We start from the raw sequence: 55476 nt of genomic DNA on the forward strand, positions 1-55476 counted from the left end.
CTCCGCCCGCTACCTCGGCGAGATCGCGGACGCGGCGGAGTCGGCGGGGGCGCCGCACGACTATGTGATGGAGCTGCGGAAGCGGCCCTGCTGAGGCCCTTCGTAGAGATCTACGAACAGATCCCCCGGATGCCGTCGGCCGGGACATCTACGCGCGTAGGCAATTACCGGCTACCCTCGTCCGCGTGAACGCATCTGTTACCCCGGACATCGCGCGCGACCCGCAGGGCGCCGCCGCCGACGCCGCCGCCCGCCTCCGTGAGCTGACCGGCGCCGAGACCCACGACGTCGCCCTGGTGATGGGCTCCGGCTGGGCGCCGGCGGCCGAGGCCCTGGGCACCCCCGAGCACGAGTTCCCGGTCACCGAGCTGCCCGGCTTCCCGGCACCGGCCGTCGCGGGCCACGGCGGCAAGTTCCGCTCGTACAAGATCGGCGAGAAGCGGGCCCTGGTCTTCCTCGGCCGTACCCACTACTACGAGGGCCGCGGTGTGGCCCCCGTCGTGCACGGCATCCGCACCGCCGCCGCGGCCGGCTGCAAGACCGTGGTGCTCACCAACGGGTGCGGCGGCCTGCGCGACGGCATGCGCCCCGGCCAGCCGGTCCTGATCAGCGACCACCTGAACCTGACCGCCACCTCCCCGATCGTCGGCGCCCGCTTCGTCGACCTGACCGACCTGTACTCGCCGCGGCTGCGCGAGCTGTGCAAGGAGGTCGACGCGACGCTGGAGGAGGGTGTCTACGCCCAGCTCCCCGGCCCGCACTACGAGACCCCGGCCGAGATCAAGATGCTCCGCACGATGGGCGCCGACCTGGTCGGCATGTCCACCGTCCTGGAGGCGATCGCCGCCCGTGAGGCCGGCGCCGAGGTGCTCGGGCTGTCCCTGGTGACGAACCTCGCCGCGGGCATGACCGGCGAGCCGCTGAACCACGAAGAGGTGCTCCAGGCCGGCCGCGACTCCGCGACCCGCATGGGCAGCCTGCTCGCCCAGGTGCTCGACAAGCTCTGAGCGCCGCGACGGCGGTCCGAGCGACACGCAAGCAGGAGTACGGGGCGTTCACGGACGCCCCGTACGCCGTACGGGTGCCCCCCGGCGCTCCGTACGCGCAAGGCCGGGCCACCCCGGCCGCCCGGCGCGGCGCGCGCGGCCGTGCGCCCGCCGGTCGAACAATCGCGCGGAGTGGGTAAGCGTTAACGCGCCGAGCGCTTCCCCCCACCACCGCAACCAGAGGCAGGAGCATCACGTGGCAACCGATCCCGCGGAGCTGATCAGCCGGGCGAAGGCATGGCAGGCCGAGGACCCCGACCTCGAAACCCGCGAAGAGCTGGGCAAGCTCATCGACGCGGAGGACCTGGACGAGCTGGCGGCCCGGTTCGCGGGCACACTCCAGTTCGGCACCGCCGGGCTGCGCGGCGAGCTGGGCGCGGGCCCGATGCGGATGAACCGCGCCGTCGTCATCCGCGCGGCGGCCGGGCTGGCCGCGTACCTGAAGGACCAGGGCCGGGCCGGGGGCCTGGTCGTCATCGGGTACGACGCGCGCTACAAGAGCGCCGACTTCGCGCGGGACACCGCGGCCGTGATGGTGGGCGCCGGGCTGCGCGCCGCGGTGCTGCCGCGTCCGCTGCCGACCCCCGTCCTGGCCTTCGCCATACGGCACCTGGGCGCGGTCGCTGGCGTCGAGGTGACGGCCAGCCACAACCCGCCGCGCGACAACGGCTACAAGGTCTACCTCGGCGACGGCTCGCAGATCGTGCCGCCCGCGGACGGGCAGATCGCGGAGCGCATCGCGGCGGTGCGGTCGCTGAACGACGTGCCGCGGCCCGAGGAGGGCTGGGAGGTGCTGGGCGAGGACGTGCTCCAGGCGTACCTGGCCCGTACGGACGCGGTGCTGACGCCGGGCTCGCCGCGCGACACGCAGGTCGTCTACACGCCGATGCACGGCGTCGGCCGTGACGTGCTGGTGGCCGCCTTCGCGCGGGCCGGGTTCCCGGCGCCGACCGTGGTCGCCGAGCAGGCCGAGCCGGACCCGGACTTCCCGACCGTGGCCTTCCCCAACCCGGAGGAGCCGGGCGCGATGGACCTGTCCTTCGCGACCGCGCGCTCGGTCGGCCCGGACATCGTCATCGCCAACGACCCGGACGCGGACCGCTGCGCCGTCGCCGTACCGGCCCCCGGTACCGAGGCCGGCTGGCGCATGCTGCGCGGGGACGAGGTCGGCGCGCTGCTGGCCGCGCACCTGGTCAGCAAGCAGGCGTCCGGCACCTTCGCCACCACGATCGTGTCGTCCACGCTGATGTCGCGGATCGCCGCCGCGGCCGCCCTGCCGTACGAGGAGACGCTGACCGGCTTCAAGTGGCTGGCCCGCGTGGACGGTCTGCGGTACGCGTACGAGGAGGCGCTGGGCTACTGCGTCGACCCCGAGGGCGTCCGCGACAAGGACGGCATCACCGCCGCCCTGCTGATCACCGAGCTGGCCGCCGAGCTGAAGCAGTCCGGCCGTACGCTCTCCGACCTGCTGGACGACCTGGCGCTGGAGTTCGGCCTGCACGCCACCGACCAGCTCTCCGTCCGCGTCGAGGACCTGTCGCTGATCGCCGACGCCATGCGCCGGCTGCGCGAGCAGCCGCCGGCCGTGCTGGCGGGCCTGACGGTGTCGTCCTCCGACGACCTCTCGCAGGGGACGGACACGCTGCCGCCCACCGACGGCCTGCGCTACTACCTCGCGGGGACGGAGCAGGACGGCGTCGAGGGCGGCCGGGTGGTGGTCCGGCCCAGCGGTACCGAGCCCAAGCTGAAGTGCTACCTGGAGGTCGTGGTGCCGGTCGCCGACGCGCAGGGGCTGGCCGCGGCCCGTGCCAAGGCCGACGAGGTGCTCGCCGCCATCAAGGCCGACCTGTCGGCCGCGGCGGGCATCTGACCTGACGGCGTACACGCGGCGGGCCCCGGGACCGGGAGGTTCCGGGGCCCGCCGCGCTTTCCCGTACGGGTGACGGCCGTACCGTTTTCCCGTACGGGTGACAGTCGTACTGCACCTGCCGCAGCGCGCCCCCGCCACCGCCCGCGCTCCGGGACACGCTGGTCTGGTCCGAACAACCTGCCCAGCCCTTCCAGGAGTTGCCGCAGTGGTCCCGACCGCGACCGACACGGCCGCCGGCACCGCCCCGGCACCGGACCCCGCTCCCCGCCCCGCCCCCGGACGCACGCTGCGCGGCCTGCTGCACCGCGCCGGGCCCGCGCTGCTCGGCTACACCGCCGTACGCCTGCTGGGCACGCTCGTGCTGATGAAGTGGGCGCACCTCCAGCGCCACGGGCTGTGGCCGCTGCTGGCCAACCGGTGGGATTCGCGCTGGTACACGGGGATCGCCGACCACGGTTACGCGGCCTCCCTCGACCCGAGCCGGTTCGACGCGTGCAACCTCGCCTTCTTCCCGCTCTACCCGGTGGTCGTCAAGGCCGTCGCGGGCGTGACGCCGGGCTCCCGCGCGACCATCGGGCTGCTGGTCGCGGTCGGCTGTTCGCTGCTGGCCGCGTGGGGGATCTACGCGGTGGGCGAGCACCTGCACGGGCGTCGGGTGGGCACCGTACTGGCCGTCCTGTGGGGTGCCACGCCGGTCGCCGCCGTCCAGTGGATGGGCTATACGGAGTCCCTGTTCACCGCGCTGGTGGCGTGGTCGCTGTACGCCGTGCTGACCGACCGCTGGGTCACGGCCGGAGCGCTCTGCCTCCTCGCCGGGCTCACCCGGCCCACCGGCGTGGCGCTCGTCGCGGCGGTCTGCGTCAGCGCCGCCGTGGCCCTGTGGCGCCTGCGCCGTACCGGTTCCGCGCCCATGCCCTTGGACCCGGACCGCAACCGGATGCGCCGGATCGTCCTGGGCGCGGTGCTGGCGCCGCTCGGCTGGCTCGCTTACGTCGGATGGGTGGGCGTACGGCTGGGGCGCGCGGACGGCTACTTCGCGGTCCAGCGGCAGTGGCGCAACGAGTGGGACGGCGGCAAGGAGACGCTGCGCGCGCTGCGGGCCACCCTCGTCCACCAGTCACACCCGCAGCTCTACCTGGTGGTGGTGTCGCTGGTGCTGATCATGTCGGTGGTGCTGTTCCTGCTGTGCCTGTCCGACCACCGGTCGCTGCCGCTCCTGGTCTTCAGCGGCGTGCTCCTGGTGGTCGTCCTGGGCAGCGGCGGCGTCTACTTCCCCCGGGCCCGCTTCCTGCTGCCCGGCTTCCCGCTCCTGCTCCCCCTGGCGCTGGCCCTCGCCGGCACCCGCCGCCGGACCGCCCTGCTGTGCCTGTCGGTCGCCGCCCTGGGATCGGCCTACTTCGGCGCGTACATGCTGCTGACGTACCGGGGCGCGCTATGACCGTGTCAGAGCGCGATGAGCACCGCCAGCGCCACCGCGCCCACCACACACGGCGCGATCACCTCGTACGCCCACTTCACCACCGGCGCGCCCTGCGCGCTCTCCCGCTTGGCGCCGCGCTCGCGCAGCTCCCGCAGTTCGTCCAGGGCCCGGTCGGCGGTGGCGCGCGGCGGGGGCGCCGCCGGGGCCGGGCCCAGGTGCGGGTCGTGGTGGTCCGGGCGTCCGGCGGCGCGCGCCGCCTGCCGGTTGGCCTTCTTGCGCTGCCGCAGCGACACGGGGATCGACCAGAGCTGGTACTTCGAGCCGTCCGTCGTGAAGACCTCGCTGGAGAACGACGCCCGCAGATCCTCGACCGCCGCCCAGGGCAGCGTGACCGTACGGAACGGGTTGCGCACCACCAGCCGGTCCGCGCCCGCGCGCACCAGCGGGCGCAGCGTGAAGGCGGCCACCAGCGGCACCGCGAACAGCAGCCCGGCCACCGCCAGCAGCTTGGTGTGCGCCGCGCCGCGCACCAGCGCGTCGCCGCCCAGCCAGGCGGCGAGCGCGAGCAGCAGCACGCCGCCGGCGAGGGCGGCGGGCGAGCGGTAGCTGCGGTCCGCGTGCTGCTGCGGGGAGGACTGTTCCGGGCTCGTCATGCTGCCGATTGTGCCTGAGCGTCCGGATGCCGGTCATTGCGTTACGGCATCATTCGTACGCCCCGCCCCGGGCGCGGCTCAGGCCGCCACCAGATCGGCGTAGACCACGATGTTGTCCGGCCGGTGGCCGCCGACCAGCGCGCCGCCGCAGGTCACCAGGCGCAGCTCGGGCCGGTCGGTGTCGCCGTAGACCCGCTGGGTGGGGAAGTCCTTCTTGTCGACCTGCTGGAGCGCGCGGACGGCGAAGACCGCGGTACGGCCGTCCGCGCGGTCGACGTGGATGCGGTCCCCGACGCGGATGCGGCCCACGTCCTTCAGCACGGCCGGGCCGTCGACGGTGTCGTAGTGGCCTATGAGGACGGCGGGGCCGGTCTCGCCGGGGGTGACGCCCTTGTCGTACCAGCCGATGCGGCCGGCCTGCCGTACGGACGGCACCTCGACCGTGCCGTCCGGGGCCAGGCCCAGGTCCAGGACCGGGCCGGTGTCCACGCCCGCGGCCGGGATGCGGACGCGTACGGGCCTGGCGGCGGGCAGCGCGGCCGGAGCCGGGGCGCGCGGGGCCGTGGTGGGGGCGCTGGTGTTCGCGACGTGGACGGCCGGCGCCGCGGAGGGGGCGCCGCCGTCCAGGAACCCGCGGGCGAGCAGTGCGCCGCCGACCGCCAGCAGAAGCACGCAGGCCGCCGCCAGCAGGCGGTCGGCCCGGCGCCCCGCGGGGCGCCCGTTCAGCACCACGAGCCCTCGGACTGCCGACGACGGCGCACCGCGAAGACGACGCCCGCGGCACCGGCCGCGGCGAACGCGCCGCCCGCCGCGAACAGCGGGGTGGTGTCCGGCGCCTCCGGCGCGTCGTAACCGGCGGCCACGGCGCCCTTGGGCAGCGCCTTGGTCTGGGTGTGGGCCGGGGCGGCCGGCGCGCCGGTGGGGGCGGCCGTGCCCTTGTTCTCGGTGGCCTTCACGGCGTGCGTACCACCGGAGGCGCCGTCCTTGCCGGGCTTGGCGGCCGGCGCGCAGCCCTTGGGCAGCGCGGGGAAGTTGGCGTAGCCGGGCGGGTAGCTGCCGCCCTGCATCTTGAAGCGGAACGTGGGACGGGCGCTGTACGGATTGACGATCTTCGCGCCGAAGCGGGCCAGGGTCGGGTGCGCACGGTCGAGGAAGACGCCCGGCACGGCGTTGCCCGGACCGTCCTCGAAGGTCACCCGGGGGCCCTTGGAGCTGTTGGTCAGGGCGGCGAGGGTGCCGCCGCCGATGGCCACGCGGCGGGTGACGGAGCAGCTCTTGCGGCGGTCGGAAGCGGTGCCGCCGGGCTTGTGGGCGGTCGGTACGGCGGCGTGCCCGCCGTCCGCCTTGCCGCCCTGACCGTGCTTGCCGGTCCTGCCGCCGGTCTCCTTGCCGGCCACCTTGCCGCCGGTGGACGGCGCGCCGGACTTCGGCAGCGGGTACGTCCGCGCCCGGCTGCCGCCGCCGACGTGCAGCGTCGGCGACGCGCCCGAGACGCCGGACAGGCGCAGGTGCAGGCCCTTGATCCGCGCGGTCGGGTGGTCACGGTCGAGGAGGCCGAGCACCCGGACCATGTACCAGTCGCCGGACTTCCACTGCGGGCCGACGTAACGGATCCACGCCTCGGGGCCGCCCTCCGAGGGCACGTTGCGCAGCACCGCCACCATGCCCTTGCCGATGTAGACCGGCTGTCCCGCGTAACGGCCGGCGCCGTCGGGGACGGGCTTCGCGGCGGCGGCCGGCGCGGCGGTCGCGGGCGTGGCGGCGAAGGCGCCGGAGGCGGGGCCGAGCAGGGCGGCGCCCAGCGCGGCGGACGCGACGGCGGTGCGCAGGGTACGGCGGCGTGCGGTCAGTACGGTCATGGGTGACCCCCGTTGAATGGTCGGTCGTTCGGCGACGAGACCACATCCGCCGTCCTCATACAGGTGGAGCCGGAAGGTGCTGCGGTGCGGTGCGGCACGAAAAAAGGTAGGGGACGGCTGTGACAGGCCGTCCGTGGTTGTGTAACGGCCACCCCACAGAAGTCCATCACTCCCGGGCGCACCTGTTACACACGGCTGCCCGGACCCGGCCGCGACCCCACCCTGCGGAACCGCCTTCGTCCGCGCGGTCCGGGTGCTCGGATTCTGGCTGCTCGGCTTCTGACCGGTCGGCTTATGGCTGCCCGGCATCGACCGCCGATGCCCGGAAGGAACAGGTTCCTCCCTGCCGCCGCACCGGATGTCGTCCACAGGGGGGTGACATGCAGCTACGCGCGTAGATATGCTCCCCTCGTGACCATGCCCACCACTGTTCCCGCATACGGCAAGGAAGCCGCGGGGCGTCTGGCGTCGATGGCGGACGTGACCGCTTCCGACGGTGCGCTGCGCCGCTTCCTGCACGGCCTCCCGGGCGTCGACGCGGTCGGCCTCCAGGCCCGCGCCGCGACCCTCGGCACCCGCTCGATCAAGACCACGGCGAAGGCGTACGCCATCGATCTCGCCATCTCGATGATCGACCTGACGACGCTCGAAGGAGCGGACACCCCGGGCAAGGTCCGGGCCCTGTGCGCCAAGGGGATCAACCCCGACCCCCTCGACCGCACCACCCCCAAGGTCGCCGCGATCTGCGTCTACCCCGACATGGTGGCGACCGCCAAGGAGGCCCTGACCGGCTCCGGCATCCACGTCGCCTCGGTCGCCACCGCCTTCCCGGCGGGGCGGGCCGCGCTGCCCGTGAAACTGGCCGACACCCGTGACGCGGTCGCGGCCGGTGCCGACGAGATCGACATGGTGATCGACCGGGGCGCGTTCCTGTCCGGCCGGTACCTGTCCGTCTTCGAGGAGATCAAGCAGGTCAAGGAGACGTGCCGCCGCGAGGACGGCTCGTACGCCCATCTGAAGGTCATCTTCGAGACCGGCGAGCTCCAGACGTACGACAACGTGCGCCGGGTCTCCTGGCTCGCGATGCTGGCGGGCGCCGACTTCATCAAGACCTCGACCGGCAAGGTCGCGGTCAACGCCACCCCGCCGGTGACCCTGCTGATGCTGGAGGCCGTCCGCGACTTCCACGCCACGACCGGGGTACAGGTCGGTGTGAAGCCGGCCGGCGGCATCCGTACGACCAAGGACGCGCTGAAGTACCTGGTCATGGTCAACGAGACGGTGGGCGAGGAGTGGCTGACCGCGGACTGGTTCCGCTTCGGCGCCTCCAGCCTGCTCAACGACCTGCTGATGCAGCGCCAGAAGCTCGGCACCGGCCGCTACTCCGGCCCCGACTACGTCACGGTGGACTGAACCGATGAGCTCAGCATTTGAATACGCACCGGCGCCCGAGTCGCGCGCCGTCGTCGACATCGCGCCGTCGTACGGGCTGTTCATCGACGGCGAGTTCGCCGACGCGGCCGGCGGCAAGGTCTTCAAGACCGTCTCGCCCGCGAACGAGGAAGTGCTCTCCGAGGTCGCGCAGGCGTCCGCCGAGGACGTGGACCGCGCCGTCAAGGCCGCCCGCAAGGCGTTCGAGAAGTGGTCGGCGCTGCCCGGCGCCGAGCGCGCCAAGTACCTCTTCCGTATCGCCCGCCTGATCCAGGAGCGCTCCCGCGAGCTGGCCGTCCTGGAGTCGCTGGACAACGGCAAGCCGATCCGCGAGTCCCGCGACTCGGACCTGCCGCTGGTCGCCGCGCACTTCTTCTACTACGCGGGCTGGGCCGACAAGCTCGGCCACGCGGGCTACGGCGCCGACCCGAAGCCGCTGGGCGTGGCCGGCCAGGTCATCCCGTGGAACTTCCCGCTGCTGATGCTGGCGTGGAAGATCGCCCCGGCGCTGGCCTGCGGCAACACCGTCGTCCTCAAGCCCGCCGAGACCACCCCGCTGTCCGCGCTGTTCTTCGCGGACATCTGCCGCCAGGCGGGCCTGCCGAAGGGTGTCGTCAACATCCTGACCGGCGACGGCTCGACCGGCGCCGAGCTGGTCGCGCACCCGGACGTGAACAAGGTCGCCTTCACCGGTTCGACCGAGGTCGGCAAGGCCATCGCCCGTACCGTCGCCGGTACGGACAAGAAGCTCACCCTGGAGCTGGGCGGCAAGGCCGCGAACATCGTCTTCGACGACGCGCCGGTCGACCAGGCCGTCGAGGGCATCGTCAACGGCATCTTCTTCAACCAGGGCCACGTGTGCTGCGCGGGCTCGCGCCTGCTGGTGCAGGAGTCCGTGCAGGACGAGCTGCTGGACGCGCTCAAGCGCCGGATGAGCACGCTGCGCGTCGGCGACCCGCTGGACAAGAACACCGACATCGGCGCGATCAACTCGGCCGAGCAGCTGGCCCGCATCAAGGCGCTGGCCGACGCGGGCGAGTCCGAGGGCGCCGAGCGCTGGGCCCCGGCCTGCGAACTGCCCGACTCGGGCTACTGGTTCGCGCCGACGCTGTTCACCGGCGTCACCCAGGCCCACCGCATCGCCCAGGAGGAGATCTTCGGGCCGGTGCTGTCGGTGCTCACCTTCCGTACGCCGGAAGAGGCGGTGGCCAAGGCCAACAACACCCCCTACGGGCTGTCGGCGGGCGTCTGGACGGAGAAGGGCTCGCGCATCCTGTGGATGGCGAACAAGCTCCGGGCGGGCATCGTCTGGTCCAACACGTTCAACAAGTTCGACCCGGCCTCGCCGTTCGGCGGCTACAAGGAGTCGGGCTTCGGCCGCGAGGGCGGCCGGCACGGTCTGGAGGCGTACCTCGATGTCTGATCGCTTGAGCGTTCTCAAGACCTACAAGCTGTACGTCGGGGGCAAGTTCCCCCGGTCCGAGAGCGGGCGGGTGTACGAGGTGACGGACTCCAAGGGCAACTGGCTCGCCAACGCGCCCCTGTCGTCCCGCAAGGACGCCCGGGACGCGGTGGTCGCGGCCCGCAAGGCGTTCGGCGGCTGGTCCGGCGCCACGGCGTACAACCGCGGCCAGATCCTCTACCGCGTCGCGGAGATGCTGGAGGGCCGCCGCGAGCAGTTCGCCGCGGAGGTCGCCGACGCCGAGGGCCTGTCGAAGGCCAAGGCGGCGGCGCAGGTGGACGCGGCGATCGACCGCTGGGTCTGGTACGCGGGCTGGTCCGACAAGGTCGCCCAGATCGCGGGCGCCGCGAACCCGGTCGCCGGGCCGTACTTCAACCTGTCGTCGCCGGAGCCGACCGGTGTGGTCGCCGTGCTGGCGCCGCAGGAGTCGTCGTTCCTCGGCCTGGTCTCGGTGATCGCCCCGGCGATCGTCACGGGCAACACGGTCGTGGTCGTCACCGGCGAGAAGTCGCCGCTGCCCGCGCTGTCGCTGGGTGAGGTGCTGGCCACCTCCGACCTGCCCGGCGGTGTGGTCAACGTCCTGTCCGGGCGCGTCAACGAGCTGGGCGGGCCGCTGGCCGCGCACCAGGACGTCAACGCCATCGACCTGGCGGGCGCCGCCGCCGATGCGGAGCTGGTCAAGGCGCTGGAGACGGCCGCGGCCGACAACCTCAAGCGCGTCCTGCGCCCGCGGGCCACGGACTGGACCGCCGACCCGGGTACGGAGCGGATGCTGGCCTTCCTGGAGACCAAGACGGTCTGGCACCCGATGGGGGTCTGACCCCCTGTCCGCGGCGCTCGCGCCGGCACACTTCCGCCCGCCCCATCCGTCCGTGGGGGCGGGCGGTGTGCGTTCCGCCCGCGTGCGCCGTCCTCAGCCGGGCAGCAGGTCCACGGCCTTTTCCGCCAGCGGCAGGTCCTCCAGCGCGCCGCCGCCCGTGATCGGGTCCGTGACCAGGCCCGTGGTCAGCGGCTTGAAGTCGGCGATCTGGGTGCCGATCTTGTTGTTCAGCGGGTCCGCCGGGGTCCCGGACAGCGGGTCCAGCTTGAGCTTCTTGACCGGGCCGACGCCGCCCGCCAGGGAGTGCAGCAGCGCTCCCGTCACCGCCTGGCGGGTCCGCGCGACCTTGTCGCCGTGCCCGGGGGCCGCCGCGCCCGCCGTCGCCGCGCCGGCCGCCGCGAGGGCGGTACCGGCCACCGAGAGCGCGAACCCGACACGCAGGACGGAAAGCGGTACGCGGCGCCGGTGCCGGGGACGTGCGTGAGAGGCCATGTGCCACCTGCCTGTGCGTAAGCGAAGTAACGATATGTGCGTAATCGAATGATTGCGTAGCGTAGTTGAGGGGTGCGGGGACGTTCCAGCGGAGCCGCGCCGGGTAACCCTCACGGCCCAATGCGCGACAATGGCTCCCCGTGAGCTCCCACTCCTCGCCCCGGCCGCCCGCCGCCCGCGTCGTCCTGCTGACCGGCCCCTCCGGTTCCGGCAAGTCGTCCCTCGCCGCCCGTACCGGCCTGCCCGTCCTCAACCTCGACGACTTCTACAAGGACGGCACGGACCCGACGCTGCCCGTGCTGCCCGATGGCGGCACCGACTGGGACTCGCCGCTCTCGTGGCACGCGGACGCCGCCGTCGCCGCGATCGGCGAACTGTGCCGTACGGGCCGCACGGCCGTGCCGGTGTACGACATCGCCGCCAGCGCGCGGACCGGAGAAACGGTTCTGGACCGCGGGGACGCGCCCCTGTTCATCGCGGAGGGCGTCTTCGCGGCGGACATCGCGGAACGCTGCCGTACGGCCGGTCTGCTGGCCGACGCGCTGTGCCTGCGCGGCCGTCCCACCACGACCTTCCGGCGGCGGCTGGTCCGTGACCTGCGCGAGGGCCGCAAACCGGTCCCGGTCCTGCTGCGCCGCGGGCTGCGGCTGCTGCGCGCCGAGCGCGGCATCGTCGCCCGGCACACCGCGCTGGGCGCCCATCCGTGCGCCAAGCCGGAGGCGCTGGCGCGGATAGCGGCGGCGCGTGCCGCGGACGCCGGGGCCGGTCACGCAGGGGCCGGTCACGCCGAGGCCGGTCACGCCGAGGCCGGTCGCGCCGGGGCCGGTCGCGCCGAGGGCGGTCACACCGTCGCGGACGCCGCGGAAGTCTGCGCCTGAACGGGGCGCGGGGCCCGCGCACCGCGGACCCCGTGAACGGCGAAGGAGCGGATTCGCGCCGTACCCCCCGGCCGGCCGAACCCGCTCCTCATCTCCCCCGTATCCCCCGTTCTCTCCCCCGTTCCCCCGTATCCCCCTCGGGTCCCTCTCTTCCTCGCTCCCCCGTCGTCTCTTCCCCGCCCTCAGGCCACCAGCTCGCCGAAGGACTCCTGCTCGTCACGGCCGAGGCTGAGCGCCTCGTCCTCGCGCAGCCGGCGCAGGGAGCGCCAGATGCTGGACTTGACCGTGCCGACACTGATGTCGAGGATGTCCGCGATCTCCGGGTCCGTGCGGCCCTCGTAGTAGCGCAGCACCAGCATCGTGCGCTGCGTCTCGGGCAGCCGGGCCAGCGCCTGCCAGAGCACCGCGCGCAGCTCCGTGCCTCGCATCGCGTCCGTGTCACCGGCCGTCTCCGGCAGCTCCTCGGTCGGGTACTCGTTCAGCTTGCGGCGGCGCCACGCGCTGATGTGCAGGTTGGTCATGGTGCGGCGCAGATAGCCCCCCAGCGCCGCCTTGTCGCTGATCCGGTCCCACGCCCGGTAGGTCGAGAACAGCGCGCTCTGCAACAGGTCCTCGGCCTCGAAGCGGTCGCCGGTCAGGTGGTAGGCGGTGGCGTACAGGGAAGCGCGGCGCTCCTGGACGTAGGCGGTGAACGCCGCGGCGGCGTCCCCCGTTTCCTCCGCCTGCGACGCGGCGCGCCGTTCCCCCGTACCTTCCCTGTACGCCGTCCCCCCCGCGGAACCGGTGTCTCCCCCGTCGGCTCCGCGCCCCCCGTCGTGCTGCGTCATCGCGTCGATCGCGACCATGTAAGGGATGCGATGACGCCCGGTGCCGCGAGCGCACCCCCGCCCGCCCACGGCACCGGACTTCTCTGCGGTCCGGCCGATGTCGTGCAGACGCGTGATGACTGCGCTGGTCGTGGTGCTGTGCAGTGTGTTCATCGCGCGCCCCCGTTCGGTAGACCCTGCTTGCTTCGGTTCGTGATGGGGAAAAGCCTGCCGGAGCAGTTTCATGACGCTGTCCGCCGTCTGTCACAGCCCTGTCACAGGGGCGGGCCGGGGGTGCGGGCACCGCGCCAGGACCGCGCAGGTCGAAGTCCTGGTCCGCCATGGGCCAGAATGGCCGACGTGCCTTTCCTGTTGCTGATCGAGGACGACGACGCCATCCGCACGGCCCTCGAACTCTCCCTGTCGCGCCAGGGTCACCGTGTGGTGACCGCGGCGACGGGCGAGGACGGCCTGAAGCTGCTGCGCGAGCAGCGCCCGGACCTGATCGTGCTGGACGTGATGCTGCCGGGCATCGACGGTTTCGAGGTGTGCCGGCGGATCAGGCGGACGGACCAGCTGCCCATCATCCTGCTGACCGCGCGCAACGACGACATCGACGTGGTGGTCGGGCTGGAGTCGGGCGCGGACGACTACGTGGTCAAGCCGGTGCAGGGCAGGGTGCTGGACGCCCGTATCCGGGCCGTGCTGCGGCGCGGGGAGCGCGAGTCCAACGACGCGGCGACGTTCGGCTCGCTGGTCATCGACCGCTCGGCGATGACGGTCACCAAGAACGGCGAGGACCTGCAACTGACACCCACCGAGCTGCGGTTGCTGCTGGAGCTCAGCCGCCGCCCCGGCCAGGCGCTGTCCCGGCAGCAGCTGCTGCGCCTGGTGTGGGAGCACGACTACCTGGGTGACTCGCGGCTGGTGGACGCGTGTGTGCAGCGCCTGCGCGCGAAGGTGGAGGACGTACCGTCCTCGCCGACCTTGATCCGTACGGTCCGCGGCGTCGGCTACCGGCTGGACACCCCGCAGTGACACGACGCTCGACCGGTCCGGACCCGGACCGTACGGACGGCCCGCGGGAGACGGCCCGGCCGGGCAGGGACAGGAAGGACAGCGACGTGGGGGGCCGTACGGGCACCGACGGCACGGGTGCCGGGCGTACGGACGGGCGCGGGGGCGGCCGTACGGCGGACGGCTCGGACACGGAGCGGACGGCCGACGGCACGCCCGCCGAGGGCGCGCCCGGGCAGGAGGAGCGGCCCTCGCTGCTCGTGCGGTGCGTACGGGCGCTCGGCCTGCTGCGCTGGACCAGCCTGCGGCTGCGGCTGGTCTTCGTCTTCGCGCTGGTCGCGCTGACCGCGGCGGTCTCCGCCTCCGGCATCGCGTACTGGCTCAACCGCAACACGGTGCTGGACCGCACCCAGAACTCCGCGCTCAACGACTTCCGCAAGTCCCTGGAGGACAGCACGCGTTCGCTGCCGCTGCGGCCGCGCTGCGCCGAGCTGCAGGACGCCGCGCGGCAGATGGCGGGCGGGCCGCAGAACTACGCGGTGGTGCTCGTCGCGCAGGGCGCGGACGGCCGGCCGTGCGTCGCGTCCACCGACAAGGACCTCTTCACGCTCAAGACGGTGCCGAAGTCGCTCCAGACCGCGGTCAACGAGAAGCGGGCGCTCGACGACGGCAACCGGGTGCCGTACCACATGTACTGGCAGCGCAAGGAGCTGCACGACACCCCGTACCTCGTCGCCGGCGCCCGGATGAACGGCGGCGGCCCGACCGGCTACATGCTCAAGTCCCTGGCCACCGAGCGCCAGGACCTGAACTCGCTGGCCTGGTCGCTGGGCATCGCCACCGCGCTGGCCCTGGTCGGCTCGGCGCTGCTCGCGCAGGCCGCCGCGACGACCGTGCTGCGGCCGGTGCAGCGCCTGGGCCACGCGGCCCGGCAGCTGGGCGAGGGGCGGTTGGACACCCGGCTGCGGGTGACCGGCACCGATGAGCTCGCCGACCTCTCCCGCACCTTCAACCGCACCGCCGAGCGGCTGGAGCAGCGGGTGGCCGAGCTGAGCGGGCGGGAGGCGGCGTCCCGCCGCTTCGTCGCCGACATGTCGCACGAGCTGCGTACGCCGCTGACGGCGATCACCGCGGTCACCGAGGTGCTGGAGGAAGAGGAGGACTCCCTCGACCCGATGATCGCGCCCGCGGTGAAGCTGGTGGTCAGCGAGACCCGGCGGCTGAACGACCTGGTGGAGAACCTGATGGAGGTCACCCGCTTCGACGCGGGGACGGCGCGGCTGGTGCAGGACGACGTCGACGTGGCGGACCAGGTGACCGCGTGCATCGACGCGCGGGCCTGGCTGGACGCGGTCGAGCTGGACGCCGAACGCGGCATCGTGGCCCGCCTGGACCCGCGCCGCCTCGACGTGATCCTCGCCAACCTCATCGGCAACGCGCTGAAGCACGGCGGCTCGCCGGTCCGGGTGTCCGTACGGACGGAGACCACACCGGACGGCGAGGACCTGCTGATCCGGGTGCGCGACCACGGCCCCGGCATCCCGCAGGAGGTCCTGCCGCACGTCTTCGACCGCTTCTACAAGGCGAGCGCGTCCCGGCCGCGGTCGGAGGGCAGCGGCCTGGGCCTGTCGATCGCCCTGGAGAACGCGCACATCCACGGCGGCGAGATCACCGCCGCGAACTCGCCGGAGGGCGGCGCGGTCTTCACGCTGCGGCTGCCGATGGGGACCGGGGGTCCCACGGAGGACGGGCAGGGAGAGAGCCGGGGCGAGGAGCGTGCCGGGGGCAGTGACGGGGGCAGTCATGGGAACAGCGGTGGGAGTAGTGGCGGGAGCAATGGTGGGGCCGGTGGGAGCGGTTCCGGAGAGGGTGCCGCGGAGGTAGCGCCCGGGGTGTCGGAGACGGCGGAGAGGGCGGAGACTGCGGAGACTGCGGAGAGTACGGCCGCATCGGAACGGACGGGCGCACCGGAACGCACAGCCGCACCGGACCGCACGGCCGCATCCGACCGCACGGAGGACGCGGAACCGGGTACGGACTCGGGACGGGACTCCGGACAGGGCCCCGGGCCGGACTCGGGACGGGACTCCGGGCCGGACTCGGGGCAGGGCCCCGGGCCGGACTCCGACCCCGACGCCGGGCCGGGCTCAGGCCCCCGCCGCAAGGAAGGCGGTGACCGCCGATGACCTGGCTTCCCCGGCGCACCCGTACCCCGTCCGGCACCCGAACCCCGTCCGGCCCCCGGACCGGCGCCCGGCCCGGCCCCCGCCCCCGCGCCGCCGCGCTGACCGCCGTAGCCCTGGCCGCCCTCGTGCCGGCCCTCGCGAGCTGCGGCATCCGCGGTACGTCCGTACCGGTCGACGCCGGTGCCGCCCCTTCCCGCGTCAGCTGCAAGGTTCCTGCCGGTGCGGTGGCGCCCGCCCCGCCGGACAGCACCCCGGTGACCGTCTACCTGGTGTGCAGCTCGACGCTGGCGCCGGTGGAGCGCACCGTGACGGCCCCGAAGCAGCGGCCCGCCGACCGCCTCCAGACGGCCCGTGCCCTGCTGGACGAGCTCCAGGAGCAGCCGGGGGCCGTCGAGGAGGAGGCCGGGTTCAGTACGGCGGTGCCCGAGGACCTGGAGGTGACGGAGCCGCGCGCGGGCGATCCGCGGGAGGCGCTGCGGCTGAGCGTACGGCCGGAGGACCTGCCGTCCTTCGCGCTCGCCCAGATCGCGTGCACGTTCGGCGAGAGCGGCGCCCTGGGCCGGACGCACGCCGCGGTGCTGGGCGGTCCCGGCGACGCCGAACCGCAGCGTTATGCCTGCTCGGCGGAGGTGCGCACGCATCCGGAGAGCGTGCCGGGCACCGTGTGGGGCAGCCCGGCGCCGGGGAACTGAGGCCTCCTTGAGGGCGGCGGGCAGGGCCACCGGCTCTTACGGAACCACGGCCGCCGGTAGGCGCGTCCTGGCCTGTGTGCAGGGTCATGGCCGCGGCGGTTCCGCCGCCCTCCGTATGCGCGCCGCGGGAGCCGTCCTCCTGGTGGCGCATCTGCTGATCGTCGGCTGGCTGACGCTGCGCCCCCGTACGGTCCCCTGGGTGCCCGCCGCCAACTTCCGGCCGCTGGCGACGATCCGTGCCGAGCTGGCGCACGGCCCGTGGGAGGCCGTGCAGAGCCTCGGGGGCGCGATGCTGCTGCTGGCGCCGCTGGGCATCCTGCTGCCGATGGCAGCCGGGCGCCTGAACGTTTCTCCGCTGGGTTCGCTGACCCGTACGGTCTTCACCGGCGCGATGGTCTCGCTGGCCATCGAGCTGTTCCAGGCCGGGGTGCCCGGCCGGGTGCCGGACGTGGACATGGTGCTGCTGAACACCACCGGGGTAGCACTCGCGCACCTGCTGGTCGTACCAGGGGTCCGGTCCCGGCTACGCCGCAGGGAGGAGCTCCCCGCCCGCCCGGCCCCCACCAGGACCAGGGTCGGTATCGCACCGCAGGCCGACGCCCTGTCGGGTTCCCGGACCTACCTTTGAGACATCGGGGCGAACGGCTCCGAACCGCAGTCGAGAAGGAGTGGAGAACCATGGCCGCCGCACTGGTCCGCCCCCGCAACAACAGGATGATCGCCGGAGTGTGCGCGGGCCTGGCGCAGCGCTTCGGCACCACCCCCGCGACGATGCGAGTGATCTTCCTGCTCTCGTGTCTGCTGCCCGGCCCGCAGTTCCTGCTCTACCTGGGCCTGTGGCTGTTCATCCCCTCGGAGAAGAACGCGAAGCGCACCGCCTGGTGACCGGGCGCCGCAGCGCGAGCGCGCACATGGCCGTGCCCCGGACCGTACGACACGTACGGTCCGGGGCACGGCCACTGCCGCTCCGGGACGGACCGGCGGGGCCTGCGGGGCCGGCGGGCCTCAGCCGAGGGCCGGCAGCGCCTTGGTCACGCCGCCCGCGGGCAGGCCGCCGAGCAGGTTGCCCTTGTTGTTGGCCTTCAGGCTGTGGTCGGAGCCCTTGTCGGTGATGCCCTTGGCGGTCTTCTCGACCGGCAGGTTCTGCACGGCCTGGAGCGCGCCGGCGACATCGGCCGTCGGTACCGTCCCGGCCGGCGTGGCGGCGGAAGCGGCCCCGGCCGCGGTGGCGGCGAAGGCGACACCGACGGCCGCGGCACCGAGCGTCTTGATGGTTCCCTGCTTCATGGAAATACATCCTTGTGATGGGAGTTTGACCGGCACCGGAATCTAGCCAGGGCACCGACACGCCGCAAACACCCGGCGGAGCGGAAATGCGACCGGCGCTTGACACGCCGGTCACATTTCGCAGCCGCGTTCTCCCCGGTTACTCGGAGCGATACTCGCTGATCACCGCGGGTACCGCGTCCACCTGCTGGAACAGCCATTCGGAGCGCAGTTCCGCGTAACCCGGCTTGATGACATCGTTGATCATCGCCAGCCTTTCATCGAAAGGAATGAACGCGCTCTTCATCGCATTGACGGTGAACCACTGCATGTCGTCGAGCGTGTATCGAAATGTCTCCACCAGGTGCTCGAATTCCCGGGACATGCTGGTGCCGCCCATCAGGCGGTTGTCGGTGTTGACCGTCAGGCGGAACTGCAGCCGGCGCAGCAGGCCGATCGGGTGCTCCGCGTACGAGGTGGCGGCGCCGGTCTGGAGGTTGGAGGTGGGGCACATCTCCAGCGGGATGCGCTTGTCCCGTACGTAGGAGGCCAGCCGGCCCAGCTTCACCGAGCCGTCCTCGGCCACCTCGATGTCGTCGGCGATGCGCACGCCGTGGCCGAGGCGGTCGGCGCCGCACCACTGGAGCGCCTGCCAGATCGACGGCAGGCCGAACGCCTCGCCCGCGTGGATGGTGAAGTGGTTGTTCTCCCGCTTGAGGTACTCGAACGCGTCGAGGTGGCGGGTGGGCGGGAAGCCCGCCTCGGCGCCCGCGATGTCGAAGCCGGCGACGCCCAGGTCGCGGTAGCGGTTGGCCAGTTCGGCGATCTCCAGCGCACGGGCCGCGTGCCGCATGGCGGTCAGCAGCGCGCCGACGCGGATGCGGTGGCCGGCCGCGCGGGCCCGCCGTTCGCCCTCGCGGAAGCCCTCGTTGACCGCCTCGACGACCTCTTCGAGGCTCAGGCCCTTCTCCAGGTGCTGCTCGGGCGCGTACCGCACCTCGGCGTACACGACGCCGTCGGCGGCCAGGTCCTCGGCGCACTCGGCCGCCACCCGCTTGAGGGCGTCGCGGGTCTGCATGACGGCACAGGTGTGCGCGAAGGTCTCCAGGTAGCGCTCCAGCGAGCCGGAGTCGGCCGCCTCGCGGAACCAGACGCCCAGCTTCTCCGGGTCGGTCTCGGGCAGACCGTCGTAGCCCACTTCGCGGGCCAGGTCGACGATGGTGGCGGGGCGCAGGCCGCCGTCCAGGTGGTCGTGCAGCAGCACCTTGGGCGCGCGGCGGATCTGGTCGCCCGTAGGAAGGTTGGTGGTCTCGCTCGTCATCTCGGCACTGTAGCCCCTACGCGCGTAGAACTTCACGAACGATATCCAACGGTGACCCGTACACGGGGTATCCCCAGGGCTGCCTTCTGCCATCGTTTCGGTCATGGCTCAGCAAGCGTTGCCGGTGCGCGGTGCCCGGCTGGGAAAACCGCTGGGAGCGGCCGGAGCGGGACGGGCGGTGTGCGGCGTCGCGCTGTTACTGCCCGAGGGCTGCCCGACGGGCACCCGGCGGCCCTCCCCCCTGTCCACCTTGGCCACCCGTCCGCTGGCCGCCCGGCTGGCCCGCGCGGGGCGGCGCGACGGCCTGGTGGCGCACGTCGTGCACTACCGCTGCCGCGGCTGGAACGGCCCGGCGGCCCATCCCGCGGCGGACGCCGCGTGGGCGCTGGAGGAGGTGGTGCGGCGGTACGGCGACGTCCCGGTCTGCCTGGCCGGTACGGGCATGGGCGCGCGCGCCGCACTGCACGCCGCGGGCCACCCGGCCGTCCAGTCCGTACTGGCGCTGGCCCCGTGGATTCCCGACCTCGGCCCGGAGGAGAGCGACTCCGTACCGGTGAAACAGCTCGCCGGGCGGCAGGTGCTGCTCGTCCACGGGACGAACGACGAGCGCACCGACCCGGAGCTGTCCTACCGCTACGCAGAGCGCGCGAAGAAGATCAACCGCGATGTCTGCCGCTTCGAGGTCCACTCGGACGGCCACTCCCTGCACCAGCACCGCTCCGAAGTCCTGGCGCTGGCCGCCGACTTCATGCTGGGTTCGCTGTTCGCCCACGGCTACGCCCGGCCGGTGGCGGACGCGCTGGCGGCACCGCCGCCGCTGGGACTGCGGATGCCGCTGGCGGCGGGCTTCGGGGAATCGCTCAAGCACTGAGCGCGCCCGAGGTCCGCCCGCTTCGCGCACGCGCGCACCCCTTCGGAACTCCGGGCGCGGCGACAGCGACCAGCGGGCCCGCTTCGCGCACGCGCGCACCCCTTGCACGGCGTCCGGCCCTGCCTATACTCCGCCCCACCGACCGTCGGCCCGGCTGACCGCAGGGGGTCCGCATGCCGAACACGCTCGACCACGTGATCGTCCACTGCCACGACCAGAAGGCCACCGCCGCCTTCCTCAGCGACCTCATGGACGGCCCCGCGCCCACCGACTGGGGCCCGTTCACCCAGGTACAGACCGCCAACGGGGTCGGCATCGACTTCCTCGACAGCGCGGTGGAGCCGGGCGCGATCAACGGCAGCCATGTCGCGTTCCTGGTCACCGACGAGGAGTTCGACGCGATCTTCGACCGCATCCGGAAGCAGGGGCTGCGCTACTGGGCCGACCCGTTCCACCAGCGGGAGGGCGAGATCAACCACCGCTGGGGCGGCCGGGGCGTCTACGTCCTCGACCCGGGCGGCACGGTCGCCATCGAGTTCATGACCGTGCGGTACGGCGATCCGGCGGACGCGGGCGAGGAGTGACGTACGGCGGGGGCCGCACGTCTCCCCGTACCGGTCCTCGCCTCACCGGGGAATCAACTGCCCCCGCCGCCCCAGCAGGAACTTCTTGAACGCCGCCACCGGCGGGGTGTCGGGGTGGCCGTCCATCCAGGCCACCCCGATCTCGCGGACCGCGCGCGGCGCCGTGACCGTCAGCTCGGCGACGCCCGGGCGCGGCACGGCGGGCGGCGGCAGCAGCGCCACGCCCAGCCCGGCCGCGACCAGGCCGCGCAGCGTCTCCGCCTCCTCCCCCTCGAACGCGACCTTGGGCGTGAACCCGGCCTCGGCACACAGCGCGTCGGTGATGCGGCGCAGCCCGTAGCCCGGCTCCAGGGTGACGAACAGCTCCCCCGCCGCCTCGGCCAGCCGTATGCGCTTGCGGGCGGCCAGCGGGTGGTCGTCCGGCACCACCAGCCGCAGCTTCTGCTCGTCCAGGCGGCGGGCGACCAGATCCGGGTAGTCCGGTACGGGCGACGTCAGGCACAGGTCCAGATCGCCGGCGCGCAGCCGCTCGATCATCGCCTCGCCGTAGTTCTGGACGAGCTGGAAGCGCACCCGCGGGTGGTCGGCGCGGAAGGTGCGCAGCAGGCCCGGTACGGTTTCCGAGCCCATCGTGTGCAGGAAGCCGAAGGCGACCTTGCCCGCGGTGGGGTCGGTGTCGGCCCGTACGGACTCGGTGGCGCGCTCCACGTCCAGCAGCGCGCGCTCGGTAGAGGCGAGGAAGGCGCGGCCCGCCGGGGTGAGGGAGAGCGTCCGGCCGTGCCGGGCGAAGAGCGCCACCCCGAGGTCGTCCTCCAGGCGGACGATGGCGCGGCTGAGGGTGGACTGCGGCATGCCCAGCTCGTGGGCGGCGCGCGTGACGTGCTCGTGGCGCGCGACGGCGGCGAACTGTGCGAGCCGGGGTGTCAGGGCCAGCGCCCAGGAGCCGACACCGAGAGCGGCGGTCTCCGCCGGTTCCGGCGTTCTCCGTATGTCTTTTCTGTTGCGGGCTTGCGACAGAGGCTGGCCTGAGCTGCTGTTATGTGCCACAGCATTGATTATGGCGTTTCTATGCATTGGACGCATGAAACGTACCGGCTTACGTTCGGATCATGCCTCCCGCTGATACCGGGGCGTCGGCCGCCGCGCGCGCCGGCGCCTCCGCGCAGTCGTCCCCCGTCACCTCCTCCACGCCCGCCGCCGACGCGCACCCGGCGCCCGGCCCCGAGGCCGCCAAGCTGCACCCGGGCGGCCCCGGCTACCGCCGGATGAGCTTCGCGCTGTTCGCCGCGGGCGTCGCCACCTTCGCGCTCCTGTACTCGACGCAGGCGCTGCTCCCCGCGATCTCCGCCGACCTCGCCGTCGCGCCCGACCAGGCCAGCTGGACCGTGTCGGCCGCGACGTTCGGCCTGGCCCTGGCCGTCATCCCGCTGAGCGCGCTGTCCGAACGCTTCGGCCGCCGCACGATGATGACCGCCTCCCTGTCGGTCGCCGCGCTGATCGCCATGCTGGTCCCGTTCGCCCCCGACCTGGGCTGGCTGGTCGCGCTGCGCGCCGTCCAGGGCGTGGCGCTGGCCGGGCTCCCGGCCTCCGCGATGGCGTTCCTGGCCGAGGAGGTACGGGCCAAGGCGCTGGTCGCCGCGATCGGCCTGTTCGTCGCGGGCAACAGCATCGGCGGCATGTCGGGCCGCATCGTCACCGGCTGGGTGGCCCAGGCGTGGGGCTGGCGCGCGGCGCTCGGCGCGGTCGGCGTGCTGGCCGTGATCTGCGCCGTGACCTTCCGCCTCCTGGTGCCCAGGGCCCGGCACTTCTCGCCCCGCAAGGTCGGCCCGCGCGCCCTGGCCCGTACCCTCGGCGGCCACCTGTCCGACCCGCTGCTGCGCCGCCTCTACGGCATCGGCGCCCTCTTCATGACGGTCTTCGGCGCGGTCTACACGGTCATCGGCTACCGCCTCGTCGGCGAACCCTTCAACCTCCCCCAGGGCATCGTCGGCTCGATCTTCCTGGTCTACCTCGTCGGTACGGTCTCCTCCGCCGCCGCGGGCCGCCTGGTCGGCCGCGTCGGCCGGCGCGGGGCCCTCTACCTCGCGGTCGGCACCACGGCGGCGGGCCTCCTGCTCACCCTCACCGCGTCGATCACCGCGGTCCTGCTGGGCCTGGTCCTGATCACCGCGGGCTTCTTCGCGGGCCACGCGGTGGCGTCGTCCTCGGTGAGCCGCGCCGCGAAGACGGCCCGCGCGCAGGCCTCGGCGCTCTACCAGTGCGCGTACTACATCGGCAGCAGCGTCGGCGGCGCGCTGGGCGCGGCGGCGTTCCACGCGGGCGGCTGGGAGGCCACCGTGGCGCTGGGCCTGGCCGCGATGGTCGGCGCCGCGTCGATCACGCTGTACGCGACGCGGAAGGCGATGGCGGAGCGCCGGGTTCCGCAGGTGCGGAAGGCCGCGTAACGGCCGCTCGCAGCCCGAAGGGCCCATCCCGCCACCTGTCCTGGTGGGGTGGGTCCTTCGTTCGTGTCAGGGGCCGAAGGGGAACACGCTGGTGTCGATGGTGAGGCCGAAGGGCTCCGGCAGGTGGATGTCCTCCCCGAACTTCACCGCCTGGAGTTCCTGGTAGACGGCGTCCTCCGGCTCCCCGAACAGCGTGACCGTAGGCCCGGGAGGAGCGAAGCGATCGATGAGGAGGTACAGCGGGACTCCTGCCTCCGCATATGCAGCCGTCTTGTTCAGCCGGTCGAAGCTCGCGTTGTTCGGCGAGGTGATCTCGACAACCAGCTCCGCCGCCGTGAGCGGGACGCTCTCGCCTCCTTCGATCCGGTCCAGCACGTCGTCCGGGACCACGACGAGGTCGGGGATGAACAGCCGCCCACGCATGGGGTGGGTGACTCCGAGCGTTTGGTACACACCCCATTCTTCGGGCAGCACCGTGTACAGCCTTCGGTGCACCTTTTCGGCGATGCGGTTGTGAGGGGCAGCCGGTGGCGGTGACACAACGATGACTCCATCAATGATCTCCACCTTGCTGCCCTCGGGCCAGTCCGCTTCCTGCCAGAAGCGGAGCAGCTCATCCCAGTACTCCGCCGGAGCGGGGTCGGCGGGGAGTGCGCTCATGGCGGTCTCCTTACGTGTTGTGGCACCGACCCCAGCATGACGAACGGGACTGGCGCCGGTCCACCAGTCCCGTTCACCCGAACGATTCATCCAGCCCTCACCCCTTCAACGGATCACGTCCCCAATTCATCAACGAATACGGCCACGTCGTCTCCTTCACGTCCCCCGACGGCTTGCGCGAGATGGCGATGGACGTACCCCGTCACCTTGCGCATGTGGGCGTAATCGTCGCCCGAGAGATCCGGTCGTCCTTCGTCTTCGCCATGGCTTCAGGACCGCTTCTTCTTCAAAGCCCCGGGCTTGTGCACGGCCGAGCCGCCGGACTTGTCGCTGCGGACCTTGTACTGCGGGGCGTCCGGGGAGGCGTCCACCGTGCGGCCCGCTTCCTCCGTGCGCCGGGTGATCTTCTTCTCCACCTTGCCGACGGCCTCGCTGCCGTGGCTTCTCCAGGTGACCTTGTCGCCCTTGCCGAAGTCGTCCTTCTTCTTGGCCATCGCCGCTCTCGCCGCTCTCCTCGGAGTCAGGTGCTTCCAGCACACCACCGGACGGAGCGCGGCGCGCGCCGGGCGCGCCCCGGAGGGGGCGCGCCCGGCGGCAGCGGTGCGGAGCCGGATCAGCCGATGCGGTCCAGCACCACCGGGCGCGGCGTGAAGTCCGTGCCGGGCGGGGCGATGAGGACGCCGCCGTCGAGGGCTTCGAGGGCGTAGGGGAGCTTCTCGGGGGTGTCGGTGTGGAGGGTGAGCAGAGGCTGGCCCTCCTTGACCTCGTCGCCGGGCTTGGCGTGGAGTTCGATGCCCGCGCCCGCCTGGACCGGGTCCTCCTTGCGGGCGCGGCCCGCGCCCAGGCGCCAGGCGGAGACGCCCACGGCGTACGCGTCGAGGGTGGTCAGGACGCCGGAGGAGGCGGCGTTGACGGTGTGCTGCTCGCGGGCGACGGGCAGCGGCGCGTCGGGGTCGCCGCCCTGGGCCTGGATCATGCGGCGCCAGTGGTCCATGGCGGAGCCGTCGGCGAGGGCCTTGGCCGGGTCGGCGTCCTTCAGGCCCGCCGCGTCGAGCATTTCGCGGGCGAGGGCCAGGGTGAGTTCGACGACGTCGGCCGGGCCGCCGCCGGCCAGGACCTCCACCGACTCGCGGACTTCGAGGGCGTTGCCCGCGGTCAGGCCGAGCGGGGTGGACATGTCGGTGAGCAGGGCGGAGGTCCGTACGCCGTGGTCGGTGCCGAGTTCGACCATGGTGGTGGCCAGTTCCCGGGCGTCCTCGATGTTCTTCATGAAGGCGCCGGAGCCGACCTTGACGTCCAGGACGAGCGAGCCGGTGCCCTCGGCGATCTTCTTGGACATGATCGAGGAGGCGATGAGCGGGATGGCCTCGACGGTGCCGGTGACGTCGCGCAGCGCGTAGAGCTTCTTGTCGGCGGGGGCCAGGCCGTCGCCTGCCGCGCAGATGACGGAGCCGACGCGGTCCAGTACGTCCATCATCTCGGCGTTGGACAGCAGCGCCCGCCAGCCGGGGATGGACTCCAGCTTGTCGAGGGTGCCGCCGGTGTGGCCGAGGCCGCGGCCGGAGAGCTGCGGCACGGCCGCGCCGCAGGCGGCGACGAGGGGCGCGAGCGGCAGTGTGATCTTGTCGCCGACGCCGCCGGTGGAGTGCTTGTCCGCGGTCGGGCGGGCCAGCGTGGAGAAGTCCATCCGCTCGCCGGAAGCGATCATGGCGGCGGTCCAGCGGGCGATCTCCGTACGGTTCATGCCGTTGAGGAAGATCGCCATCGCCAGGGCCGACATCTGCTCGTGGGCGACCTCGCCGCGCGTATAGGCGTCGATGACCCAGTCGATCTGCTCGGGGGTCAGCTCCTGCTTGTCGCGCTTCGCGCGGATGACCGAGATGACGTCCATCTGGGCTTCCTTTCCGTGGAACGGCCGGCTCAGCCCGTCCCTGTACCCGGGAACGACGCGGCGAGCGGGCGCCAACAGTTCTACACGCATAGAGCCCGGAGATCGAGAGGCCCGCACCGCTCCGGGGGCGGTGCGGGCCGGTGGTCCCTCCAGCGGGGACCCGATGGTCCGCTAACGGGCCAGGTGCTGGGGGCCGAACGCGTCGGGCAGCAGGTCGCTCAGGCGCCGTACGCCCGCGTCCCCGCCGTCGATGAGGAGGTCCGGGCCGCCGTGCTCGTACAGCAGCTGGCGGCAGCGGCCGCACGGGACCAGCAGCTCGCCCTGGCCGTCCACACAGGTGAAGGCGGTCAGCTGGCCGCCGCCGGTGGCGGCCAGCGCGGACACCAGGCCGCATTCGGCGCACAGGCCCAGTCCGTACGAGGCGTTCTCGACGTTGCAGCCGACGACCGTACGCCCGTCGTCGGCCAGGGCCGCCGCACCGACCGGGTAGCCGGAGTACGGGGCGTACGCCCGGGACATCGCATCCCGGGCCGCCTCGCGGAGCTTGTCCCAGTCGACCGGCACCCGGCCGTCGTGCACCTGCCCATTGCCCGTCATGTGCCCTGCCCCCGCCGGTACGGCTTGCCGTTGGCCTTCGGCGGGCGCAGCCGCTGCGCGAACAGGGCCAGCACCAGCAGCGTGGCGATGTACGGGCTGGCCTCGACCAGCTCCAGCGGCACCACGTCGGCCGCGAAGTACCAGAGCACGAGGAGCACTGCCGCGGCGCCGGAGACCGCCGCCTGCGCGCGCTTGGCGGCGCGCAGGCGGAACAGCGCCAGCACGGCGAGCAGCGCGGCCAGGCCCAGCAGCAGGGCGTGCACGGTCGGGCCGCCGCTGCGCAGCTGCATGGCGTCCATGAAGCCGAACAGGCCGGCGCCCATCGCGACGCCGCCGGGCCGCCAGTTGCCGAAGATCATCGTGGCCAGGCCGATGTAGCCGCGGCCGCCGGTCTGGCCGTCCTGGTAGAAGTGCGTGCCGATGGACAGGAACGCGCCGCCGAGCCCGGCCAGCGCGCCGGAGACCAGCACCGCCGCGTACTTGTACGTGTAGACGTTGACGCCCAGCGACTCCGCCGAGACCGGCGCCTCGCCGCAGGAGCGCAGGCGCAGGCCGAAGGACGAGCGCCACAGCAGGTAGAAGGTGCCGACGAAGAGCAGGACGGCCAGCACGGTGAGCCAGGAGACGTTGGTGACCAGGCCGCCGAGGACGCCGGCCACGTCGGAGACGAGGAACCAGTGGTGGTTCTCGACCGTCTGGAGCCAGTCCGAGAGGCCCGGGATGCTGAACGTCGGCATGTCGGCCATCGGCGGCGACTGCTTGTCGTTGCCGCCCGCCTTCATCGCCGCGCTGCCCTCGGCGCCGAACCAGAGCGTGGCCAGGTACTGCGTCGCGCCCAGCGCCAGGATGTTGACGGCGACACCGGAGACGATGTGGTCGACGCCGAAGGTGACGGTGGCGATGGCGTGCACCAGGCCGCCGAGCGCGCCGCCGAGGATGCCGATGGCCGCGGCGGCCCACGGGCCGTGCTGCCAGCCGACCCAGCCGGCCGCGAACGAGCCGAGCATCATCATGCCTTCGAGGCCGATGTTGACCACACCGGCCCGCTCGGCCCACAGGCCGCCGAGGCCGGCCAGGCCGATCGAGGTGGCGGCGGCGAGCGCCGCGCTGAACTGTCCGGCGGAGGTCAGGTCGTTGGTGCCGGTGACCGCGCGCAGCACGGACACCGCGACGATCGCCCCGGCGACGATCAGCAGGATGACCGGGTAGGTCAGCTTGCGGCGACCGCCGCCCGACGCGCTGGCGCCGGGCCGGGCCGCGGGCTTGAGTTCCGTACTCACGCGGTCGCCTCCGCCTTGTCGTTCTCGTTGGTACGGGCCTGGGCGGCCAGTTCCTCGCCGACCTTGCGCTGCTGGGCGCGCAGCCCGTAGCGGCGCACGATCTCGTACGCGATGACCACGCACAGCACGATCACGCCCTGGATGACGCCGACGATCTCCTGCGCGTACCCCTCGAACTCCAGGCGGGAGCCGGTGCGGTCGAGGAACGCCCACAGCAGCGCGCCGAAGGCCATGCCGACCGGGTGGTTGCGGCCCAGCAGCGCGATGGCGATGCCGGTGAAGCCGATGCCGGCCGGGAAGTCGGTGCCGTAGTTGAAGGACTCGCCGAGCAGCGTGGGCATACCGACCAGACCGGCCGCCGCGCCCGAGAGCAGCATCGAGATGACGACCATCCGCTTGACGCTGACGCCGCTGGCCTCGGCGGCCGGCTCGGAGGCGCCCACCGCGCGCAGGTCGAAACCGAAGCGGGTGCGGTTGAGCACGAACCAGTAGACGAACCCGGCCAGTGCGGCGATCACCACGAAGCCGTAGACCGGCTTGGGGTGGGTCGGGAAGCTGAAGAAGTGGCTGGACTCCGGCAGGAACTTCGTGTGCAGGAGGTTGCCGTCCTTGATGGCGAGGCGGCCGTCCTGGAGGAAGTAGCCGATCACCGAGGCGGCGATGGCGTTCAGCATGATCGTGGTGATCACCTCGCTGACGCCGCGCGAGGTCTTCAGTACGCCCGCGATGCCCGACCACAGCGCGCCCACCAGCATCGCGATGACGATGAGCAGGATGATCTGAAGGGCGCCGGGCAGCGCGATCGCGCCGCCGACCGCCGCGGCCGCGAAGGCCGCGAGCCGGTACTGCCCGTCCACACCGATGTTGAAGAGGTTCATCCGGAAGCCGATGGCGACCGCCAGTGCCGACAGGTAGTACGGCACCGCCTTGTTGATGATCCAGACCTGGCTGTCGCTGTAGTGGCCGTAGTCGGCCATGATCCAGTAGGCCCGCAGCGGGTTCTCGCCCGAGGCCAGGAAGACCAGCGAGCTGATGACGAACGCGGCGGCGATGGCCAGCAGCGGCGCGGCGAGCGCCAGCAGGACCTTGTCCTTGGTCAGCGACCTGGTGAGCGTCTTCACTCCCGGTCACCACCCTCGCGGGTGTCAGCGTCTTCAGCGGTGAGATGACCGCTGGCGGCACCGGTCATGGCCGAGCCCAACTCCTCCGGGGTGATGGTCGCGGGGTCGGCGTCCGCGACCAGCCGGCCCCGGTACATCACCCGCAGGGTGTCGGAGAGCCCGATCAGCTCGTCCAGGTCAGCAGAGATCAGCAGCACCGCCAGGCCCTCCCGGCGCGCCGCGCGGATCTGCTCCCAGATCTGCGCCTGCGCGCCGACGTCCACGCCCCGCGTGGGGTGGGCGGCGATCAGCAGCTTGGGGTGGTGGCTCATCTCGCGGCCGACGATCAGCTTCTGCTGGTTGCCGCCGGACAGCGAGGCCGCCGTCACCTCGATGCCGGGCGTCCGTACGTCGTACTCGGCGACGATCCGCTCGGTGTCCTTGCGGGCCGCGGCCAGGTCCAGCAGCCTGCCCTTGCTGTTGGGGCGCTCGGTGACGTGGCCGAGGATGCGGTTCTCCCACAGGGGTGCTTCCAGGAGCAGCGCGTGCCGGTGGCGGTCCTCGGGTACGTACCCGATGCCGCCCTCGCGGCGCTTGCGCGTACTGGCCGCGGACAGGTCCTGCCCGTCCAGCGTCACCACGCCGCCGTCCAGGGTGCGGGTGCCCATGATCGCCTCGACCAGTTCGGCCTGGCCGTTGCCCTCGACACCGGCGACGCCGAGCACCTCTCCCTTGTGGATGGTGAAGGTGATCCCGTCCAGCACGGTCCGCACGACCCCGTCGGAGTCGGTGGCCGACAGCCGCAGGTCCTCGACCCCCAGCATCGGCGTGTCCGTCACCGTCGACTCGCGCGTCTCCGGCGACGGCAGCTCACTGCCCACCATCAGCTCGGCGAGCTGCTTGGGCGTGGTCTTCGACGGCTCCACGGACGCGACGGTGGTGCCCCGGCGGATGACCGTGATGTCGTCCGCGACCGACAGCACCTCGCCCAGCTTGTGCGAGATGAAGATGACGGTCAGGCCCTCGGACTTCAGCTCCCGCAGGTTGTCGAAGAGCGCGTCGACCTCCTGCGGGACGAGGACCGCGGTCGGCTCGTCGAGGATGAGCGTACGGGCGCCGCGGTAGAGGACCTTCAGGATCTCCACCCGCTGGCGGTCCGCGACACCGAGGTCCTCCACGAGGACGTCCGGCCGGATGGCCAGCCCGTACGCGTCCGAGATCTCCATGATCCTGGCGCGGGCCCTGGCGCCGATGCCGTGCAGCTTCTCCGCGCCGAGCACGACGTTCTCCAGCACGGAGAGGTTGTCGGCCAGCATGAAGTGCTGGTGCACCATGCCGATGCCGCGGGCGATGGCGTCCGCGGGGGTGCTGAGCGCCGCCTGCTCGCCGTCGAGCGTGATGGTGCCCTCGTCCGGCTTCTGCATGCCGTAAAGGATCTTCATCAGCGTCGACTTGCCCGCGCCGTTCTCGCCGCACAGGGCGTGCACGGTACCGCGGCGGACCGTCAGGTCGATGTCGTGGTTGGCCACGACACCGGGAAACCGCTTGGTGATGCCGCGGAGTTCGACGGCCGCGGGGCCCGGCTCGGCCGGGCGGCTGATCGTGGGTGCTGCGTTGATGGCGCACTCCCCTCGGGGGTGGATGTCCTGGGCGGACGGCGTGTACGGGACGGCGGCGGCAGTCGGTACCGGCCGTCGAGGGCGCGGGCCCGGGCGTGGGCACGGTCCGGTCGCGCGGTGATCCGGCCGCGGTGCGAGCCGCGGCCGCGGTGGGGCCGGGCGGGGCCGGGCCGGCTGGCGGCCCGCCCCTCTCCGGGCCCTGCTACGGCGTTTCCCTGACCTTCACCTTGCCCTCGACGATCTTCTGCCGGGCGGCGTCGATCTGCGGCTGGATGTCCTTGATGAAGCCGCCCGACGTGGCGAGCGTGACGCCCTTCTTCTTCATGTCGTACGCGTGCACGCCCGTCAACGGCTTGCCGTCCTCGACGCTCTTGATCAGGTCGAAGACCGCCACGTCGACGTTCTTGACCACCGACGTCAGGATGCAGTCCTTGTACTTGGCAAGACCCGGCTGCTGATACTGGTCGGAGTCCACGCCGATCGCCCAGGCACCCTTGCGCTTGCTGATCGCCTCGATGGCGCCCGCGCCCGACTGGCCGGCCGCAGAGTAGATCACGTCGATACCGCTGTCCAGCATGCCGCCCGCCTTCGCCTTGGCGGCGGCCGGGTCGTTGAACCCCTTGTCGTTGTTGGGGTACAGGTACTGCGACGTGACCTTGGTGTTCGGGTCCGTGTCCTTTACACCCTGCTCGAAACCGGCCTGGAACTTCTGGATCAGCGCGTTGTTCACCCCGCCGATGAAGCCGACCTTGTGGTTCTTGCTCTTGAGCGCGGCGGCGACACCCGCCAGGTACGAGCCCTCGTGCTCCGCGAACACCATCGCGTCCACGTTCTTGCCCTGCGGTACGGCGTCGACCACCCCGAAGGTCGTCTCCGGGAAGTCCTTGGCGACGTTCTCGATGGACCGGCTGTAGGCAAAACCCACGCCTATGACCGGGTTGTACCCGGCCTCGGCGAACGACGTGAGCCGCTGCTCACGGTCCGCCTCCGTCTCACCGTTCTTCGCGGTGAGCATCTTGACGTTGACGCCCAGCTTCTTCCTGGCGTTCTCGGTACCGCGGGCGGCCGCCTCGTTGAAGGAGTGGTCGTCCCGCCCGCCGATGTCGAAAGCGAGCCCGACACCGGCGTGGCTGGCGCGGTTCGCCTCGGCGAAGCTCTGACCGCAAGCGGTGGCGGTGAGCGCGAGAAGCGCGGAGGCGCTGGCCGCGGCGACAAACCTGGTGACCCGACGCAAGGGGCCTTTCCCTTCGCTCGAAGCGCCTACGTTGGCGCGGTAGCGCCCACGTGGCGCTGGCTTTACGGGAGATTAACGCGCGTAGACCTGGCGGAAAACCCTTTGTTGGGTGGCTGTTATCTATTCGTTCTGCATGCCGCTGGCGCGGCGGGTGGGGGGTACCGGGCCCGCGCTTCGCGCGGATGCGCGTTTGCTTTGTTTGTGGGGCGGGGGTGCGCAGGGGGCCATCTCCTCGGCGCCTGGAGTGAACCAGGGTTTGTCCGTAACCGGGGCTACGGTCGTCCTGCGGGGAGTGTCCCCCTGCACACCCCCTCCCGTCGTTTGGCGAGTGCGAGCCGGTGGGGGGAAGAAAAAGAACGATCACCCTGATGGGCGCCCACCGTATGGTGAGGCTCGCCCACGCCTAAGCGCTGGCCGGGGTGTCCCTGGCCACGCGTCAGCCGTCGCCGCTCGCGTCGTCACAGCCGTAAAGCTTGGGTTTGTGCAGTTCCCAGCCACGGCGACGGGAAAGCCGCGAACGGCGCGGGCTCGGGGACATACAGGGGTCTCCCCGCAGGACGGCCGAGACCCCGGTTAAGAACGAACACAAGGATGACTCCCGGCGCCGAGGAGTGACCCCTGTGTGGCCCCGAGCCCCCACCCACCGGACAGACCGCGCAGACGCGCACCCCCACCAGGGCAACCGAAAATCCACGCACCCGTCACAACGTGACAAGCATCGCCGCAGCCGTGAACAACTCCACCCCAGCCCGCACCGCCCCCTCGTCCGCGTCGAAGTCCCCCCGGTGGAGGTCGTAGCGGACGGTGCTCCCCGGTGGGCGTACGCCCAGGCGGGCCATCGCTCCGGGGACGCGCTCCAGGTACCAGGAGAAGTCCTCACCGCCCAGGGACTGCTCGGTGCCCTCGACCGAATGGGGTCCGCGGCGGGCGGCCATCGCGTCGTGGAGAAGCTGGGTGGAGACCGGCTCGTTCACCACGGGCGGCACCCCGCGGACGTAGTTGATCTGGCACTTCGCTCCGTGCAGCGCCGCGATCTCGTCGATCGCCGCGTGGACCAGATCCGGCGCCTCGCGCCATGCGTCGAGGTCCAGGCACCGAACCGTTCCGGCGAGCTCCGCGTGCTGGGGGATGACGTTGCAGGCGTGGCCGACGTCCAGGCGGCCCCAGGTCACCGCGAGGCCGGCGCGGGTGTCGACCCGGCGGGAGAGCAGTGCGGGTACGTCGACGGCGACCCGGGCGGCGGCCGTGACCAGGTCGGTGGTCAGGTGGGGCCGGGCCGTGTGGCCGCCGGGGCCGTCGAGGGAGAGTTCCAGGCGGTCGCAGGCGGAGGTGATCGCGCCGGTGCGCAGGCCGATGCGCCCGGCGTCCACCCGCGGGTCGCAGTGCACGGCGAGGATGCGGCCCACGCCGTCCAGCGCGCCGGCGCCGATCGCGTCGGTCGCGCCGCCGGGCAGCACCTCCTCGGCGGGCTGGAAGAGGAGGCGCACGGGGCGCGGCAGCCGCCCTTCGCGGGCCAGTTCGGCCAGCACCAGGCCCGCGCCGAGGACGACGGCGGTGTGCACGTCGTGGCCGCACGCGTGTGCCCGGTTGGGGACCGTGGAGCGGTACGGAACCGTCTTCACGTCGGGGATCGGCAGCGCGTCGATGTCCGCCCGCAGCGCGAGCAGCGGCTGGTCGCCGTCCCAGGGCGCGAGGCCGGGCGTGATGTCACAGATCAGGCCGGTGCCGATGGACAGGACGCGGGGGGCCAGGCCGGCCCGCTCCAGGCGCGCCTTGAGCGCTGCGGTGGTGCGGAACTCCTGGTTGCCGAGCTCGGGATGCATGTGCAAGTCACGGCGGAATTCGATGAGTTCGGCGCACAACGCGTCCGGCAGCGCGCCGGGCAGCGGTTCCCCGGCCGGGGCGTCATCGGTTTCTGCCTCGCGGGACATCAAGTGGTTCACCCGTTGAAGGGTACGGGGGCCGCTGGGGCAACTGTCCCTCGATCAACAAAAGTTCAGCCCGTTAGGGGAAGAATATCTAGGCCGCCCGGCGCATGGGGTAGTCATCACTGGGGTATCAGGACTGGTTCCGCTTCTTTCCGGAAACAGGGGTGCCGGACGGTTGCGGCCGGTCCGCTGAGCCGTGCGCGGCCAGGCCGTCGTGACACGGCGCCGGGGGCAGGCGGCGTACGCCCCGCGCCGTCCCCGTCACCCCGGACAGGAAGCCCTCGGCGCGCGGCGACGCCTTGCCGGTCAGCCAGGACGGGTCGATGTCGCACACCGCGACGCCCACGCCGGTGCCGGTGAGGGCGAGCGGGAGCGTGTGGACGACGGTGGAGGGGAAGCTGAGGATCAGCTTGCCGATCGGGCCGCGGCGGGCGATGAGTTCCAAGGGCAGGTCGGGCCGTACGACTTCCAGGCCGGTTTCGGCGGCGAGCCGGTGGAGTTTGCCGGTGGACTCGCGCCGGTGGGCGAAGTAGCGGGTGGCGCCGTGGGCGCGGGCGAGCGAGCGGACGGCCTCCAGGTAGTGGTCGGTGTCGATGACACCGGTCTCGACCAGTGAGGTGCCGACGATGTCCGTACCGCGGGTCAGGCGCGGCGGACCGAACCGCCGTCTGGTCCAGGCGAATTCGTTCGACAGGACGCGGATGCCCGGTGGCGCCTCGACGGGCATGGAGGTGAAGAGGCCGACGGTGCGCCGGCCGCCTTCGGGTGCGGGGCCGAGCCGGCGGCGGGCGGCGGCCGCGAACGGCGCGAAGGCCAGGTCGCGCGGGCCGCGCCCGCCGCCGTACCGGTGCCAGCGCACCAGGCGTTCGCCGTTGGCCAGTTGGGTGATGAACTCCATGGTGGCGGTGCCGTCGTCCACCACGACCAGGTCGCGGGCCCGGGTGAGCGTGAGCAGGAGCTGGACGTAGCGCGAGAAGGGATCGCCGATGACGACGCGTCCGGCGCGCCGCAGCCGCCGGGTGAGGCCGCCGATGGTGCGCAGCGGCGCGGCCGCCCCGTCGCGCGCCTCCTCCCAGCGTACGGAGAAGCCCTCCTCGCGGGCGAGTTCGGCCATCCGGCGGAGCTGGCCGCGGGTCATCGGGTCGTGCGGGGCGAGGACGACGACGGTCAGGGCCGGGGCCTGTTCGCCGTGCGCCCATTCCAGGACGTTGAGCAGTTGCACCGGGCTCTCGACGAAGGCGAGGGTGCCCGCGGCCTGGGCCTTGGCGGCTTCCGCCGCCTGGGCCGTGGCCTGCTTCGCGGCCTGCCGCGCCGCCCGCCGCGCGGCCCGTCCGGACGCGGGCCCGGTGGCACTGCTCTTCGCCGCCGCGCCGCCGGGCACCCGGCTCGCGGCGGGTCTGCGGGGCTGCCGGGGTACCCCCAGGAGGCGGCGGACGGGAGTACCCGCCGCCTCCTGGGGCGGGCCACAGGCCCCGTCTGGGTAGCTCACGGTGTGTCCGTCCCGTCCGTAAGGCGTCAGGAGCAGTTGCGCGGTGGCAGGTGCGGTCGGTCGTACGGTGGCGGTCCCGGCCCGCCGGGTCAGGCCGAGACGGGCTCCCGGTCGGCGGCCTCCGCCTCGGCGACGACGCCCGCGACCCGGCGCAGCTTCTTCATCGGGCCCAGCTCGCTCTCGTAGACCTTCTTGACGCCGTCGCCGAGGGACTCCTCGATGGTGCGGATGTCGCGGACGAGGCGGGTCAGGCCCTGCGGTTCCACGGAGGCGGCCTGGTCGGAGCCCCACATGGCGCGGTCGAGGGTGATGTGGCGCTCGACGAAGGCGGCGCCGAGGGCGACGGCGGCGAGGGTGGTCTGCAGGCCGGTCTCGTGGCCGCTGTAGCCGATCGGGACGTTGGGGTATTCGGCCTGGAGGGTGTGGATCATGCGGAGATTCAGCTCTTCGGCCTTGGCGGGGTAGGTCGAAGTGGCGTGGCACAGGACGATGTTGTCGCTGCCGAGGACCTCGACCGCGTGCCGGATCTGCCGGGGGGTGGACATGCCGGTGGAGAGGATCACCGTGCGGCCGGTGGCGCGCATGGCGCGCAGCAGTTCGTCGTCGGTGAGCGAGGCGGAGGCGACCTTGTAGCAGGGGACGTCGAACTTCTCTAGGAAGGCGACGGACTCCACGTCCCAGGGGGAGGCGAACCAGGCGATGCCGCGCTTCCCGGCGTACTCGTCGATGGCGCGGTAGCCGTCCTCGTCGAACTCCACGCGGTGGCGGTAGTCGATGTAGGTCATCCGGCCCCAGGGGGTGTCGCGCTCGATGTCCCACTGGTCGCGCGGGGTGCAGATCTCCGGGGTGCGCTTCTGGAACTTCACGGCGTCGCAGCCGGCGTCCGCGGCGGCGTCGATCAGCGCGAAGGCGTTCTCCAGGTCGCCGTTGTGGTTGATGCCGATCTCACCGGTGACGTAGACGGGGCGGCCGGGGCCGACGAGCCGGTCGCCGAGGGTGCGCAGACGGGAGGTGCTGGTCATCTTGGGGAGTTCCTTCTTCGTTAGAGGGTGGGGCCGAGGAGCCACGAGGCGATCTCGCGGATCGCGCCGCCGCCTCCGGGGGTGGAGGTGACGGCGCGTGCGGCGCCGCGGACGACGTCATGGGCGCTCGCGACCGCCACGGGCCAGCCGACGAGGCCGAAGCACGGGAGGTCGTTGACGTCGTTGCCGACGTAGAGCACGCGCTCGGGCGCGATGCCCTGTTCCTCGCACCACTGCTTGAGCGCGAGGTCCTTGCGGTCGATGCCGTGGAGCACGGGCAGGCGCAGTTTCATGGCCCGTGCGGCGACGACCGGGTTCACTTCCGTGGACAGGATGAGCAGCTTCAGCTCCGCCTTGCGCAGGGCGGCGATGCCGAGGCCGTCGCCGCGGTGCACGGCGACCATCTCCCGTCCGTCGGAGTCGACGAGCACCCGGTCGTCGGTCTGGGTGCCGTCGAAGTCGAGGACGACCGCGTCGATGTCGTCGCGGGTCGGGAGCGCGCCGGGGCGCGCGGTGTCGAGGAGGGGCGCGAGGGCGCGGGCGCGGGCGAGGTCGTGCGGGTCGTCGATCTCCAGGACGCGGGCCGGGTCGGTGCGGACCAGTTCCGTACGGCCGAAGAAGCGGTGGCCCGCGGCGCGGAAGCCGGCCGCGTCCATGGCGTACGCGGCGCCGGTCTCCAGGAAGTCCTGGGGGCGGTCCTGGCGGCGGGGGCGGAAGGACTTGTCGTGGTTGACACCGGTGCCGCCGGGGGCGGAGGCGGGTACGGGTACGTCCCGCGCCGGGTCCGCGGCGACCGCCGCGTCCGCCTCTTCGCGCCACACGAAGCCGTGGAACGGCGCCACCGTCAGCGCGCTGTCCGCACCGGCCTCCACCACCGCGGCGGCCACCGCGTCGATGTCCTCGCGGACGAGGAAGGGGCTGGTGCACTGGACGAGGAGGACCGCGTCGACGGGCTTGCCGTGTTCGGCCTCGTACGCGTCCATGGCGTGCAGGACGGCGGCCTCGCTGGTGGCGGTGTCGCCCGCGATGGCGCCGGGGCGGCGCACCACGACAGCGCCCGCGCCGCGCGCCGCGGCGGCTATGCCGGCGTCGTCGGTGGAGACCACGACGTCGGTGACCAGCCGGGCCGCGCGGCATTCGCGGACCGCGCGGGCGATCAGCGGGACGCCGCCGACCGCGGCGAGGTTCTTGGCGGGTACGCCCTTGGAGCCGCCGCGCGCGGGAATGACGGCGACGACGGTGGGCGCGGCCGGGCGGCTCGGTGGGGTCGGCATGGCGGGCTCCTTCGGGGGGCCGTGCGGGCTCCGGGGGCGGACGGGCGGGCTGCTCACAGCTGTCCCCAGCGGCGGATGGCGGGGGCGACGCGCTGGACGCCGTGGCGGTAGGCGCCGCGGGCGGCGTCGCGCACGGTGTCCCGGGCCAGCCGGCGCAGCCCGCCGGGCTCGGTGGTCTCGGCGGCCCGGCCGGGCAGCGGTGCGCCCTGGGGGCCGAGGCCGTGGCGGGCGAGGATGCCGGGGAGGTATCCGGGGGCGGTGCGGGGTGTGTAGTACGGGGTGAGGGGCGGCAGGGCGGCGGCGCGCAGGGCGGTGACGCGGGCGCGGGCGGCGTCGAAGGCGGTGGCGTACGTCCCTTCGGCGGCGACGCCCTGGCGGGCCAGCCAGTCGGAGTCGGGCTCGGGGCGGTGGCCGGCGTCCAGCTCGTCCCAGGAGGCGAGGCAGCCGGAGCCGAGGAAGTGGTGGTTGCCGAGGACTTCGCGGATGCCGAGGTCGGTGAGGACGGCGGTGGGGATGCCCCGGTGCAGGGACTCCAGCGCGGCCGTCGAGCTGACCGTCACCAGGAGGTCGGTGCGGTCCAGGACCTCGCCCATGTTCCCGTACGCGAGGCGGCAGTTGGGGGGCAGGCCGCCGGGGAGGCGGGCGGCCAGCTTCTGGTACGGGAGTTCCTCGATGTGCGTGGTGTGTTCGCCGGGCTTGCTGCGCAGCTTGACCAGCACCTCGCGGTCGGGGTGCCGCCGGGCGTGTTCGGCCGCGCGGCGCAGCAGGTACGTACGGTCGTCGCGGCGGTCCGGCACGGAGGGCTGGGCGGCGAAGACGACCGTGTACGGGCGGCCGCCGAGGGCGGGCTCGTACGGGGCGCCGCCCAGGAAGGGCAGGGCGCATTCGACGACGCTGCCGCCGTCGGCGCCGACGCCCTCGTACACCGCGCGGAAGCGGTCCGCGTCGTGCCGGGAGTTGGCGAGGACCACGTCCGCGCCGTGCCGCAGCAGCAGGCCGTCGGCCAGCTTCTCGTAGACGACGCCGACGTAGCCGGTGACGACGACGGGCCGCCGGGCCGCGCCGCGCCAGGCGTGCGCCAGGCCGTGCAGCATCGCCTGCACGGCGCCGCCGACGCAGGCGAGGACGACCACGTCGTACCGCGCGGTGTCCTTCATCAGCTCCAGGAAGTCCACGCCGCGGATCTCGCGCAGCGTGTCCGCACGGGCGCCGACCTCGTCGAGCTGGCGGACCGTGGGGGTGGCACGGCCGCGGAGCAGATATCCGTCCAGACGGATGTCCGTTTGAATGCGGTACGCTGTCAAAGCGCCCCATTTCCAGCGGGTATCCGAATCCGCGAGCACCGCGACGCGCGGCTGGGAAGTGGTACGAGTGGGCACGACGAAAACGCTAGGAAGGCGTTCCGTTCGGCGGGCCAACGGTGCCGCAACAACGGGTTAACAGCGCGCCGCAGGACGGCGAACCAGCAGGCCGAATTGCCAGGTTAACCATCCCGCCATTCTTCGTTCACTCCTGGGTTCGCGTCCCGTCAAGACGAATGCCTGGACCGCGCCTAACGTCACCCGGGTGGTTAAGCTCTCCGTCGTCGTGCCGTTCTACAACGTGCAGACATATGCGCCCGACACCCTGCGAAGCCTGGCGGCCAACGCCCGCGAGGACTTCGAATTCCTGCTCGTGGACGACTGCTCGCGGGACGAGACACCGCGGATCCTGGCGCGCGCCGAGGGCGAGCTGCCGGGCGCGCGCGTGCTGCGGCACGAGCGGAACGGCGGTCTGGCCACCGCCCGCAACACCGGCCTGGACGCGGCCGCCGGCGAGTATGTGACCTTCCTGGACGGGGATGACTGGCTGGCCCCCGGCTACTACGGGCAACTCCTCGACGTGATCGAGGGGTTGGGGTGCGACTTCGTGCGCACGGACCATGTGCAGTGCACCGCGCGGGCCCGTTCGGTGCACCGCGTCCCGTACGGCCGCCGCGATGTCGCCCTGGACCCGCGCGAGCTGATCCTGCCCGCCGACCGCTCCACCTCCGTCGACTACGCCTTCGCCTGGGCCGGCATCTACCACCGCCGCCTGCTGGACGACGGCCTGCTGCATTTCCGGCACGGCCTGCGTACGGCGGAGGACCGGCCGTGGATCTGGCGGCTGCACCGCGAGGCGCGGTCGATGGCGGTGACCGGGCTGCTCGGCGTCTTCTACCGGCGCGGGGTGGCGTCCTCGCTCACCCAGATCGGTGATGTGCGGCAGCTCGATTTCATCCGGGCGTTTGATCAGGTGATCGAGGAAACGGCGCGGGACCGGGACGCGGACCGGCTGCTGCCAAAAGCCGTACGCACCTATTGCGCCATCATTTCCCACCACCTCGGCTCGATCGAACGTTTCGAGCCGCCGGTGGCCCGTAAATTGCGCGCCCTGAGCGCGGCGGCGCTGAAAAGAATGCCGCAGGACGTACTGAAGGAAGCACTGGATTCGATGGACACGCAGCGCGCCTCCCGTCTGCGACGGCTGCGCCGCCGTCCGGTTCCGGCGGGGGTGGCCGCCTGATGGCCCCCCGTACCGACGCACCGGCGCGGCCGCGTACGCAGATCTTCCTGGCGTCCACCCTGTACGGGGCCGCGACGCTCGCCGCCGCACTGGACACCGACCGCTTCGCCCCGGCCGGCCGCCGGCTGCTGCTGGTCAGCAACAACGCCGCGACGCCGGAGACCTCGACGCCGCTGGACGGGATGCCCGGCTTCGAGCGGCTGCGCGGCCGGTTCGACCGGGTGCTGTCGTGGAACGAGACGATCAGCCCGTTCCACCCCGGCGGCTGGTCCCCGCGCCAGGACGACGTGCCGCTGTGGGAGCGGCACCTGCGGCTGCTGTGGGACCTGGGCGAGGACGCGGTCGAGCTGATCGTGGAGTCCATCCAGGTCCATCCCGCGCTCGCGCTGGCCCAGCTCTTCCCGGGCGCGCCGGTCGACGTGTACGCGGACGGGCTGATGAGCTACGGGCCCACCCGCAACAAGCTGGACCCGCTGATCGGCACCCGGGTGCGCCGCCTGCTGCACCTGGACCTCGTACCGGGTCTGAAACCGTTGCTGCTCACCGAGTTCGGGGTGGGCGCGGAGACCGTGCCGACCGACGCGTTTCGCGCGGTGCTCGCCGAACTGGCCGAGGACTTCGACGATCCGGCGCTACACGCCGTACCGGAGGGCGCGGCGCTGCTCCTCGGGCAGTACCTGTCCGCGCTGGGCATCCTCACGCCCGAGGAAGAGGAGGAGCTGCACACGCGGATGCTGCGCGGCGCGGTACGGCGCGGGCACCGCCAGGTCGTGTTTAAGCCGCACCCGTCCGCGCCGGCCCGCTGGTCCCGGGCGCTGGAGCGGGAGGCGGACAAGCTCGGTGCCGAGCTGACCGTGCTGGCCACGCCGGTGCTCGCCGAGGTGCTCTACCAGCGCAAACGGCCCGCGCTCGTGGTCGGCTGCTTCTCGACCGCGCTGCTGACGGCGTCCGCGTTCTACGGCCTGCCGACCGCCCGCGTGGGCACGGACCTGCTGCTGGAGCGCCTGACCCCGTACCAGAACAGCAATCGCGTGCCGGTCACCCTCGTCGACGCGCTGGTGCCCGACCTGGCGGACGAGCCGGGGACGAAGCCGGTGCCGACACACCTCAACGGGCTGGTCGGCGCGGTCGGTTACGCGATGCAGAACCAGATCTACCCGGAGCTGCGCCCGGTCGCCGAGCGCTATCTCGCCGCCCATCTGAACGAGCGCACCCGGCGTTACTTCAAGCGCCGCCGGCTGACCGCGCTCGCGCTGCCCGGAGCGATCCCGGCCCAGCTGTCCTTCATCCCGCGCAACGCGGCCGTGCGCAGGGTCGCGCGGCGCGCGCGGGCGATGCAGCGGCGTCTGAAGAAGCGGGCCGCGTTCGGATGACCGCTCAGCTCCCGGCGGAGGCACCGCCGCCCGCGGTGGTACAAGGCCCGGCAACCATGTCCGCGCTGGTCACCCGGCCGGTGCCGGCCGCGCGCAAGGGCGCGGCGCCGCCCGGCAAGAGGTCCCGTGGCGCGCCGCGCCTGCGCGCCCTCGACGGACTGCGCCTGATCGCCGCCCTGATGGTGGCCGCCTATCACCTCGGCGGCCGCAACGGCGAGATAGCCCAGGCGTGGGGCAGCTCGCCCGCGCGCCAGTTCCCGTCGCTGCACGGCGCGTTCGCGTACGGCTGCCTCGGCGTGCAGATCTTCTTCGTGATCAGCGGCTTCGTGATCTGCATGAGCGGCTGGGGGCGGCCGCTGCGCGCCTTCATCGCCTCCCGGATCTCGCGGCTGTACCCCGCGTACTGGGTGGCGGTCCTGCTGGTCACGGCGGTCTTGGCGCTGCCGTGGGTGGCGTTCAAGGCGCTGGGTCCCAGCGACGTGCTGACGAACCTGACGATGCTCCAGCAGCCGCTGGGCGCCAAACGGGTGCTGGGCGTGTGCTGGACGCTGTGGGCCGAGATGCGGTTCTACGCGCTGTTCGCGCTGTGCGTCATCCTGCCGGGCGCCACCCGCCGCCGGGTGGTGCTCTTCTGCGCGGGCTGGACGCTGGCGGCGGCGGTGGCGCAGGCCGCGCGCGTACCGGCGCTGGACATCGTGCTGATGCCGCAGTACGCGCCGTTCTTCATCGGCGGCATCGGCTGCTACCTGCTGCACCGCTACGGCGGGCGGGACCCGGTGGCGTGGGCGGTGGTGGGCGTCAGCTGGCTCATCGGGCAGCACTTCGCGGTGGCCGGGCTGTGGCACCCGCCCTCCGCGCACGCCTTCTCCTACCGCTCGGCACTGGTCGTCATCGCGGTCGTCACGGTGGGCTTCGCGCTGGTGGTGGCGATCGCGCTGGGCCGGACGCAGTGGGCGAACTGGCGCTGGCTGACGGTCGCCGGAGCGCTGACGTACCCGTTCTACCTGGTGCACGAGCACCTGGGCTGGGTGGTGGTGCAGGGGCTGCACGGCGGGCTGCGCCTCCCCTCGTACGCGACGTTCGCGCTCACCATCGTGCTGATGCTGGCGCTGGCGTGGGTGCTGCACCGCTGGGTGGAGCGGCCCCTCACGCCCGTACTGAAGCGGGCGATCGATCCACGGCCCCAGCGCTGAGGGCGGGCGCCCGGGAAACGGCTCCCCGGGCGCCCCCCTACCCGTCCTCCAGCAGCGTGGCCTCGATCCCCGCGATGACGGCCCGCAGACCGTCGTCGAAGCCGCGGGCGGTGTCACCGAAGTACTCCTCACCGGCCACCACCGTGAGCGGGAAGTCGGCACCGAGGCGCCGCTTCCGGTCGTCCAGGTCGTAGGTGGGATCGCGCCACGGTTCCCCGGGCACCGGGAAGACGGACTGTTCCTCGATGACGTAACCGATCGTGTACGTGTAGACCGTGAACCAGGCGCGCGCGGCACGGTGTGGCCGGAATCCGGCGGCCGTCAGCGCGCTCATGAAGATCTCCATCGGCCGCATCGACGCGGAGTTGTCCAGCCGGGTGCCGCCGAAGACCTTGCCGCCGTCGCGGTAGGTGAGCAGCGTGCGCCGCATGCCCCGGCACGACTCGGTGAGCAGCGCCTTCCAGTCGCCGCCCCCGAAGTCCGGGCCCGCCGCGACAAGGGGCGCGGTCATCCGCTCGTACAGCTCGGTGGCCATCTCGTCGAGCAGTTCCTGCTTGTTCTTGAAGTGCCAGTACAGGGCGGGCGCCTGGACGTTCAGTTCCTTGGCGATGCGGCGCAGCGTGAGCCCGTCGAGGCCGACGTCGTTCAGCAGGCCCAGGGCGGTCTCCGCCACCAGTTTCCGGTCGAGTCTCGTAGCCACGTTGACAATTTAACACCGTTAAGCGCACCCTCGGAAGCATGGAACTTAACAGCGTTAAGGACACCGCTTCCGTTTCCGCCGACGCCCTGCCCGAGCACGTGGACGTACTGATCGCCGGCGCCGGACCCACCGGCCTGGCCCTCGCCGTCGACCTCGCCCGGCGCGGCGTGCGCGCCCTCGTCCTGGAGCGCCGGGACCAGCTGTCGCCCGGCACCCGCGGCAGCGGCATACAGCCGCGCACGCAGGAGGTCTACGAGGACTTCGGCGTGCTCGACGCGATCCGGGCGAGCGGCTCCCGGTACCCGAAGGTCGGGTCCTGGAAGGACGGCCGCATGATCAACGAGTACGTGTTCGTGGAAGGCGTCCCGCCGACACCGTCCACCCCGTACGGCACGATGATGATGGTCCCGCAGTGGCGGAACCTGGAGATCCAGTACGCGCGGCTGACCGAACTGGGCGGCACGGTGGCGTTCGGGGCCGCGCTGGAGTCGTTCACGCAGGACGCGGACGGCGTGCAGGCCCGGGTCGTCCGCGCCGACGGCACCGCCCGTACGGTGCGCGCCGCCTACCTGGTCGCGGCCGACGGCGGGCGCAGCACGGTACGCAAGGCGCTCGGCGTCACCATGACCGGGGAGAGCATCGCCGCGCACCCGATGCTCCTCGCCGACATCCGGCTGGACGGGCTGGACAAGCAGCACTGGCACATGTGGGAGGCCTTCAACGCCACCGACTTCGTCGCACTGCTCCCGGCGCCGCTGAACGACTACTTCCAGCTCATCGCGGGCTTCGCGGACCCCGCGGCGGAGCCGGACACCGCACCCGACGCCGTGCGCAAGCTCGTCGCGGAGCGCACCCACCTCACCCTGGACCAGGTGGGCGAGGTGCTGTGGTCCTCCGCCTTCCGTCCGAACGCCGCCCTGGCCGACCGGTTCCGGGTGGGCCGGGTCTTCCTCGCGGGCGACGCGGCGCACGTCCACTCCCCCGCCGGCGGCCAGGGCCTGAACACCAGCGTCCAGGACGCCTACAACCTCGGCTGGAAGCTGGGCCAGGTCATCCGGCACGGCGCGCCCGGCTCCCTGCTCGACACCTACGAGGCCGAGCGGCAGCCGATCGCCGCCCGCATCCTGGACACCAGCACCCGGCTGCACCGCTCGGGGGACATGCGGCGCGGCAAGGACCTGCACCAGATCGACTTCGGGTACCCGGACGGACCGCTGTCCGCCGAGCGGCGCACCGGCCTTCCCGACGGCGCGCTCCGCGCCGGCGACCGGGCCCCGGACGCGCCCTGCACCACCCCCGACGGCACCCCGCGACGCCTCTTCGAGGTCTTCCAGGGCCCGCACTTCACCCTGCTGGCCGTCGGCGACATCGAACTCCCGGCGCTGGGCGGCGAGATGATCCGTACGTGCCGCGTCGGCGGACCGGACCCCGACCTGCTGGACTCCGAGGGCCACGCCCATCAGGCGTACGGCGAGGGGCTGTTCCTCGTCCGGCCCGACGGCTATGTGGGGCACGCCGCCGAGGACGCCTCGGGCCTGCCGGACGAACTCGCCCGGTACGGGCTCCTCGTGGGCAGCGGGACGCCGGTGCGGTGACCGGGACGGTTCACGGGACGGGCGCGCCCGGCAAGGCGACTGATATGACTGGCGCATGCAGGAAGAGACCGCTCAGTCCGCGATCGACACGTTCCTCTCCGCGTTCAACGCCCCGGACGACAGCCGTGTGACCGCGCTGCTCGCCCAGGCCCTCACCTCGGACGTGGTCTTCTACGGACCGCTGGGCCGCAGTGAGGGCATCGAGGCGGTCGAGCGCTTCGTGCTGGACCTCCGGCGTCACCCGGCGGGGGCCGGCACGATGGTGCGCTGCTCAGCGGTGGACATGCCGGGCGAGTGGGCCCGGTACCGGTGGGTCTTCACCACACCGGGCGGCGGCCCCCGCCTGGCCGGGACGGACGTCGTCCACCTGCGGCGCAGCCTCATCGACCAGGTGATCGTCTTCGCGGGGGAGATCGGGCCGCCCGCCGCCTGAGCCGTCCTCCCCCGGCTCGGTCAGCGTCCGCGCGACGAGCCAGGCCACCCCGCACAGCGCGATCAGCGGCAGCAGCGCGGTGCGCAGGCCCATGGTGTCGGCGAGGGCGCCGATGGCCGGGCTGGCGACGCCGCCGACGCTGACGGCGAGGCCGAGGGTGACGCCGCTCGCGGTGCCCATCCGGTTCGGCAGCAGGTCCTGGCCGAGCGTGATGTGCAGGGAGAACGGCACGTACAGGGCCATGGCCGTCAGGGCGGCGAAGAGGTACAGGGCGGGGCCGGGGACGAGGATCAGCCCGGCGACGGCCGGGACGCAGGCCGCGTAGGCGATCCGTACCGTACGGACCCGGCCCCACCGGGACGCCAGCCGGCCGCCGAGCACGGTCCCCACCGCGCCGCCCGCGAACAGCACGAACAGGGCCGCCGAACCCGCGGCGGCGCCGCCGCCCACCCGCTGCTCGGCGTAGACGGCGATGAAGGCGCTCAGGCCGACGAACACGACGGACCGGCAGACGATGACGGCGGTCAGCCGCAGGAACTCCGGCCAGTTGTCGCGGCCCGCCTTGCGCGCCGCGGCCTTGGCGACGGCCGCCCGCGGCGCCAGGGCGCGGATCACGCGGGCGGTCAGCAGGACACCGGCCACCGCGGGCACCGCCAGCCACGGCGACGCGCCGAGCGAGCCCGCGGAGAGCAGCGGGCCGACGGCGGCCGGGGCGAGGGCGAAGCCGATGTTGCCGCCGAGGGAGTACCAGCCCATGGCGACGTGGCTGCCGCCGCTCGCGACACGGGCCAGCCGCGCGGACTCCGGGTGGTAGGCGGCCACCCCGATGCCGGAGAGGGCGACCGCGGCGCAGGTCAGGACGTAGGAGTCGCCGAGTCCCGACAGGGCGATGCCCAGACCGGCGCAGAGGGTGCTCACCGGGATCAGCCAGGGCATCGTCCAGCGGTCGGTGAGCGAGCCGAACAGGGGCTGCACGATGGAGGAGAGGAGGGTGGCGGCCAGCACGATGCCGGAGGCGGCGGCATAGCCGTAGTGGCGCTCGGCCACCAGGAAGGGCACCAGGGCCGGGACCGCGCCCTGGTAGAAGTCCACTGCCGCGTGGCCGACGGACATCATCGTGACCGGCCGCCGGGGCGCGGACACCTGTTTCGTCGTCATGTACCGATCATGGCGAGCGCGCCGGTGGCGGACTTCCCATAAGCTGCCACGTCATGCCGGTTTTCCGCCAACATCCGCCGCACGTCACGACCGTCACCCGCTTCCTGCCGCAGGGCACCCGGGTGGCAGCGCATCAGCACGACGTCCACCAGATCGTCTACGCGGGGCGCGGGGTGCTGACCGTGACGACGGACGCCGGGAGCTGGGTGGCGCCCGCCACCCGCGCGATCTGGATCCCGGCCGGGACGGTGCACGAGCACCGGGCGCACGGGGACACCGATCTGCACACCGTCGGCGTGCCGGTGGGCGCCGACCCGCTGGGGCTGGACCGGCCCGCCGTCCTGGCGGTCGGCCCGCTGCTGCGCGAGCTGATCATCGCGTACAGCGGTCCGGGCAGCCGTCGCACGGCGGAGGCGCGGCGCCTGCTGGCCGTACTCCTCGACCAGCTGCGCCACGCCCCGCTCCAGGCCCTGCACCTGCCCACGCCCCGCGACCCGCGCCTGGCGGCGGTGTGCGCGATGCTGCGCGCCGACCCCGCCGACCCGCGCCCGCTCGCCGGGCTCGGCGCCGCCGCCGGGGCGAGCGAACGGACGCTGGCCCGCCTCTTCCGCGCCGAGCTGGGCATGACCTTCCCGCAGTGGCGTACGCAGCTGCGGCTGCACCACGCGCTGGTGCTGCTGACGCGGGACGACCCGGCGCTGTCCGTGACCGCGATCGCGCACCGCTGCGGCTGGGCCTCGGCCAGCGCCTTCATCGACGCCTTCCGCCGGTCGTTCGGACACACGCCGGGCGCCCACCGGGACCTGTACGGCGCTACAGCACCAGGGACAGCAGCAGCACGCACACGATCCCGACGACCGAGATCAGCGTCTCCATCAGCGACCAGGTCTTGATCGTCTGACCGACGTTCATGCCGAAGTACTCCTTCACCATCCAGAAGCCCGCGTCGTTGACGTGGCTGAAGAACAGCGAACCGGCGCCGACGGCGAGGACGAGCAGGGCGGTGTGGGTGGTGGACATGTCGGCGGCCAGCGGCGCCACCAGGCCCGCTGCGGAGATGGTGGCGACCGTCGCGGAGCCGGTCGCGAGCCGGATCGCGACCGCGATCAGCCAGGCCAGCAGCAGGGTGGAGATGTTCCAGTCCTTGGACAGCTCCAGGATCATCTGCCCGACGCCCGCGTCCACCAGGGTCTGCTTGAAGCCGCCGCCCGCTCCCACGATCAGCAGCACACCGGCGATCGGCGCGAGGGACTTCTCGACGGTGGAGGCGATCCGGCCCTTGGTGAAGCCGGCCGACCGGCCCAGCGTGAACATGCCGACGACGACGGCGGTGAGCAGCGCGATCAGCGGCGAGCCGACCACGTCGAAGACGCGCTGGACCGTGGTGCCCTTGTCGTCCACGACGACGTCCACCAGGGCCTTGGCCAGCATCATCACGACGGGCAGCAGCACGGTGGCGACGGTGATGCCGAAGCCGGGACGCTTGTCCAGCTCGCCGGAGGCCCGCTCGGGGACCATCTTCTCCGGCGGGCGGATGTCCACCCAGCGGGCGGCGTAGCGGGAGAACAGCGGACCGGCGACGACCGCCGTCGGGATGGCGACGATCACGCCGAGCGCCAGGGTGACGCCCAGGTTGGCGTGCAGCGCGTCGATGGCGGCCAGCGGGCCGGGGTGCGGCGGGATCAGGCCGTGCATCACGGACAGGCCGGCCAGCGCCGGGACGCCGATGCGCATCAGGGAGAAGTTGCCGCGCTTGGCGACCAGCAGCACCACGGGGATCAGCAGCACGATGCCGACCTCGAAGAAGATCGGCAGGCCCACGATGCCCGCGATCAGCACCATCGCCCACGGCATCACCCGCCCGCTCGCCTTCGCCAGGATCGTGTCGACGATCTGGTCGGCGCCGCCGGAGTCGGCGAGCAGCTTGCCGAGGATCGCGCCCAGCGCGATCAGGATGCCGGTGCCCGCGACCGTACTGCCCAGGCCGGACGAGAAGCTGGCGATGGCCTTGTCCAGCGGTGCGCCCGCGACCGCGCCCAGCACCAGCGAACCGATGATCAGGGACAGGAAGGCGTGCAGCTTGAACTTGGTGATGAGCAGGACGATGACGGCGATGCCCGCGAGGACGGCGATGCCGAGCTGCGCGTGACCGGCCGAGGTGATCGGCTCGGTCGCATCCGCTGCCAGCATCTCGACGCTGAGATGTGTCACGGCTGTTCCCTAAGGGGTGCTGTTGCTGGTTGTGGTGCCCCCGGGCGGTTGCGCGGGGGCGTGCGGAGCCGTGTCCCCGCGCGGTGGCGGGGGGCGCGGCCCGTGGCCGGGCGGGGCCCGGGGTCAGGCGGAGGCCCGGGGTCGGGCAGGGACCTGTGGTCAGGCGGGGGCGGGCCGGCCGGTGTCGTAGCGGCGCAGCGCCTCGACGGCACGCCCGGCGATCTCCTGCGGGGTGCCGGAGACGTCCACGGCGACGCCCGCCTCGTCGGCGCCGAGCGGCTCCAGGGTGGCGAACTGGGAGTCCAGCAGCGCGGTGGGCATGAAGTGGCCCTTGCGCTCGGCCATCCGGGACTCGATCAGCGACCGGTCGCCCGTCAGGTGCAGGAAGACGATGCCGGGCGCGGCGGCCCGCAGGCGGTCACGGTAGGCGCGCTTGAGCGCCGAGCTGCTGACGACACCGCCCCGGCCCGCGCGGCCGTGCGCCCAGGCGCCGATGGCGTCCAGCCACGGCCACCGGTCGGCGTCGTCGAGCGGGGTGCCGGCGGACATCTTGGCGATGTTGGCCGGGGGGTGGAAGTCGTCGCCCTCGGCGTAGGGGACATCAAGGTCGGCGGCCACCAGCGGCCCGATCGTCGTCTTGCCGGTGCCGGCCACGCCCATCACGACGATGACGTGGGGGGTGCTCATCCCGTGTACCTCGCTGTCCTCTTTGACCTCGGTCTGTCGTCCCACTGAAACCCATGGGATACGACGTATTCAAGCCTCTGTGACGTAAAAGTCATACTTAAAGGCGGCCCCCTCCGGGAACGTAGGCTGAACCCATGGAGAACCAGGGGGCGGGACAGGGACTGCACGCGCGGGTACTGGAGACCCTGGGACCCGCCATCACCGCGGGCGAGTACCCGCCGGGCACGATCTTGCGCACCGACGAGCTGGAGGAGCGCTTCGAGGTCTCCCGTACGGTCATCCGCGAGGCGATACGGGTCCTGGAGTCCATGCACCTGGTCGCCTCGCGGCGCCGGGTCGGCGTGACCGTCCGCCCCGCCGAGGAGTGGAACGTCTACGACCCGCGCGTCATCGGCTGGCGCCTGGCCGGGCCCGACCGCCCCCGGCAGCTGCGCTCCCTGACCGTGCTGCGCTCCGCCGTCGAGCCGGTCGCGGCGGGCCTGGCGGCCCGGCACGCCACGCCGCGGCAGTGCGCCGAACTGACCGAGCACGCCATGGGCATGGTCGCCACCTCACGCGGCCAGCAGCTCGACGCGTACCTCGTGCACGACACGGCCTTCCACCGCGTCATCCTGAACGCCTCCGGCAACGAGATGTTCGCCCGCCTCGGCGACGTGGTGGCCGCGGTCCTCACCGGCCGCACCCACCACCACGTGATGTTCACCGACCCCGACCCGGCCGCGGTGACCCTGCACGTCCAGGTCGCCGAGGCGGTACGGGTCGGCGACGCGGACCGCGCCGAGGAACTGACCCGCGAGATCACGGTCGGCGCCATGGCCGAACTGGACGTGCTGGCACCGTAGTCGCGGCCGACCACGAGACGAGACCCCGGCGGCCCGGACGGGAATTCGTGGTCGTCCGCCGGGTTCCCGTTCCGTACCGAAGTATCAGGCCTTTTCCCTTCCCAACGGCGATCCGGCCGGGGCTAACTGTGGGGGCACGGCGCGGCACCGGAAACGGTGCCCTTCTTCTGCGCCGCAGCACAGTTCGGAGAAAGGCCAGAACCTTGAGAACTGCCCGAAGGACCGCATTCGGCCTGGCGGCCGGCGCCACCCTCTGCGCTTCCGCCCTGGCCCTCGCCCCGGCCGCGCATGCCGGAACCGGCACCTCCATCAAAATCACCCACAAAGGAGGGTTCGTCGCCACCACCTGTTACGAGTGGCTGGGCATTCCCGACAAGGGCGAGGACTGCAACCAGGCAAAGGCCGTGGGGCAGACCTGGACCAGGGAACTGCCGGAGGGGACGACCTCCGTCGTGATCAACCTGAAGCTGTCGCCGTGGGACAAGAACAGGGACAGCGCGGCGGTGCAGGACGTCACCAAGAACCACTGCTTCGAGATCCGGGGAATGCTCGGCTCGGAACATCTGGTCGAAACCGGCTGCTGACTCACGAGGGAGAGACCAGATCCATGAACGTCACACGTGCGGGCATCGTGGCCGGTGCGCTCACCGCCGCATTCGCCTTCACCGCCCCGACGGCTTCCGCCACCCCGCCCGAGTACAAAGCGGTGGACGGCGCGACGGACAACTGGGTGAACGAGGGCAAGCCCTCGGTCGAATACAACAACGGGATCAAGGACACCGACCCGGCGCGCATCAAGGAAGTCCTCGACCAGTGCAAGGGCCAGTCGGCCTCGTGCAAGGCGACCACGGTCGGCTCCCCGGAGAGGGTGACGAAGTGGTTCGAGGCGGGGGAAGGCGGCGGCAACCCCAAGGTGGTCGAGAACTGCCGGACGGACGACGGCGCGAAGGACGTGGACCACACGGTCGGCGGCATGCACGCGTTCGCCTGGAGCTGGAACATCGGGGGCAGCGTCGACATCCCGCTGGCCAAGGGTGTCGGCATCGGAGTCAAGGGTGAGTACACCGAGACCAATACCGAAACGAAGACGGAAACCACCAAGATAACCGTGAAGCCGGGTTATCGGGGGACGGTCCAGGTCGGTCACGACATGGAGCGCACCACTTCGGACATCACCATCCAGGGCGGGAAGTTCGGCGGCGCGAAGATATCCGGAGTACGTACCGAGGCCCTCCTCAAGGGCAGCGCCGGGCGCATCAAGCCGGACATCGTGAAGTGCGGTTAGCAGCGGGACCGACAAAAGGACACAGTCATGACGAACATCAGGAGAGCGGCAGCCTGCGCCACCGCCGCGATCGGCATCGGACTGGCCGGCACAGCAGTGACGGCAGCGCCGGCCTTCGCCGCGGGATCGGGCCACTACATCAACTTCTCGAACGAGGGCGGGTTCCTGGTCAACACCTGCTACAAGTGGCAGGGCTCGCAGACCGCCGACACCTGTGACTCCGGAAAGCCCATCACCTCCACCTGGCGCGTGGAAATACCGGACGACGCGACCGGCGTGGAACTCAACGTGAACGTACTGGCGCAAGCCGGCGGCAAGAATCTCTCACCGCAGATCACCGACCTGAAGCGGGATTACTGCTACACGCTCTACGGCACCACGTTCACCGCGAAGATGGTCGAGAAGACGTGCTGAGCCGGGACGGGAGGAACACGGGCATGCACACCGGAAAGCGACGGATGAAGCGCGCGGGCGGATACGGTGCGGCCACGCTCGCCATCGTCCTGGGCGGTGGAATCCTGACGGCGCCGTCGGCCGCCGCGAGCACGGACAACTACATCCAGTTCAAGAACGACGCGCTGTACTTCGTCAGCACCTGCTTCGAATGGCAGGGCCAGGGCGGAGTGCTGAAGACCGACTGCTACGAGGCCAAGGCCAAGGGGCAGACCTGGAAGGCGTACTTCCCCGCGGAGGCGGCCAAGGCCAACGTCAAGGTGACCTTCGCCGGTTACACGGGCGGCCCGCCGAAGACCGTCACCGTCGACGACGTCGACAAGAACCACTGCTACCAGCTCAAAGGGACGTGGCCGAACTACGCCGACGTCCTGCGCGTGAACTGCTGACCCGGGCACCGCCGGAACATGGCGGCCCCCGGACCACCGGTCTCCCCCAAGACCGCCGGTGGCCCGGGGGCCGCGCCGTCAGGCCCCGTACGCGTTCTGCGCGGCGAACCGCTCCGCCAGCGCCGTGAGCAGTTCGGGCGCGTCCTCGCGCGGCAGCACCGCCTCGATCAGCACCAGTTCGTCCGGTGTACGGGCGGCGAGGGCGAGCGCGTCGGCCAGTTCGGCGGGGGTCGTCACCCGTACCGCGACCGTGCCGGGGCCCGCGCCGAAGGCTGCGGGCAGGGCCGTGTAGTCCCAGGCGGCGATGTCGTTGTAGGAGGCGGTGGCGCCGTGGATGGCCCGTTCGACCGTGTAGCCGTCGTTGTTGACGACCACGATCACCGGGGCCGCGCCGTACCGGGCCATGGTGCCCAGCTCCTGCGCGGTGAGCTGGAGGGAGCCGTCCCCGATCACCAGCACCGAACGCCTTCCGGGCGCGGCGAGTTCGGTACCGAGGGTGGCGGGCAGGGTGTAGCCGATCGAGCCCCACAGCGGCTGCCCGACGAACCGCGCGTCCGCGGGCAGCGGCACTTCCTGGGCACCGTAGAAGGCGGTGCCCTGCTCGGCGACGAGCACACTGCCCTCCGGCAGGAAGGAGCCGACGGCCGACCACAGATGACGCTGCGTCAGCTCCGCTCCGGCGGCGACAGCCGGATACGCGACGGTCTCCCCGTACCCGTCCGGCACCGGGAGCCGCGCGTCCCGCAGCACTCCCCGCAGCCCGCCGACCGCCTCGGCCATGCCTATCCCCTCGTACACCGCGCGGCCCGCCGCCGCCCGCGACGGCCGCAGTTCGATGGTGCGCTCCGGGGCGAAGTGGTGGCTGAAGCCGCCGGTCACACTGTCCGAGACCGGGGCGCCGACCAGGATCAGGCAGTCCGCGTCCTCGACGGCCGACCTGGCCCGCTTGTCGCTGATCCCGCCGGTGTACGTGCCGGCGAACCCGGCGGCGGTCTCGTCCAGCACGCCCTTGCCGCTGGAGAACACGGCGGAGCGGACCGGCGCGGCGGCGAGCAGCTCGCGCAGCGGTTCGCGCAGCCCGTAGCGCTCGGCCTCGTGACCGGCCAATACGGTGACGCGGCACGCCCCGTCCAGCATCCGCGCGCAGCTCGCGAGGAAGTCCCGCAGCAAGCCGGGATCGGCCGCCTCCTCCGCCGCGACCAACGGCTCGCCCGGAGCCGGCACCCGGGCCAGGACGACATCCGTCGGCAGGTTCAGGTGGACCGGCCTGCTCTGCCGGAGCATGGCGCGCAGTACGCGGTCGATCTCCGCGGGCGCGTTGTCCGCGGTCAGGTCGGCGCGCGCCACGGTGACTTCGGCGAACATCCGGCCGAAGTGGCCGTAGTCGCCGTCCATCAGGGTGTGGTGCACCGGGCGGCCCGCCGAGGCGACCTCGGTGGCGGGCATGCCGGTGACGGCGACGAGCGGCACCGATTCGGCGTACGCGCCGGCGACGCCGTTGACGGCCGACAGTTCGCCGACGCCGAAGGTGGTGACGAGGGCCGCGGCGCCGCGCAGCCGGGCGTAGCCGTCGGCGGCGTAGGCGGCGTCCAGTTCGTTGCAGGTGCCCACCCAGGTGTGCTCCGGGGAGTCGGCGACCTGGTCGAGGAAGCCGAGGTTGTAGTCGCCGGGCACGCCGAAGAGGTGTTCGACGCCCAGCTCGCGCAAGCGGTGGAGGAGGTATGCGGCGACGGTGACGCGGGGGGTGTCCTGCGGGCCGTCCGAGGGGGTGTCCGGCATGACGCGACCGGCCTTTCTTCACACGTGAACCCTTTAGGTCAAGGTCGTTGACCCAAGTAGCGACTCTACGGAACCCCGGGATAAAATGTCAACATGCTTGACCCTAATCGTCCGGACGCCTTCGACCGCGACTTCACCCTCTTCTACTTCGCCTACCGCGCGTTCACCGGAGCGGCCGACGAGGCCCTCACCGAACACGGCATGGGCCGGGCCCACCACCGCATCCTGACCTTCCTCGCGTACTCCCCCGGCATGAGCGTCGGCGAGCTGTGCCGGACGCTCCAGCTCACCAAGCAGGCCATCAACGGGCCGCTGCGCAAGCTCACCGAGGAGCGGATGGTGCGGATGACACCCGGGGCGCAGGACCGGCGCCGCAAGGAACTCCACCTCACCGACCGCGGCGCGGAACTCGAACGCAAGCTGCACGAACGCCAACGGGCCCTGTTCGCGGCGGCCCTGGAGGAAGCGGGCCCGGAGGCGGCCGAGGGCTGGCGGACGATGCTGGCCCCCCTGGCCGGCCAGGACTGGACGGCGTTCACCACCTCCGTGGCCGAACGACGCGCGTCCCGGCAGCCGTAGCGGTCACGGCCCCGTCAGAACAACGGCTGCTGCCCCGGGAACGGCGGCTCCTCCGGATCGAACAGCCGCTCGGCGGGGGCCATCATCGGGGCGATACGGCGGGAGCCCGGGCACGACACGAGTTCCAGCACGGTCCGTCGCCCCGGCGGGTCGTGCCGGGCGAACCGTCCGCCGACAACGGCGATCTCTCGACTGCATACGGGGCAGGGGCGACGCGGTGACATTTCCTCAGTGTCTCCCGAGCGCGCCCCGGAGATGCGCGACGGGTGGCACCAGCGCCCGCCCCGCCCCGGTCGCACCACGCGCCGCACGCGCCGTAGGAGTGCGCCGTACCGCACATTCGTGCCCCCGCACCACAGGGTGGCCCCAGGTTCGGGCCGCCGTGGCCCTGGGAAACAAGGGAAGGGGCCGGTGACACTCCGGGGGTGACGTGATGACGCGGATGCGGAGAGGACGAGCGGTGCGCAAGGGACAGGCGGTGGCCGCGGGGCTGCTGGTGGTGGCCGTGACGGCCGGCTGCAAGACGGTGGTGATCACGCCGTCCGGCGGTTACTCGCCCACGGCCGCGCCCCCGCAGAGCCATACGCCCCAGCGCGCGGAAGCACGGCCGGCGCGCACCCCCGCCCAGGCGCCCCCCAAACGGCCCCGCCCCACCAAGCCGAGGAAGCCCGCCAGACCCGCCAAGCACGCGCGCGGCCCCGCGAAGACCGTCCTCGCCCAGGGCTCCCGCGGCCCCCGGGTCCGCGCGCTCCAGGCCCGGCTGGCGCAGCTGTCGCAATTCCACCGGAAGCCCACCGGTTTCTACGGCCGGCACACCGCCGCCTCCGTCTCGGCCTTCCAGCGCAAGTACGGCCTGCGCCGCACCGGCACCCTCGACAAGGCGACCTGGAGCACCCTGCGCGCACTCACCCGCCCGCCCACCCGCGCCGAGATGTACCCGTCCACCAGCAGGCCGGTCGCCGCCCCCGACCGCCGCTGCCTGCGGGGCCGGGTCCTGTGCGTCAGCAAGCGGAGCAACACCCTCGCGTGGATGGTGGACGGCC

Annotated in this window: 54 protein-coding genes and 3 pseudogenes (2 of these 57 cut by a window edge); 29 read left to right on the plus strand and 28 right to left on the minus strand. The window is 72.4% G+C overall.

Annotation, left to right across the window (positions count from 1 at the left end; translation table 11 throughout):
* The 4 genes from CP973_RS34990 to CP973_RS35005 form a co-directional block, all read left to right on the plus strand.
* Window positions 1–94 carry the 3' end of a gamma-glutamylcyclotransferase family protein gene (locus tag CP973_RS34990; protein ID WP_150248008.1) on the plus strand. Its footprint begins 344 nt before the window's first position, so only the last 94 of its 438 coding nucleotides appear in the window; the start codon falls outside the window, past its left edge; its stop codon occupies window positions 92–94.
* 91 nt (window positions 95–185) lie between these two features.
* On the plus strand, window positions 186–1007 hold the full coding sequence (locus CP973_RS34995; RefSeq protein WP_003981906.1) for a purine-nucleoside phosphorylase: 822 nt from the start codon (window positions 186–188) through the stop codon (window positions 1005–1007).
* A gap of 235 nt (window positions 1008–1242) precedes the next feature.
* Window positions 1243–2916, plus strand: coding sequence for a phospho-sugar mutase (locus tag CP973_RS35000; RefSeq protein ID WP_150248010.1), 1674 nt, complete (start codon window positions 1243–1245; stop codon window positions 2914–2916).
* Window positions 2917–3121: 205 nt separating this feature from the next.
* Entirely contained in the window at window positions 3122–4354 is a 1233-nt protein-coding gene (locus CP973_RS35005) for a hypothetical protein (protein WP_150248012.1), read from the plus strand.
* A gap of 5 nt (window positions 4355–4359) precedes the next feature.
* Here CP973_RS35005 and CP973_RS35010 read toward each other — a convergent pair whose 3' ends face one another.
* From CP973_RS35010 to CP973_RS35020, 3 genes are all read right to left on the minus strand, one after another.
* A complete protein-coding gene (locus CP973_RS35010; protein ID WP_150248014.1) occupies window positions 4360–4989 on the minus strand; it encodes a PH domain-containing protein in 630 nt (209 codons plus the stop codon).
* A 78-nt stretch (window positions 4990–5067) separates the two neighbouring features.
* Complete coding sequence (locus tag CP973_RS35015) at window positions 5068–5721, minus strand: class F sortase (protein WP_150248016.1); 654 nt, start codon at window positions 5719–5721, stop codon at window positions 5068–5070.
* On the minus strand, window positions 5712–6848 hold the full coding sequence (locus CP973_RS35020) for a hypothetical protein (protein WP_150248018.1): 1137 nt from the start codon (window positions 6846–6848) through the stop codon (window positions 5712–5714). Before CP973_RS35020 ends, CP973_RS35015 begins: the two co-directional genes overlap by 10 nt.
* A gap of 417 nt (window positions 6849–7265) precedes the next feature.
* On the opposite strand from CP973_RS35020, the gene deoC reads away from it, so the two are divergent.
* The 3 genes from deoC to CP973_RS35035 are packed head-to-tail and all read left to right on the plus strand — an operon-like array spanning window position 7266 to window position 10561.
* Window positions 7266–8261 carry a deoxyribose-phosphate aldolase gene (gene deoC / locus CP973_RS35025; protein ID WP_208853429.1) on the plus strand — a complete coding sequence of 332 codons (996 nt, stop codon included), beginning with the start codon at window positions 7266–7268 and terminating at the stop codon, window positions 8259–8261.
* A 4-nt stretch (window positions 8262–8265) separates the two neighbouring features.
* A complete protein-coding gene (locus CP973_RS35030; RefSeq protein ID WP_150248023.1) occupies window positions 8266–9702 on the plus strand; it encodes an aldehyde dehydrogenase family protein in 1437 nt (478 codons plus the stop codon).
* A complete protein-coding gene (locus tag CP973_RS35035; RefSeq protein ID WP_150248025.1) occupies window positions 9695–10561 on the plus strand; it encodes an aldehyde dehydrogenase family protein in 867 nt (288 codons plus the stop codon). Before CP973_RS35030 ends, CP973_RS35035 begins: the two co-directional genes overlap by 8 nt.
* 93 nt (window positions 10562–10654) lie before the next feature.
* Here the strand turns inward: CP973_RS35035 and CP973_RS35040 are convergent, their stop codons facing one another.
* Complete coding sequence (locus tag CP973_RS35040) at window positions 10655–11053, minus strand: hypothetical protein (RefSeq protein WP_150248027.1); 399 nt, start codon at window positions 11051–11053, stop codon at window positions 10655–10657.
* 140 nt (window positions 11054–11193) lie between these two features.
* Between CP973_RS35040 and CP973_RS35045 the strand changes: the two genes are divergently transcribed.
* The gene (locus CP973_RS35045) at window positions 11194–11931 is read left to right on the plus strand and encodes a uridine kinase family protein (RefSeq protein ID WP_244410195.1); all 738 of its coding nucleotides are present in this window, start codon (window positions 11194–11196) and stop codon (window positions 11929–11931) included.
* A gap of 182 nt (window positions 11932–12113) precedes the next feature.
* Here the strand turns inward: CP973_RS35045 and CP973_RS35050 are convergent, their stop codons facing one another.
* The gene (locus CP973_RS35050; protein ID WP_150248029.1) at window positions 12114–12911 is read right to left on the minus strand and encodes a SigE family RNA polymerase sigma factor; all 798 of its coding nucleotides are present in this window, start codon (window positions 12909–12911) and stop codon (window positions 12114–12116) included.
* Window positions 12912–13097: 186 nt separating this feature from the next.
* Here CP973_RS35050 and afsQ1 point away from each other — a divergent pair, with 186 nt between their 5' ends.
* The 5 genes and pseudogenes from afsQ1 (at window position 13098) to CP973_RS35080 (ending at window position 17517) form a co-directional block, all read left to right on the plus strand.
* The gene (afsQ1, locus tag CP973_RS35055) at window positions 13098–13775 is read left to right on the plus strand and encodes a two-component system response regulator AfsQ1 (RefSeq protein ID WP_004571966.1); all 678 of its coding nucleotides are present in this window, start codon (window positions 13098–13100) and stop codon (window positions 13773–13775) included.
* Window positions 13776–14008: 233 nt separating this feature from the next.
* A pseudogene (locus tag CP973_RS35060) lies at window positions 14009–15562 on the plus strand (ATP-binding protein); the annotation flags it as partial.
* A gap of 374 nt (window positions 15563–15936) precedes the next feature.
* Complete coding sequence (locus CP973_RS35070) at window positions 15937–16632, plus strand: hypothetical protein (RefSeq protein ID WP_208853357.1); 696 nt, start codon at window positions 15937–15939, stop codon at window positions 16630–16632.
* Between the two features lie 115 nt (window positions 16633–16747).
* Window positions 16748–17260, plus strand: coding sequence for a VanZ family protein (locus CP973_RS35075; protein ID WP_208853430.1), 513 nt, complete (start codon window positions 16748–16750; stop codon window positions 17258–17260).
* Between the two features lie 50 nt (window positions 17261–17310).
* Window positions 17311–17517: a PspC domain-containing protein gene (locus tag CP973_RS35080; protein WP_150248033.1), complete on the plus strand. Its 207-nt coding sequence runs from the start codon at window positions 17311–17313 to the stop codon at window positions 17515–17517.
* Window positions 17518–17637: 120 nt separating this feature from the next.
* Here the strand turns inward: CP973_RS35080 and CP973_RS35085 are convergent, their stop codons facing one another.
* Window positions 17638–17919, minus strand: coding sequence for a hypothetical protein (locus CP973_RS35085; RefSeq protein ID WP_150248035.1), 282 nt, complete (start codon window positions 17917–17919; stop codon window positions 17638–17640).
* 139 nt (window positions 17920–18058) lie between these two features.
* Window positions 18059–19219 (minus strand): adenosine deaminase, encoded by a 1161-nt coding sequence (locus CP973_RS35090; protein WP_150248037.1) that lies wholly within the window; start codon window positions 19217–19219, stop codon window positions 18059–18061.
* A gap of 103 nt (window positions 19220–19322) precedes the next feature.
* Between CP973_RS35090 and CP973_RS35095 the strand changes: the two genes are divergently transcribed.
* Window positions 19323–20090, plus strand: coding sequence for an alpha/beta hydrolase (locus CP973_RS35095; RefSeq protein ID WP_150248039.1), 768 nt, complete (start codon window positions 19323–19325; stop codon window positions 20088–20090).
* 173 nt (window positions 20091–20263) lie between these two features.
* Entirely contained in the window at window positions 20264–20674 is a 411-nt protein-coding gene (locus CP973_RS35100; RefSeq protein WP_150248041.1) for a VOC family protein, read from the plus strand.
* A 42-nt stretch (window positions 20675–20716) separates the two neighbouring features.
* Here the strand turns inward: CP973_RS35100 and CP973_RS35105 are convergent, their stop codons facing one another.
* Complete coding sequence (locus CP973_RS35105; RefSeq protein WP_425282051.1) at window positions 20717–21721, minus strand: LysR family transcriptional regulator; 1005 nt, start codon at window positions 21719–21721, stop codon at window positions 20717–20719.
* Between the two features lie 62 nt (window positions 21722–21783).
* On the opposite strand from CP973_RS35105, the gene CP973_RS35110 reads away from it, so the two are divergent.
* The gene (locus CP973_RS35110) at window positions 21784–23118 is read left to right on the plus strand and encodes an MFS transporter (protein ID WP_150248045.1); all 1335 of its coding nucleotides are present in this window, start codon (window positions 21784–21786) and stop codon (window positions 23116–23118) included.
* A gap of 66 nt (window positions 23119–23184) precedes the next feature.
* On the opposite strand, the gene CP973_RS35115 is transcribed toward CP973_RS35110, so the two are convergent.
* From CP973_RS35115 to CP973_RS35180, 14 genes and pseudogenes are all read right to left on the minus strand, one after another.
* The gene (locus tag CP973_RS35115) at window positions 23185–23778 is read right to left on the minus strand and encodes a Uma2 family endonuclease (protein WP_150248047.1); all 594 of its coding nucleotides are present in this window, start codon (window positions 23776–23778) and stop codon (window positions 23185–23187) included.
* Between the two features lie 97 nt (window positions 23779–23875).
* Window positions 23876–24020, minus strand: a pseudogene (locus CP973_RS35120) (DUF3140 domain-containing protein); the annotation flags it as partial.
* Window positions 24021–24047: 27 nt separating this feature from the next.
* Entirely contained in the window at window positions 24048–24272 is a 225-nt protein-coding gene (locus CP973_RS35125) for a hypervirulence associated TUDOR domain-containing protein (protein WP_150248049.1), read from the minus strand.
* Between the two features lie 119 nt (window positions 24273–24391).
* Window positions 24392–25669, minus strand: coding sequence for a thymidine phosphorylase (locus tag CP973_RS35130; protein WP_150248051.1), 1278 nt, complete (start codon window positions 25667–25669; stop codon window positions 24392–24394).
* 171 nt (window positions 25670–25840) lie between these two features.
* A complete protein-coding gene (locus CP973_RS35135) occupies window positions 25841–26266 on the minus strand; it encodes a cytidine deaminase (RefSeq protein ID WP_150248053.1) in 426 nt (141 codons plus the stop codon).
* The gene (locus CP973_RS35140; RefSeq protein ID WP_150248055.1) at window positions 26263–27546 is read right to left on the minus strand and encodes an ABC transporter permease; all 1284 of its coding nucleotides are present in this window, start codon (window positions 27544–27546) and stop codon (window positions 26263–26265) included. Before CP973_RS35140 ends, CP973_RS35135 begins: the two co-directional genes overlap by 4 nt.
* On the minus strand, window positions 27543–28667 hold the full coding sequence (locus CP973_RS35145) for an ABC transporter permease (protein WP_150248057.1): 1125 nt from the start codon (window positions 28665–28667) through the stop codon (window positions 27543–27545). The genes CP973_RS35140 and CP973_RS35145 overlap by 4 nt, the downstream gene beginning before the upstream one ends.
* The gene (locus tag CP973_RS35150) at window positions 28664–30175 is read right to left on the minus strand and encodes an ABC transporter ATP-binding protein (RefSeq protein WP_208853358.1); all 1512 of its coding nucleotides are present in this window, start codon (window positions 30173–30175) and stop codon (window positions 28664–28666) included. The genes CP973_RS35145 and CP973_RS35150 overlap by 4 nt, the downstream gene beginning before the upstream one ends.
* Window positions 30176–30467: 292 nt before the next feature.
* Window positions 30468–31499: a BMP family lipoprotein gene (locus CP973_RS35155; RefSeq protein ID WP_150248061.1), complete on the minus strand. Its 1032-nt coding sequence runs from the start codon at window positions 31497–31499 to the stop codon at window positions 30468–30470.
* 701 nt (window positions 31500–32200) lie between these two features.
* Window positions 32201–33430, minus strand: coding sequence for an amidohydrolase (locus CP973_RS35160; RefSeq protein ID WP_150250725.1), 1230 nt, complete (start codon window positions 33428–33430; stop codon window positions 32201–32203).
* Window positions 33431–33557: 127 nt separating this feature from the next.
* Complete coding sequence (locus tag CP973_RS35165) at window positions 33558–34850, minus strand: hypothetical protein (RefSeq protein ID WP_244410303.1); 1293 nt, start codon at window positions 34848–34850, stop codon at window positions 33558–33560.
* Window positions 34851–35005: 155 nt separating this feature from the next.
* Window positions 35006–35938, minus strand: coding sequence for an N-acetylneuraminate synthase family protein (locus CP973_RS35170; protein WP_150248063.1), 933 nt, complete (start codon window positions 35936–35938; stop codon window positions 35006–35008).
* Window positions 35939–35958: 20 nt separating this feature from the next.
* Window positions 35959–37212, minus strand: coding sequence for an acylneuraminate cytidylyltransferase (locus CP973_RS35175; protein WP_150248065.1), 1254 nt, complete (start codon window positions 37210–37212; stop codon window positions 35959–35961).
* Window positions 37213–37265: 53 nt separating this feature from the next.
* Window positions 37266–38591 carry a DUF6716 putative glycosyltransferase gene (locus tag CP973_RS35180; protein ID WP_167538573.1) on the minus strand — a complete coding sequence of 442 codons (1326 nt, stop codon included), beginning with the start codon at window positions 38589–38591 and terminating at the stop codon, window positions 37266–37268.
* Window positions 38592–38778: 187 nt separating this feature from the next.
* Here CP973_RS35180 and CP973_RS35185 point away from each other — a divergent pair, with 187 nt between their 5' ends.
* From CP973_RS35185 to CP973_RS35195, 3 genes are read left to right on the plus strand one after another with little or no spacing between them, the layout of a single operon-like run.
* On the plus strand, window positions 38779–39756 hold the full coding sequence (locus CP973_RS35185) for a glycosyltransferase family 2 protein (RefSeq protein WP_150248068.1): 978 nt from the start codon (window positions 38779–38781) through the stop codon (window positions 39754–39756).
* Complete coding sequence (locus tag CP973_RS35190) at window positions 39756–41129, plus strand: polysialyltransferase family glycosyltransferase (RefSeq protein ID WP_150248070.1); 1374 nt, start codon at window positions 39756–39758, stop codon at window positions 41127–41129. The genes CP973_RS35185 and CP973_RS35190 overlap by 1 nt, the downstream gene beginning before the upstream one ends.
* Complete coding sequence (locus tag CP973_RS35195) at window positions 41126–42322, plus strand: acyltransferase family protein (protein WP_150248072.1); 1197 nt, start codon at window positions 41126–41128, stop codon at window positions 42320–42322. The genes CP973_RS35190 and CP973_RS35195 overlap by 4 nt, the downstream gene beginning before the upstream one ends.
* A 37-nt stretch (window positions 42323–42359) precedes the next feature.
* Here CP973_RS35195 and CP973_RS35200 read toward each other — a convergent pair whose 3' ends face one another.
* Window positions 42360–43022, minus strand: coding sequence for a TetR/AcrR family transcriptional regulator C-terminal domain-containing protein (locus CP973_RS35200; protein WP_150248074.1), 663 nt, complete (start codon window positions 43020–43022; stop codon window positions 42360–42362).
* A 38-nt stretch (window positions 43023–43060) separates the two neighbouring features.
* Between CP973_RS35200 and CP973_RS35205 the strand changes: the two genes are divergently transcribed.
* Together CP973_RS35205 and CP973_RS35210 are read left to right on the plus strand one after the other, a co-directional pair.
* Window positions 43061–44617: an FAD-dependent monooxygenase gene (locus tag CP973_RS35205; RefSeq protein WP_150248077.1), complete on the plus strand. Its 1557-nt coding sequence runs from the start codon at window positions 43061–43063 to the stop codon at window positions 44615–44617.
* Window positions 44618–44672: 55 nt separating this feature from the next.
* Complete coding sequence (locus CP973_RS35210) at window positions 44673–45050, plus strand: nuclear transport factor 2 family protein (RefSeq protein ID WP_150248079.1); 378 nt, start codon at window positions 44673–44675, stop codon at window positions 45048–45050.
* Between the two features lie 9 nt (window positions 45051–45059).
* Here the strand turns inward: CP973_RS35210 and CP973_RS35215 are convergent.
* A pseudogene (locus CP973_RS35215) lies at window positions 45060–46208 on the minus strand (MFS transporter); the annotation flags it as partial.
* A 53-nt stretch (window positions 46209–46261) separates the two neighbouring features.
* Here CP973_RS35215 and CP973_RS35220 point away from each other — a divergent pair.
* Window positions 46262–47101: an AraC family transcriptional regulator gene (locus CP973_RS35220; protein WP_150248081.1), complete on the plus strand. Its 840-nt coding sequence runs from the start codon at window positions 46262–46264 to the stop codon at window positions 47099–47101.
* On the opposite strand, the gene CP973_RS35225 is transcribed toward CP973_RS35220, so the two are convergent.
* Complete coding sequence (locus CP973_RS35225; protein ID WP_150248083.1) at window positions 47022–48419, minus strand: GntT/GntP/DsdX family permease; 1398 nt, start codon at window positions 48417–48419, stop codon at window positions 47022–47024. The genes CP973_RS35220 and CP973_RS35225 overlap by 80 nt on opposite strands.
* Window positions 48420–48578: 159 nt before the next feature.
* Window positions 48579–49106: a gluconokinase gene (locus tag CP973_RS35230; protein ID WP_150248085.1), complete on the minus strand. Its 528-nt coding sequence runs from the start codon at window positions 49104–49106 to the stop codon at window positions 48579–48581.
* 134 nt (window positions 49107–49240) lie between these two features.
* Between CP973_RS35230 and CP973_RS35235 the strand changes: the two genes are divergently transcribed.
* From CP973_RS35235 to CP973_RS35255, 5 genes are all read left to right on the plus strand, one after another.
* Window positions 49241–49948, plus strand: coding sequence for a FadR/GntR family transcriptional regulator (locus CP973_RS35235; RefSeq protein ID WP_030376307.1), 708 nt, complete (start codon window positions 49241–49243; stop codon window positions 49946–49948).
* 203 nt (window positions 49949–50151) lie between these two features.
* Window positions 50152–50532: a hypothetical protein gene (locus tag CP973_RS35240; protein ID WP_150248087.1), complete on the plus strand. Its 381-nt coding sequence runs from the start codon at window positions 50152–50154 to the stop codon at window positions 50530–50532.
* A 23-nt stretch (window positions 50533–50555) separates the two neighbouring features.
* Complete coding sequence (locus CP973_RS35245; protein ID WP_150248089.1) at window positions 50556–51233, plus strand: hypothetical protein; 678 nt, start codon at window positions 50556–50558, stop codon at window positions 51231–51233.
* 27 nt (window positions 51234–51260) lie between these two features.
* Window positions 51261–51647, plus strand: coding sequence for a hypothetical protein (locus CP973_RS35250; protein WP_150248091.1), 387 nt, complete (start codon window positions 51261–51263; stop codon window positions 51645–51647).
* A 23-nt stretch (window positions 51648–51670) separates the two neighbouring features.
* Window positions 51671–52075, plus strand: coding sequence for a hypothetical protein (locus CP973_RS35255; protein WP_150248093.1), 405 nt, complete (start codon window positions 51671–51673; stop codon window positions 52073–52075).
* A 78-nt stretch (window positions 52076–52153) separates the two neighbouring features.
* Here the strand turns inward: CP973_RS35255 and CP973_RS35260 are convergent, their stop codons facing one another.
* Entirely contained in the window at window positions 52154–53854 is a 1701-nt protein-coding gene (locus CP973_RS35260) for an alpha-keto acid decarboxylase family protein (protein WP_150248095.1), read from the minus strand.
* A 93-nt stretch (window positions 53855–53947) separates the two neighbouring features.
* On the opposite strand from CP973_RS35260, the gene CP973_RS35265 reads away from it, so the two are divergent.
* Entirely contained in the window at window positions 53948–54433 is a 486-nt protein-coding gene (locus CP973_RS35265; RefSeq protein ID WP_150248096.1) for a MarR family winged helix-turn-helix transcriptional regulator, read from the plus strand.
* 14 nt (window positions 54434–54447) lie between these two features.
* On the opposite strand, the gene CP973_RS35270 is transcribed toward CP973_RS35265, so the two are convergent.
* Complete coding sequence (locus tag CP973_RS35270; RefSeq protein WP_078575139.1) at window positions 54448–54657, minus strand: hypothetical protein; 210 nt, start codon at window positions 54655–54657, stop codon at window positions 54448–54450.
* A 236-nt stretch (window positions 54658–54893) separates the two neighbouring features.
* On the opposite strand from CP973_RS35270, the gene CP973_RS35275 reads away from it, so the two are divergent.
* Window positions 54894–55476, plus strand: the 5' portion of a protein-coding gene (locus CP973_RS35275) for a L,D-transpeptidase family protein (protein ID WP_244410197.1). It continues 290 nt past the right edge of the window; 583 of the gene's 873 nt are visible here — the first part of the coding sequence; its start codon is at window positions 54894–54896; its stop codon lies beyond the right edge, outside the window.

This window comes from Streptomyces albofaciens JCM 4342, assembly GCF_008634025.1.
GTDB lineage: Bacteria > Actinomycetota > Actinomycetes > Streptomycetales > Streptomycetaceae > Streptomyces > Streptomyces albofaciens.

Excerpts from the sequence above, each read along its gene's own strand:
- CP973_RS35010 (WP_150248014.1), bottom strand. The coding sequence starts at position 4,989 with ATGACGAGCCCGGAACAGTCCTCCCCGCAGCAGCACGCGGACCGCAGC.
- CP973_RS35020 (WP_150248018.1), bottom strand. The coding sequence starts at position 6,848 with ATGACCGTACTGACCGCACGCCGCCGTACCCTGCGCACCGCCGTCGCG.
- deoC (WP_208853429.1), top strand. The coding sequence starts at position 7,266 with ATGCCCACCACTGTTCCCGCATACGGCAAGGAAGCCGCGGGGCGTCTG.
- CP973_RS35030 (WP_150248023.1), top strand. The coding sequence starts at position 8,266 with ATGAGCTCAGCATTTGAATACGCACCGGCGCCCGAGTCGCGCGCCGTC.
- CP973_RS35035 (WP_150248025.1), top strand. The coding sequence starts at position 9,695 with ATGTCTGATCGCTTGAGCGTTCTCAAGACCTACAAGCTGTACGTCGGG.
- CP973_RS35040 (WP_150248027.1), bottom strand. The coding sequence starts at position 11,053 with ATGGCCTCTCACGCACGTCCCCGGCACCGGCGCCGCGTACCGCTTTCC.
- CP973_RS35050 (WP_150248029.1), bottom strand. The coding sequence starts at position 12,911 with ATGAACACACTGCACAGCACCACGACCAGCGCAGTCATCACGCGTCTG.
- CP973_RS35070 (WP_208853357.1), top strand. The coding sequence starts at position 15,937 with ATGACCTGGCTTCCCCGGCGCACCCGTACCCCGTCCGGCACCCGAACC.
- CP973_RS35075 (WP_208853430.1), top strand. The coding sequence starts at position 16,748 with ATGCGCGCCGCGGGAGCCGTCCTCCTGGTGGCGCATCTGCTGATCGTC.
- CP973_RS35080 (WP_150248033.1), top strand. The coding sequence starts at position 17,311 with ATGGCCGCCGCACTGGTCCGCCCCCGCAACAACAGGATGATCGCCGGA.
- CP973_RS35085 (WP_150248035.1), bottom strand. The coding sequence starts at position 17,919 with ATGAAGCAGGGAACCATCAAGACGCTCGGTGCCGCGGCCGTCGGTGTC.
- CP973_RS35090 (WP_150248037.1), bottom strand. The coding sequence starts at position 19,219 with ATGACGAGCGAGACCACCAACCTTCCTACGGGCGACCAGATCCGCCGC.
- CP973_RS35095 (WP_150248039.1), top strand. The coding sequence starts at position 19,323 with ATGGCTCAGCAAGCGTTGCCGGTGCGCGGTGCCCGGCTGGGAAAACCG.
- CP973_RS35100 (WP_150248041.1), top strand. The coding sequence starts at position 20,264 with ATGCCGAACACGCTCGACCACGTGATCGTCCACTGCCACGACCAGAAG.
- CP973_RS35110 (WP_150248045.1), top strand. The coding sequence starts at position 21,784 with ATGCCTCCCGCTGATACCGGGGCGTCGGCCGCCGCGCGCGCCGGCGCC.
- CP973_RS35115 (WP_150248047.1), bottom strand. The coding sequence starts at position 23,778 with ATGAGCGCACTCCCCGCCGACCCCGCTCCGGCGGAGTACTGGGATGAG.
- CP973_RS35125 (WP_150248049.1), bottom strand. The coding sequence starts at position 24,272 with ATGGCCAAGAAGAAGGACGACTTCGGCAAGGGCGACAAGGTCACCTGG.
- CP973_RS35130 (WP_150248051.1), bottom strand. The coding sequence starts at position 25,669 with ATGGACGTCATCTCGGTCATCCGCGCGAAGCGCGACAAGCAGGAGCTG.
- CP973_RS35135 (WP_150248053.1), bottom strand. The coding sequence starts at position 26,266 with ATGACGGGCAATGGGCAGGTGCACGACGGCCGGGTGCCGGTCGACTGG.
- CP973_RS35160 (WP_150250725.1), bottom strand. The coding sequence starts at position 33,430 with ATGTCCCGCGAGGCAGAAACCGATGACGCCCCGGCCGGGGAACCGCTG.
- CP973_RS35170 (WP_150248063.1), bottom strand. The coding sequence starts at position 35,938 with ATGACCAGCACCTCCCGTCTGCGCACCCTCGGCGACCGGCTCGTCGGC.
- CP973_RS35175 (WP_150248065.1), bottom strand. The coding sequence starts at position 37,212 with ATGCCGACCCCACCGAGCCGCCCGGCCGCGCCCACCGTCGTCGCCGTC.
- CP973_RS35190 (WP_150248070.1), top strand. The coding sequence starts at position 39,756 with ATGGCCCCCCGTACCGACGCACCGGCGCGGCCGCGTACGCAGATCTTC.
- CP973_RS35195 (WP_150248072.1), top strand. The coding sequence starts at position 41,126 with ATGACCGCTCAGCTCCCGGCGGAGGCACCGCCGCCCGCGGTGGTACAA.
- CP973_RS35205 (WP_150248077.1), top strand. The coding sequence starts at position 43,061 with ATGGAACTTAACAGCGTTAAGGACACCGCTTCCGTTTCCGCCGACGCC.
- CP973_RS35210 (WP_150248079.1), top strand. The coding sequence starts at position 44,673 with ATGCAGGAAGAGACCGCTCAGTCCGCGATCGACACGTTCCTCTCCGCG.
- CP973_RS35220 (WP_150248081.1), top strand. The coding sequence starts at position 46,262 with ATGCCGGTTTTCCGCCAACATCCGCCGCACGTCACGACCGTCACCCGC.
- CP973_RS35230 (WP_150248085.1), bottom strand. The coding sequence starts at position 49,106 with ATGAGCACCCCCCACGTCATCGTCGTGATGGGCGTGGCCGGCACCGGC.
- CP973_RS35235 (WP_030376307.1), top strand. The coding sequence starts at position 49,241 with ATGGAGAACCAGGGGGCGGGACAGGGACTGCACGCGCGGGTACTGGAG.
- CP973_RS35245 (WP_150248089.1), top strand. The coding sequence starts at position 50,556 with ATGAACGTCACACGTGCGGGCATCGTGGCCGGTGCGCTCACCGCCGCA.
- CP973_RS35250 (WP_150248091.1), top strand. The coding sequence starts at position 51,261 with ATGACGAACATCAGGAGAGCGGCAGCCTGCGCCACCGCCGCGATCGGC.
- CP973_RS35255 (WP_150248093.1), top strand. The coding sequence starts at position 51,671 with ATGCACACCGGAAAGCGACGGATGAAGCGCGCGGGCGGATACGGTGCG.
- CP973_RS35260 (WP_150248095.1), bottom strand. The coding sequence starts at position 53,854 with ATGCCGGACACCCCCTCGGACGGCCCGCAGGACACCCCCCGCGTCACC.
- CP973_RS35265 (WP_150248096.1), top strand. The coding sequence starts at position 53,948 with ATGCTTGACCCTAATCGTCCGGACGCCTTCGACCGCGACTTCACCCTC.
- CP973_RS35270 (WP_078575139.1), bottom strand. The coding sequence starts at position 54,657 with ATGTCACCGCGTCGCCCCTGCCCCGTATGCAGTCGAGAGATCGCCGTT.